This window comes from Streptomyces sp. M41, from assembly GCF_043673425.1.
Taxonomy (GTDB): Bacteria; Actinomycetota; Actinomycetes; order Streptomycetales; family Streptomycetaceae; genus Streptomyces.
Map to the genome: position 1 here is coordinate 1 of NZ_JBIMKE010000019.1, position 57,671 is coordinate 57,671.

Consider the following 57,671-nt stretch of genomic DNA (forward strand, 5'->3'; position numbering starts at 1 on the left):
CAGGAGCCGTACAGGGCGCGTTCGCGTTCCACCAGCAGCGGCAGCGGATCCGACGACGTCACCAGATCCCGCAACGGGTACCGGCCCAGCACCCCCTCCACGTTGGCCGCGAAGGCCGCCGCCAGCCGGGACTCGGGCGGCAGCGAGTCGTCCCGCAACGCCTCGGCCGCGGCCAGCACCGTGGCCCGGCCCGCCCCCTCGGGCACCTGGGCCGCCGCGCGCTCGTACAACTCGCCGCCCTCTTCCAGGACCAGCCCGACATCGAGGCCGGCCGGAACCTTGATACGAGCGGCATGACGCCAGGTGGCCACCGGATCGCTCCACGCCTCCACATGGAACGTCCAGTGGCCCACCGAGTGCGGCGTCACCCTGGCGCCCCAGCGGTCGCTGCCCGCGGCCAGTTCGTGCATCGGCGTCCACGGGCCGGGGCGGCCGTCCGGGTCGGTCAGCACGACATTGGCGGCCACGGCGTCATGGCCCTCGCGGAACACGGTGGCGGTGACCTCGAAGGTCTCGCCCGCCACCGCCTTCGCCGGATGCCTGCCGCATGCCACGGCCGGCTGTACGTCCCGTACCGGGATGCGGCCGATGGTTCCGGCGCCGGTCCCCGTCCTGGTCCTGGTCTTGGTCCTGCCCATGGTTCACCTCCACCGTGCTGAGGGCCGGGCACCAGGCCCGGCCAGGGTTCGAAACGTGCGCCGGAGAGCTGTCACCTCCCGGCGAGGAAACGCCATCGCCCTGTCTGCGGCGGCCCCCGCCGTGCGGTGGTGCTCAGATGCGGGCGTTCGTCCTGTTCCCGGAGATAGGCCGCCAAGGTGATGCGCAGATAGCGTTCCGCGGCGTCCGCGGCCTCACGGGCGCAGCGCTTGCCCATCAGCACGCACAGGGTGTAGCCGGCGTCCTCGAAAGGGGCGCGCACCGAGTGGTCGGCCGGGGCCGCGAGCATGGCGCGTTCCCAGGCCCGATATCGCCGCAGTTGCCGGGCGACTTCGGCTTTGGCCGGTAGCAGCATGGCGCCGTTCACCTTCCGGGCTGCTCGATGACCCGTCTCCCGACCGTCGGGCGGAAACCCGTGCGCGCACACACACGGGTTCCGTTACAGGCATCGAGGTCTTCACACATGGTGCATGCTCAACCACCCACCGTCCTGTTGGACATTCAACTACCCCAGGAGTGTGCTCCTGTTGCACGAATGGCGTACCGCACTCACCCTGGAGTGACTCAGAAGCGATCAGTGCTCACGCTCCGTGCTCGGGGCACCCGTCCCGCAGGGGCGAGGGGAACGTGAGCTTTCGCGGTGAGGAGGTAACGACGGTGAAGACCGCAGTGCCCTGCTACTACCACCTCGATGTGGAAGTCAGCCCCGAACGGGTGGGTCAGGTCAGCCGAATTCTGGCCGCTCACCTCAGGTACTGGGACCTGGAGACGCTTGTGAAGCCCGTCTGCCGCGGCGCCGAGATGCTGCTGCGGGTCATCGACGAGCACGCGAGGGAGAAGTTCACCTCGATCGAGATGTGGTGGAACGGCCAGCACCTCATCACCGCCATCGGAGACAACGACCGCGGCCTGCGTCCGGACCACGAGCTGCGCGCCTGCCTCCAGCACCTCGCCGCCATGAGCGACGGCTGGGGCTGCTGTGCCACCGAGACCGGCAGCAAGGTCATCTGGTTCTCGCAGCGCGCCCGCGCCGGCGAGCGCGCGCCCCTGGTGCCGGCAGCTCCCGCGCCCAGCCTGCGCGAGGCGCGCGGGGTGCCGCGCGAGATGCCCGTCACGGCCCTGGCCGGCGCCGCGGCCTCCCCGGACGGCGTACCGGAGGCGGCCCGGTGACCGCCCGACGCCGCCGCAGCACAGGGGTGCCCGCGTGGAGCGGGCACCCCTACCCGCTGGGCGCCGCCTTCGACGGACGGGGCACCAACTTCGCCCTGTTCAGCGAGGTCGCCGAACGTGTCGAGCTGGTCCTCGTCGACGACAAGGACCGGCACACCACCGTTCCCCTCACCGAGGTCGACGGATTCGTCTGGCACGGCTACCTGCCCGGCGTGGGCCCGGGGCAGCGCTACGGCTACCGCGTCCACGGCCCCTGGGCCCCCGGCCTGGGCCACCGGTGCAATCCGGCGAAGCTGCTGCTCGACCCGTACAGCCGGGCGATCGACGGCCAGGTGGACAACCACGCCTCCTTGTTCGAGCGCACCCCCGGTGCCCCGTCCGAGGCCGACAGCGCCGGGCACACCATGCTCGGCGTGGTGACCGACCCGTCCTTCGACTGGGGCGGGGACCGGCCGCCCCGGCTGCCGTACGCCGACACCGTCATCTACGAGGCGCACGTACGCGGCCTCACCCGTACCCACCCCGATGTCCCGCCGCATCTGCGCGGCACCTACGCCGGACTCGCGCACCCCGCGATCGTCGAGCATCTGACGTCCCTCGGGGTGACCGCCGTCGAGCTGATGCCGGTGCACCAGTACGTCCAGGACGGCGTCCTGCTCGACCGGGGCCTGTCCAACTACTGGGGCTACAACACCATCGGCTTCTTCGCGCCGCACAACGCCTACGCCGCCCACGGCACCCGCGGCGAGCAGGTCAACGAGTTCAAGGCGATGGTGAAGGCCCTGCACGCGGCCGGCCTCGAGGTGATCCTCGACGTCGTCTACAACCACACCGCCGAGGGCAACGAGCGTGGCCCCACCCTCTCCTTCCGCGGCATCGACAACGCCTCGTACTACCGCCTGGTCGACGGGGACTGGGCGCACTACTACGACACCACCGGCACCGGCAACAGCCTGCTGATGCGCCACCCGTACGTGCTCCAGCTGATCATGGACTCGCTGCGCTACTGGGTCACCGAGATGCATGTCGACGGCTTCCGCTTCGACCTCGCGGCGACCCTGGCCCGCCAGTTCCACGAGGTGGACCGGCTCTCGGCGTTCTTCGACCTGATCCAGCAGGACCCGGTGATCAGCCGCGTCAAGCTGATCGCCGAGCCATGGGACGTGGGGGAGGGCGGCTACCAGGTCGGCAACTTCCCGCCGCTGTGGTCGGAGTGGAACGGCAAGTACCGGGACGCCGTACGGGACTTCTGGCGCGGTGAGCCCGAATCGCTCGGCGAGTTCGCCTCCCGGCTGACGGGGTCCTCCGACCTGTACGCGCACAGCCGGCGGCGCCCGCGCGCCAGCGTCAACTTCGTGACCGCGCACGACGGGTTCACCCTGCACGACCTCGTCTCGTACAACGACAAGCACAACGAGGCCAACGGCGAGGACAACAACGACGGCGAGAGCCACAACCGGTCCTGGAACTGCGGCGCCGAGGGCGCGACCCAGGATCCGGCCGTCCTGCGCCTGCGCGCCCGCCAGCAGCGCAACTTCCTCGTCACACTGCTGCTGTCCCAGGGCATCCCCATGCTCTGCCACGGCGACGAACTCGGCCGCACCCAGCGCGGCAACAACAACGCCTACTGCCAGGACAACGAGATCTCCTGGATCGACTGGCGGCTCACCCACGACCAGCGCGCCCTCGCGGACTTCACCCGCTACGTCATCGGGCTGCGCGCCGCCCACCCCGTGCTGCGCCGCCGCCGCTTCTTCAAGGGCGAGACCGCGACCCGCCCCGACCAGCCGCTGCCCGACCTGGTGTGGCTGCTGCCGGACGGCCGCGAGATGACCGACGAGGACTGGCAGCGCTCCGACGCCCACTCCCTCGCCGTCTTCCTCAACGGCGACGCCATCGCGGAACCCGACTGGTGCGGCGAGCCGGTCGTGGACGACTCGTTCCTGCTGCTGCTCAACGCCTACTGGGAGCCGGTCGAGTTCCAGCTGCCGGATGCCGGCTACGGCGAACGCTGGACGACCCTGATCGACACGGCCGAACCCCAGGGCCCCCCGGACGAGTCCGAACACAAGGCGGGCACGGCCCTCCTGGTCGAACGCCGCAGCCTGGTGGTCCTCTCGAGGCCCTCGCGCGCGACGCCCTGACAAGGGGCGCCGCGGCGCCCCTTGGCCCTCTCCCGCTATCGCTCCCGTCGCGAGGTGACCGTGAACTGCGCCCCGTCCGGATCCCGCAGCACGGCCTCGTCACTGCCCTTCGACAGCACGCTCCCGCCGTGCAGCTCCGCGGCCCGCGTACACCCCTCCACGTCCGCGACGGCGAAGTGCACCTGCCAGTGCGGCCGGATGGTGGGGTCGGGCGCGGCCTCCAACGCCCCCGACTCGATACGCGCCACGATGTCGCCCCCGCTGCGCAGCACGACCTCGCCGCCTTCGTAGCGCACCTCGCAGCACCCCGGGCGCTGCGAGGCCCAGTCCAGGACCTCGCCGTAGAACATGGCGGCGTCGAAGGCGTCCCGCGTGTGCAGACGGATGAAGGTCGGCGCGGCGCGACGCCAGGTCTCCCAGTTGGAGATGAGCTCGCCCTCCCACACGCCGAAGGTCGCCCCGTCCCGGTCGGCCAGCAGCGCCGCCCGCCCGGGAGGCAGCGAGAGCGGCCCGACCGCCGCGGTGCCGCCGCGCTCCTGCACCCGTGCCACGGCGTCGTCCGCGCTCTGCACGGCGAAATAGGGGGTCCAGGCCACGGCCATCTGCCACATCGAGGCGACCGCTCCGATCCCGGCGACCGGCACGCTCTCGGCGAGCGCGACCCGGAAACGGTCCCCCAGCTTGGCCGGGCGCCAGCGCCAGCCCAGCACGGCGGAGTAGAACGCCTGGGTGGCCTCGAGATCGCGGCTGGTCAGACTCACCCAGCAGGGTGCTCCGAACACGGAGTGGGTGGAGACGACCTCGGCCGTGCCCCTGGAGGATCTTGCTTCGTGATTCATGACAGTCGCGTCCTGGTCTCGCCCGCCCGGCGGTCACCGGTCTTCTCCCAGTGTCCAGCCGGATCCGCTCCGGAGCCTGCCGAGTACCCCCGGCGTGGCGGCCAAACGGCCGAGGCGGGGGCCCGCGTTCACTGGCACACGATCAACGAAGGGACGAGGATGGAGGCGTGGCACCGATACCGGGCGAGCCCGCCGACGAGACCGACCGGATCCTCGAGCTGGAGGAGCAGGTCGACCAGCTCAAGGCGGCGGTGGTCTCGCATGCCGTGATCGACCAGGCGATCGGGATGGTCGTCGCCCTGGGCCGCGTCTCACCCGAGCAGGGGTGGGCGGTGCTCAAAGAGGTCTCCCAGCACACGAACATCAAGCTCCGTCACGTCGCGGAGCTGATCCTCGTCTGGGGCCGGGAGGGGGAGCTGGCGCCCGAGATCCGCGTCGAGTTCCAGGAGGCCCTGGAGCGTCATGGCCCGACGCAGATTCCGGGAACGGCTCAGGAGTGACCCGCTCCTCGGGTCACCCCTTCGCCTTTCGACGTCCTGTCGCCGTCAACGGGCTTCGGCGAGCAGTTCCTCGCGTAGATGCGCGAAGCAGCCGCTCAGCAGCCGGGAGACGTGCATCTGCGAGATGCCGAGCTGCTGTGCGATACGGCTCTGGGTCATGCCGCCGAAGAAGCGGAGGTAGAGAATGGTCCGCTCACGCTCCGGCAGCTTCTGAAGGCACGGCTTGACGGCCACGCGGTCGACGACCACGTCGAACGCCGGATCCGGGCCGCCGATGGCGTCCCCCAGCGCATAGCCGTCGGTGCCGGGCATCTCCGCCTCCAGGGACAGCGCGGAGAAGCACTCCAGGGCCTCCATGCCGGTGCGCACCTCGGCCTCGGTCAGATGCGCGTGCTCGGCGATCTCGGCGACGGTGGGCGTGCGCCCAGGGGCGCTCTGCGACAGCTCCTTCGACGAGCTCCGCACCCGGTTGCGCAGATCCTGGACCCGGCGCGGCACATGCAGCGTCCACATGTGGTCGCGGAAGTGCCGTTTGATCTCGCCGGTGATGGTGGGCACCGCGTACGCCTCGAAGGCGTGGCCGCGCGCCGGGTCGTAGTGATCGACGGCCTTGACCAGCCCCAGGGCCGCGACCTGGTACAGGTCCTCCAGGGACTCGCCGCGGCCCTTGAACCGGACGGCGATCCGCTCGGCCATGGGCAACCAGACCTGGACCAGTTCGTCCTTGAGCGCTTTGCGCTGCGGCCCGTCGGGCAGCTTCACGAGCCGGGCGAACGCCGCGGCGGTGTCAGGGGCGTCGTCGTGGGGGTGCTGCTTCGTTCTGGTGGTGGCACTCATCCGGTGCGCACCTCCCTCAGCAGGTGCTGACTGGGCAGACACCGTGGAGGCGCGGCTCGGACCACCCAGGAGGACACCCGGGCCCGAGCGGGCCGGCTCCACGGAAGTGCCTCCTGTCCGAAGCACATAGCCCACGATACCCCGTAAATCGGAACAGGAACCAGATTTCGTGAATGCGACTACGTGTTACTGTCGCATGACTGTGGGTGGATTTGGTGGGTTCGGTGGGTTTGCGGGGCGGGGTTGCGAACGGCTCGCTGATCTTGAGGTGGAACGTGATGTGCGGCACGTGGGCGAGGGTCCGCCGTGCCGATGGAAAGCGCATTCTGCCAGCCCACGGCTTGATCGGTGATCAAGGGGGCGAATGGGCTGGCCACAGCGCATTCTGCTCATTTGACAGTGCACTGAGCACAAAGATAGGAAGCAGCTCTCTGGGTCGAGAGGTGGATTGTGTACGAGCCGAACGTGGTCGGGGACTGGCACGAGTACGACGAGCATGCCGGTCTGCGTGTCCGCGTCCACCGACTGGAAGCCGCCGAGCCGCCGCGTGGACGCGACGACGCCGCCGAGGGGCTGGCGTACTTCCGGGTGCGCGTCACCATCGAGAACCGCGGTGAGCGGCACCTCGGCATCCACCTCGAGGACGGGCAGATCGACGTGCGCATCGGCCGTGACGGTGAGGCGGCGTTCATCGACTGGCGCAACTCGCAGTTCATCGAGGGCTTCGACGTGTACCCGCTGCGCCGGGCCACCGCCGTGCTGTACGCCGCGGGCCCGGAGACGAGCCTGAACCAGGTCGACGTACAGATCCAGCTGCGGGTCGAGGAGGAGTGGGCCGACCGCCGGCTGTGGTCCGGCGGCCTCGGCCTCCAGGAGGGCCCGGCCGGCGCCCAGGCCGCCACCCTGCGCGACGGCCTCGCCCTCCAGGTGAGCAACTTCCTGCGCGAGCAGGCCGAAGAGGGCACCGCCTGACACACCGCCCCGGCGGGCGCCGGTCTAGTGCGGGATGCCGTCGATGATCTCCCGGGCCCCCTGCCGCAGCAGCGCCACGGCCACCGATGTGCCGAGCGTGGCGGGGTCCAGGCGGCCCGCCCACTCGTGGGCGTTGAGCCGCGTCTTGCCGTCGGGGGTGAAGACACAGGCCCGCAGGGACAGTTCGCCGCTGCGGTCCACGCGGGCGTATCCGGCGATCGGGCTGTTGCAGTGTCCCTGAAGGACATGCAGGAACATCCGCTCCGCGGTGGCTTCCCGGTGGGTGTCGGGGTCGCCGAGGCCGCTGACCACGTCGATGAGCTCGCTGTCGCCCTCCCGGCACTGCAGGGCGAGGATGCCCGCGCCGATCGGCGGCATCATCGTCTCGGGGGAGAGGACCTCGCTGATCACGTCCTGGCGTCCGATCCGTTCGAGGCCGGACACCGCGAGCAGCAGCGCGTCCGCCGCCCCGGCCGCCAGCTTCTCCAGCCGCCGGTTGGCGTTGCCACGGAAGGGTACGCACTCCAGGTGCGGGTGGGTGGCGGCCAGCTGGGCGACGCGGCGGACCGAGGACGTACCGATCCGGGTGCCGTCCGGCAGCTCGTCCAGGGTCAGCCCGCCGGGGTGGACGAGAGCGTCCCGGATGTCGTCCCGCTTCAGGAACGCGGCGAACGTCGTCCCCGCGGGCAGCGGCCGGTCGGCGGGGATGTCCTTGACGCAGTGCACGGCGAGATCGGCCTCGCCCGCCACCAGCGCCGCGTCGACCTCCTTGGTGAACGCACCCTTGCCCTCGACCTGGGCCAGATCGCCCATCCACTTGTCACCGGTCGTCTTCACCGGCACCACCTCGGTGCGGACCCCGGGGTGCAGGGCCGCCAACCCGGCGCGAACGCGCTCCACCTGGGCGAGCGCCATCGGGGAGTCGCGGGAGACGATACGGATCAGTTCAGGGACGGACATGCGGACACGATAGACCTTCACAACCCGGCGTCCGTACGGTACGGCCCGATTGCTGCCCGCTCGCCGGCGCCCGTGCGCACCGGCCAGGACAGCACGGCCAGCGCGCCCACGGTGAGCAGCCCCCCGACCAGGAACGCGCCCCGCACCCCGACCGCCGGGAGCAGCGCGCCCCCCAGCAACGTCGACGCTGGGGACATCGCACGTCCACCGGATCGGGCCCGGGGCGGAACCGTGAGGTGCCCCGCGGTCCTAGGCCATGTCCGCACGGCCTAGGACCGGAGCCCGAGCGGGGGTTGGATCAGGCGTACGGGTCGAAGGCGATGCCCGACGGCTTGGCGGAGGCCAGGTTGCCCGGGAAACTTCCGTCCTTCAGACCGAAGTGGGCGCTGCCGAAGTCGTGGGCGACCAGCTTGTCGCGCACACCCGCCGGGTAGCCGTTCCAGCCGACCAGCGTCGGATACTGCCAGGTGCGCTCGTGGTTCTCGGGCGGCTCGTCATTGGAGTTGGCGAGGCGGAAGCAGTGCGTGCGGATGCCGTCCTTGTGGTAGACGATCTTCGGGTGCGTGCCTTCGAAGCGGACCGAGGACGAGGCGTGCACGGTGTACGAGCCGTGATTGGACGTGGAGACGTACCGCACCTGCTCGTTCTGCACCCACACCACGACGTGCTCCCAGTCGTGCCGGTGCCCACCTATGCCGGTGCCGGGCAGCGCCTGGTCCTTCTCGAAGTACAGGTCGTACATATAGGCGCACCAGCCGTTGTTGCACTTGTAGCGCGAGTAGCCGTTGGTGTTGTCCAGGTCCGAGGCGTCCCGGCAGCTGCCGTTGAGCGCACCCGTCGGCTTGAGCCCGCCGTTGACGGTGCCGTCCGGGCCGATCGCCGGGGTCGAGTAGCAGCCGTCGGTGTCGTAGTCGTAGGCCGGCTGGTAAGTCCTCTCGCCCGCCTCGGCGTTGGCGGGCAACGCGCCGGGCGGGGCGGCGAAGGCGGTGCCGGGGAAGGCGACGACGAGCGCGGCGGCGCCGGCCAGCCCGGTGAGCCATCTTCTGCGGTGCGTGCGGGACGTCTGGGACGACACTGCGTCCTCCTCCTGATTCGGGCGCAGCCCAACGGGCATGGGGGGAAAGGCAGTTCAGGATCCAGGCTTTTCCCTGCCGTGCCAAGAGCCACGGACGTACCGCTGGTGACGATCAGCGCAATACCTGTGGCCGACGCCCCGTCACATGGGTGGCCGATGCCGTCACAGACCCTCGTCCGGCAGGTCGGCCGCCGACTCCTCGGGCGCCAGATCGGGCCGCAGCCGCAGCCAGGACGGCTGGCGCAGCAGCCCGGACCGGGTGCGGACGCTGTAGCGGACCTCCCCGACCAGCCGGGGCAGCACCCAGTGCGCACCGGCCACGCGGGGGACGGGGTCGAAGGGGCAGACGTCCGTGGCGGACGCGCGCAGCAGTTCGGCCAGACGGGTCCGCTCGGCCTCGCTCCAGCCGGTGCCGACGCTGCCCACGTACCGCAGCTGCCCCGCGGCGCGCTGACCGACCAGTACCGCGCCGGGGAGGCCCGTGAGCCGGCCCTTGCCGGGCAGCCAGCCGCCGACGACGACGTCCTCACTGACCATGTTGCGGATCTTGATCCACGCGCGGGAGCGCACGCCCGGCTCGTACACCGAGTCCAGCCTTTTGCACAGGAGCCCTTCCAGCCCGTGCTCACGTGTCGCCCGAAGGGCATCGGCGCCGTGTCCGACCAGTGCGGACGGCGTCGACCAGTACGGCCCGGCGAGACCCAGTTCCTCCAGGCGTCCGCGGCGCCGGCTGTAGGGCAGGGCGACGAGGGAGTCGCCCGCGAGATGCATCACGTCGAACAGCACCAGATGCACGGGCGTGCGGGCCGCCATCCGTGCGGCCCGCGCCGGGGCGTGGGCCAGGCCCATACGGGACTGGAGCAACTGGAAGTCGGCGCGCCCCTGCTCGTCCAGGGCCAGGATCTCCCCGTCCAGCACGGCGGGCGTGGTGCCGAGCGCGCCGCCGAGCGGCCGTAGTTCGGGATAGGCGGCCGTGATGTCCTCGCCGGAACGCGCGCGCAGCAGCAGACTGCCGTCCCCCTCCAGATAGACCACCGCGCGCTGGCCGTCCTGCTTGGTCTCGTACGCCCAGCGCGCGTCCTGCGCGGCGGGCGGCAGGGTGCCGGGCGTGGCGAGCATGGGAGGGATCAGCGGCAGGCTCACGGGTCAGTTGTCGACGCCCCCGCCCCCCGCCACGCACCCCGGTCCCCGATTTCCCCTGAACGGCGGCCCGTGTCCACGGCTCCGCGTCCACGGCTCCGCGTACGGCGACGCGGCCCGTAGCGGCTCCGACCGACGGGCTGTCACGACGAGTTGGCGGCGTGGCGGGTACGGCCCGTGAGAGGACCGCCCCGCGGTGATCACGCGGACGTCGTGCGAGGGCGCTGTCCTGACGTGCCGAGGGCCGGGGCTTCCTGTCCGGGCGGTGTCGGCTCCCGCAGCCCGCACAGCAGCAGCCGGCCCAGGAGCGGCAGTACGACGAGGGGTGCGAGCGCCGTCCGCAGGGACGTGGCGTCGGCCAGTGCGCCGATCGCCGGGGCGGCGAGACCGCCCACGCTCACCGTCAGCCCCAGCGTCACACCGCTCGCCGTGCCCACCCGCCCGGGCAGGTAGTCCTGACCGAGGGTGATGTGCAGCGAGAACGGCACGTACAGGCCGGCCGACGTCAGGGCCACGAACAGATACACCGGCGGGCCGGGCACGAGGACCACCCCGGCCACCGCGAGCACCGTCAGCACATACGCGTGACGCACGACCGTGAGCCGCCCGTACCGCTGGGCGAGCCGGCCCCCGGCCACGGTCCCCACCGCGCCGCCCACGTAGAGCACGCACAGCGCGGCCGTACCGGCCCCCGCCCCGCCACCGGTTCGCTCCCGGACGTACAGCGAGACGAACGCGCTCAGCCCGACGAACACGACCGACCGGCACACGACGGCACCGGACAGCCACAGGAACGAACTCCAGTCGTCGGCGCCCCCGCCGCTCCTGCCCCTGCCCCCGCCACCGGCCGCGCCGCGGCGCCCGGCCGAACGCACCGCTGCCGCACACAGGGCCGCCCCCACGACGGCCGGGACGACCAGCAGGGGAGAGGCGCCGAGCCCTCCGGTGGCGACCACCGCCGCCACCAGCAGCGGCGCGAGGGCGAAACCGACGTTGCCGCCGAGGGAGAACCAGCCCATCGCCGTGTGACTGCCGTGCGCCGCGGCGCGGGCCGCGCGGGCCGCCTCCGGGTGATATGCGGCGACACCGACGCCCGACACCGCCACCACCGCCAGCGTGAGCGCGTAGGAATCCATGACGCCGCTCGCCGCCACCCCGGCCCCGCCCAACAGCGCGCTCAGCGGCAGCAACCACGGCATCGCCCACCGGTCGGTCAGCGCCCCGAACAGCGGCTGCACCAGCGACGACAGCAAGGACGCGGCCAGCACGACACCGGAGGCGGCGGCATAGCCGTACGCGCGCTCGGCGACGAAGTAGGGGACCAGGGCCGCCACGGCGCCCTGATAGACGTCGACACAGGCGTGGCCCAGGGACAGCAGGGTGATGGCACGGGTGGGTTTCGTAGACACCCGGCGATCGTCGCCGTACCCGCGCCTGGCCCGCTTTCGATAAACTGCCTACTTGTGACGAACATCCGCCACACCCCCACGGCCCCCACCCGAGCCCAGATCCTCGCCGCCGGGGAACGCATCGACGCCCACCGGCACGACGACCACCAGATCGTCTACGCGGGCTCCGGCGTCCTCGCCGTCACCACCGACGCCGGCACCTGGTTCGCCCCCGGCAACCGCGCCATCTGGGTCCCGGCCGGCACCGCGCACGCCCATCGCGCCCACGGCCATCTCGACCTGCATCTGGTCGGCCTGCCCGCCGATGACAACCCGCTCGGCCTGGACACCCCCACCGTCCTCGCCGTCGGCCCGCTCCTGCGCGAGCTGATCCTCGCCTACACCCGCGACCCCGACGACGACACCCCCGAGCGGCGCCGCATGCTCGCGGTGCTGCGCGACCAACTGCGCGCCTCGCCGCAGCAGCCCCTGCGCCTGCCCACCCCGGCCGACCCGCGGCTGGCCGCGGTCTGCGCCCTCGTCCACGCCGACCCCGCCGATCCGCGCACGCTCGCCGCCCTCGGCGCCGCGACCGGAGCGGGCGAGCGCACACTGAGCCGGCTCTTCCGCCGCGAGTTCGGCATGACCTTCCCGCAGTGGCGCACCCAGTCACGCCTCTATCACGCGCTGCGTCTGCTCGCCGAGGACACACCCGTCACGACCGTCGCGCACCGCTGCGGCTGGTCCTCCGCCAGCGCCTTCATCGACGTCTTCCGCCGCTCCTTCGGCTGCACGCCCGGCACCCACAACCGCCGCACCCCACCGGGACGGTGACGGGCGGAGGCGGGTGGCGAGCCGTCGGCTACCCTCCGGTAGCATCCGGCGGCAGGCCATCCAAGGAGGATCAGTGCCCCGGTCCCAACGCTCCCCCATGCTGCTCGCCGGCCTGCTGGCCACTGCGGGCGTCGCACACTTCGCCATCCCCCGCCCCTTCGACGCGACCGTGCCGCGCGCCCTGCCGGGAACACCCCGGACCTGGACGTACGCCAGCGGAGTCGCCGAACTCGCGCTGGCCGCCGGAGTGGCGCTGCCGCGCACCCGTAAGGCCGCCGCGCTGGCCACGGCGGCCTTCTTCGTCGGCGTGTTCCCCGCGAACGTGAAGATGGCCGCCGACTGGCGTCACCGTCCGGCCCCGCAGAGGGCCGCCGCCCTCGGCCGGCTGCCGTTGCAGCTCCCCCTCGTGCTGTGGGCCCGGAGCGTCGCCAAGAGCGCGGAGGGCCGGTCATGAGCACCCGCGTGGAAGTCGGCGACAAGGTCGAGGACTTCGCCCTGCCGGACGAGACCGGCACCACCCGAAGCCTCACCGAGCTGCTCACCGAGGGACCGGTGGTGCTCTTCTTCTACCCCGCCGCCCTCACCCCGGGCTGCACCGCGCAGGCCTGCCACTTCCGTGATCTCGCCACGGAGTTCGCCGCGGTCGGCGCGCGTCCCGTGGGGATCAGCGGTGACGCGGTCGAGCGGCAGCAGGAGTTCGCCGACCGGCACACCCTCGGCATGCCGTTGCTGTCCGACGCCGACGCAACGGTGCGGGAGCGGTTCGGCGTGGCACGCGGTTTCTCGCTCGCCCCCACCAAGCGGGTCACGTTCGTCATCGGGCAGGACCTGACGGTCCTGGAGGTCGTCCGCAGCGAACTGCGCATGAACGCCCACGCCGACCGCGCCCTCGCCGCACTGCGCAGCTGAGCGGCCGGTCGGCCCGGGGGGTGCCGGGGGCGGCCGAGGGGCGGGCCGGGGCTGGGCTGCGCGTCCGGCGGGTGAGCAAGGGTGCGGAGACCGGAGAACCGGAGACCACGTTCACCGCTCCTCGCCGTCCGCGGCGACCTGGGCGAGGGTACGGCCGGTGCGCACCGAACGGGCCCGGTACGGATCGGGAGTGCCGTGCCCAGCCGATCGTCCCTTGCCCGCCTTCACCAGCAGCCACGCCTCCCGGTCGTCCTGCCCGCCGCGGATCCGGGTGAGCGCGAACTCGCCGTGCAGCTTCGACCCGCGCAACCGGAACGTGGCATGGCCGCGCTCCAGCGACTCACCGAAGTCGACGGGACGGCCCTCGCGGTCATGGCTGAGCGGCTCGTACGTACCGTTGTCCCAGACGATCACCGTGCCGCCGCCGTACTCACCCTTGGGGATCACACCCTCGAACTCCTCGTACTCCAGCGGATGATCCTCGGTGGGCATCGCCAGCCGCTTGTCGCTGGGGTCGTCGGACGGCCCCTTCGGCACCGACCAGGACTTCAACACGTCGTCCACCTGAAGACGGAAGTCGAAATGCATGGTGCGGGCGTCATGGATCTGCACCACGAACCGTGGCGCCGCACCGGCAGCCGCGCCCCGCCCCTCCGGCTCCCGCGTCCGGCCGAAGTCACGTTTGCCGCGGTACTCCCGCAGCCGGTCCCTCTCGCCCACGAGCGCCTCCTTCCCGAGCGCCCCGAGTACCCCGCCAGGGCGCCGGTGACTCCGCTCAGAACTCCTCGTGCACCTCGGGATCCCCGCCCAGGCGTCGGTGGGCCCGGTCGCCGAGCGCGCTCATCTGGCCGGCGTCCAGCGTGAAACCGCCGAGGTCGAGGTTCTCGCGCTGTCGTCCCGGGTCGGCCGACTTCGGGATGGGCAGGGCGCCCAGCTGGGTGTGCCAGCGCAGGACGACCTGGCCGGGGGTCACGTCGAGGGCGTCGGCGATGCCCTTGACGACCGGGTCGTCCAGGAGGTCGCTGCCCCGGCCCAGCGGGCTCCAGCTCTCGGTGAGGATGCCCTTGCCGGCGTGGAAGGCGCGCAGCCCGTCCTGCGGGAACAGCGGATGCAGCTCGATCTGGTTGACGGACGGCAGGACGCCCGTCTCCCGCTCCAGCCGCTCGATGTGCTCCGGCGTGAAGTTGGAGACGCCGATGGACCGGACGAGGCCGTCCTCGCGGATCTTGATCATGGCCCGCCAGGAGTCGACGTACCTGTCGACGCGGGGGAGCGGCCAGTGGATCAGATACAGGTCGACGTAGTCGAGGCCGAGCCGGCTCCGGGACTCCTCGAAGGAGGCGAGGGTCTCCTCGTAGCCGTGGTGCCGGCCCGGGAGCTTCGTCGTGACGACCACGTCCTCGCGCGGCACACCGCTGCGGGCGACCCCCCGGCCGACCCCCGTTTCATTGCGGTAGTTCGTCGCCGTGTCCACCAGGCGGTAGCCCAGCTCCAGGGCGTCGCGCACGGCCTTCTCCGCGCGGCTGTCGTCCAGGGGCCAGGTGCCCAGACCGACGCCGGGGATCGTCGTACCGTCGTTGAGCGTGTGGGGCGGGATGCTGATCACTGGCGGACCTTCCCTCGACTGTGCCGTACACCCAGCGTCACGGATAGGGTGAGGATCGATCAACCGGACGGGCGGGGGATGGGGGCAGTGAACGGCATGGGCGGCACCGAGGAGAAGCAGGCGACGGGGTCCGCGCGGCCGACGTCACGCGATGTGGCCCGGCTCGCCGGCGTGTCCCACACGGCCGTCTCCTTCGTCTTCAACGGCCGCGCCGAAGGCAACCTCTCGCCCGCCACCCAGGAGCGCATCCGCCGCGCCGCCGCCGAGCTCGGCTACCGCCCCGACCCCGTCGCGCGCGGCCTGCGCCGCCGCCGTACGGCGGTGATCGGCCTGGTCACCGATGAGATCGCTTCCTCGCCCTTCGCCGGCCGGCTGCTGCGCGGCGCGATGGAGACGGCCTGGGGCAGCGAGCACCTCGTCCTGACCATCGACTCCGGCGGCGACCGCGCCAAGGAGGACGCGGCCGTCGCCGAACTCCTCGACCGGCGCGTGGACGGCATCGTCTACGCCGCCATGTCGCTGCGCCGCGTCCGCGTCCCCGAGGGACTGCACCGCACCCACTCCGTCCTCGCCAACTGCCTGCCCGAGGACGACTCCCTGCCCGCCGTCATCCCCGCCGAACGCGCGGGCGGCCGTACGGCGGCACGGCTGCTGCTGGACGAGGGACACCACCGGGTCGCCATGCTCGGCGGCCAGGACGACATCGCCTCCGTCGACCGGCTGCGCGGCTTCCGGGACGCGCTGCGCGCCGAAGGCATCACCGTCCCCAAGGAGTGGGTCGTCAGAAGCGGCGGGGAGATCAGCGGCGGCTACGAAGGCGCGATGCGCCTGCTCGACGGCGTCCCCGCCGGCCGGCGGCCCACCGGGCTCTTCTGCTACAACGACCGGGTCGCGGCGGGCGCCCTGCACGCCGCGACCCGCCTCGGCCTCACCGTCCCGGGCGACCTGTCACTGGTCGGCTACGACGACCAGGAGCACATGGCCGAGTTCCTCACCCCGCCCCTCACCACCGTCGCACTGCCCCACCGGGCGATGGGCGAAGCCGCCGCACGGCTCCTCCTCGACGCCATCGACACCGGCAGGACACCGCCCGCGACGGTACGGCGGCTGGCCTGCCCGGTGATCAGCCGTGCGTCGGTGGGGCCGGCGCCCAGCCGGTGACGCCGGTCGCGGAACCCGTGACGAGCAGCTCGGGCACATCGTCCGCGCGCCGGTAGACCCGCTCGGTGACCGTGGCCCGGTCGCCGATGAACAGCTCCAGCAGGGAGCCGTCCACCAGGATCCGCACCTCATGGGCCGGGGCCCGCACCACGATCGGCGTCGGCCGCTCCGTCTCGGTCCGGGGCCAGTCGCCGCGGTCGAGGGTCACCGTGCCGTCGTCCGGGTCCAGCAGGACCGTCAGCTCCGCGCCCGAGGCGGACTTCAGCAGACGGACGGTGGTGCGGCCGGACGCGGTCACGGTCAGGTCGTACGTCCCGGGCAGCGGAACAGGACGGCGCGCTGCCGTGACGAACGGCTCGGGCGCACGCGCCAGTTCGAGCTCCGGAGCCGGTACGACGCGCAGGGCCCCGTCGGGACGGACGTCCACCACTCGCGGCGCGGTCAGGACACCGGCCCAGCCGGCGCGATCGACCGCCCTGCGGTCACGCGCCTCCCAGGACCAGCCCCACATCAGTGCCCGGTCCGGCTCCTGGAGCACGGCCGGCGCGTAGAAGTCCCGCCCGTGGTCCAGCCGTCCCCCGGCGCGTACCCCGAAGCGCAACCCGCCCTCGGTGTCCGGCTCCAGACGGCCCGTCAGACAGCCGGTGGCCCACGGGTCGCCGTCCCACAACGACAGCACCAGCACCCACTCCCCGCCCGGTGTCACGAACAGCTGCGGACACTCCCAGCCGACGGCCCTGTCCCCGAACGCGTCCAGCGCGACCGGGTCGTTGCCGTCCAGCAGCACCCCGGCGAACCGCCAGTCGGTGAGGTCGTCACAGCCGTACAGCAGCACCGAAGCCGTCCCGTCGGCATGCCCCGCGCCGACCAGCGCCCACCGGCGGCCGGCGCACCGGAACACGAACGGGTCGCGGAACATCACCACGTCGAGACCGGCCGGCGGTCCGGACACCACGGGCGCGGGCAGCGGGCGCCAGTCCGTCAACGTCTCGTCCTGAGGCATCAGCGCCCGTGCCAGACAGATCGAGCCGAGTCCGGCGTGCCGCCGGTCCACGCCCGTGTACACAGCCGTCGGCACGCCGTCGTCGTCGACCACACAGCCCGACCAGCAGCCGGCCTCGTCCGGGCCGCCGGGCGTCGGGGCGAGCGCGATCGGATGGTGCTCCCAGTGCACCAGGTCATGGCTGGAGACATGGCCCCAGTGGACGTTCGCGTGCACCGGGGCGTCGGGGTTGTGCTGGTAGAAGAGGTGGTACCGGTCCCGCCAGCGGAACGGGCCGTTGGGGTCGTTGATCCAGTTGGCGGGCGGACGGACCCGGAAGCGGGGGGCGTTCGGATCCAGGGACCGAGCGGTGAGGCTCAACGGTTGACTCCTGCGGACGTGATGCCCTCACGCAGAGGGCGCTGACCGACGACGAACACGACGACGGCGGGGAGCATGGAGAGGACGACACCGGCGAGCACCACCGAGATGGAGCCGGTGCCCAGGTTGCCCTGGAGGGAGACCAGCCCCAGGGGGAGGGTGTAGTTCTGGCCGGAGGTCTCCAGGATCAGCGGGCGGAAGAACTCGTTCCAGTGGTAGTTGAAGGCCAGCACACCGACGATCGCGAGACCCGGCGCGGCAAGCGGCGCATACACCGACCGGAAGGTCCGCCAAGGCCCGCAACCGTCGAGCATCGCCGCCTCGCCCAGGTCCTTGGGCATGCCCAGGAAGTACTGCCGCATCAGGAAGGTCCCGAAGGCGGTCGGGAAGGCGGGGACGATCAGGCCGAGCAGTGTGTCGGTCAGGCTCATCGACTTCAGCACCAGGAACACCGGCACCACGGTGACCTGGAGCGGCACCATCATCGTCGCCAGGACCAGCCCGAACAGCGGCTTCTTGAACCGGAACTCCAGGCGTGCGAAGGCGTATCCGGCGAGCCCCGCCGTGATCATCTGGCCGGCCGCGATCAGTGCGGTCACCAGCGTCGAGTTGAGGGCGAGGAGCCACACGTCGAGCTGCTCGAAGACCCCGCGGTAGGAGTCCACGGTGGGATCCGCCGGGATGATCCTCGGGGGCAGGTCGAAGGACTCGGCCGGGGTGCGCAGGGAGGTGGACACGGTCCAGATGACCGGCCCCAGGGTCAGCAGCGCGCACACGGCCAGCGCGGCGATCCGCGCCCAGGGCGCGAACGAGTGCCGGGCACGGCTGAGGTCGACTGTCGCTTGGCTCATGGGACTCACCCGGCTCACTGGTAGTGGACGAAACGCCGGCTGAGCCGGAACTGGAGGGCGGTGACCGCCATGATCAGCACGAACAGCAGCACACCCACCGCGGACGCCTCTCCGAAGCGCAGCTGCTCGAAGGCGCTCTCGTAGATCACCATCACCACCGTCCGGGTGGCGTCGCCGGGGCCGCCGGCGGTGAGGACGTAAGGTTGCTCGAAGACCTGGAGCGCGTTGATGATGCCGACCACGGACGCGACCAGCAGGGTGGGCGACAGCAGCGGGAGCGTGACGCTCAGATGCCTCCGCAGTCCGGTCGCGCCGTCGAGGGAGGCGGCCTCGTGGATCTCCTTCGGGATGTTGTTCAGACCGCCGACGAACAGCAGGAACGAAAACCCGAACTGCTGCCAGACGTAGACCAGGATCACCGTGGCCATCGCTGAGTTCTCCGAGGTCAGCCATGGCACGGGGGCGATCCCGAGCAGTCCGAGCAGCCAGTTCACCACCCCGAAGTCCTGGTTGAACAGGTACTTCATGACCACCGAGATCGACGCGGCCGACAGCACCAGCGGGAAGAAGAACGCCGACCTGAACACCGAGCGCAGCCACCCGGGCATCCGGCCGTTCACCGCCAGCGCCAGCACCAGGGCGATGAGCAGTTGCAGCGCGACCGCGAGCACCATGAACACGAGCGTGTTGCGGAAGGAGACCAGCACCGTCGAATCGCCGAACACCGCACGGTAGTTGGCGGCGCCGGCGAAACTCGGCGAGTCGATGACGTTCCAGTGGAAGAGGCTCAGCAGCACCGAACCGAGGATCGGCACGACCGTGAAGACGACGATGCCGACGATCGTGGGCGCCAGGAAGAGCGCGGCCAGCAACCGGGTGCCACGGTCCCGGGAGGAGCGCCGGGACGCGACCGCCCGTGGAGCCGGCGGCTGCTTCGGCCGTACGGCCGGTATGCGGGTGTTCGTCATACGTCACGCTCCATGGCCCTGACCAGGTCGCCCTGCATCCGGCGCAGCGCCGGCGCCACCGAGCGCCGGGAGGCCAGGGCGGTACCGGTGTGCTTGAGAAGCACCTGCTCGACCTCGGCGACCTGCGGTGGCGCGGGGATGGGGCCGGTGTCGGGAAACTTGTCGAGGGTGTCGTAGAAGACCCGCCAGTTCTTCGGGCCGGTCTCCCGGTAGCGGTCGGCGGTCAGCATCGAGCGGCGCGCCGGGGTCGTCTGGTTCGTGGTGAACAGCCGCATCAGGGTGTCCCTGCGGGCGGCGAACTTGATGAACTCCCATGCCTCGTCCTGCTTCTTCGAGGTGCGCAGCAGCGCGTAGCCGGCGGCGCCGTACTGCATGCGCTGGGTGAGCCGGCGGGGGAAGTACTGCACCTCGAAGCCGTCGGTCGGCATGCCCGCCAGATGCAGGCCGCCCGCCCAGAAGCCGCCCGCGGGGGTGACCCCGACCCGGCCGGTGGAGAACACGCCGATGAGGTTCTGGCCGTTGCCGCCCTCGGGGCGGGTGCACAGGCCCTCCTGGATGAGCGAGGCGAGATAGTCGTACGCCTCCTCCACCCGCTCATGGGTGGCCTGCGGGGTCGTCCAGCGGAAGCCGCCGCCGCGTCCCTGCCGCTGGGCGGCGGGGTAGAAGGAGTCCCACAGCCAGGCGCCGCCGGGTGCCTTGGACTCGGTGAGCAGGTTGGTGTCGTTGGCGAACAACCAGGGCACCACGCCGCCCCACAGACGGTTCGTCCAGAAGTACGGCGTGAAACCGGAGCCGCTCGACCGCTTCATGTCCCGCAGCAGCGCGGTGAAGTCGTCCCGGGTCCAGTCGGCGGCCGGCAGCGCGGCACCCGCCCGCTTCAGCACCTGGGTGTTGAAGTACATGTCGGCCGCGTTGAACTCGACCGGCAGCTGATACAGGCTCCCCTCGTACATCATCGACTCCACCAGCGAGGGATGGACGTCGGCGAAGTACTCGCGCAGCTCCTCGGCGTCCCGCTGCACCCAGCGGTCCAGCGGGACGCCGAGGCGCCGCGCGAACAGCTGGACGCCCTCGGTGGCGACATAGACCAGGTCGGGGGCGGTGCCCGCCGCGATCTGGGTGAGGATCTTCGCGAAGAAGTCGGACCAGTCGGTGGCCTGCACCGCGTTGATCCGCAGCTTGATGTCGGGATGGACCTGCCTGAAGCCGTCGGTGAGCGTGCGGATGGCCTCCGGTCCGTAGGCGGGGCCGAGGGTGGCGACGACCAGGGAACCGTCGTCGCGGCCCGGGATGTCGGCTCCGGTGAGCCGGTCCCAGTTGGCGGCGGTGCCGGCCAGGGCGGCGCCACCCGCGCCATAGGCGCCGTACCGCAACAAGGTGCGGCGGGTGAGGTGCGAGTCGGTCATGCGAACGGCCTAACTCGTGTTAGTCGAGAAGTGATGCCCCAGATGATGGGAAGCGCGTCGGCGTCCTGTCAAGGGTTGTGAACCACTTGACCTTTAACGAGTTAGGACGCAGGGTCGGGTCGCATTGTCCGGTCGCACGCTGCCACGATCATTCCGGGACCGGCGCCGACCGGAGCCGGTGCGTACGAGTGACGGAGCGGGCATGACGAGGGACAGGGCCACTGCGGACGGGGCGGAGCACGTCGCGAGGGTCGAGGCGGGGGGCGGGACCGGCGCCGGAGCGGGGGCGGGGGCTGGAACCCGGACCGGGATCGACGACGGCGGCGGGACGGGTGTCGAGACCGGGATGCAGACCGGGGTCGACAACGGCTTCAAGACGGGCGTCGAGACCGGGATCGACGACGGCTTCGGGACGGGCGTCGAGACCGGGATCCAGGTGAAGCCGGTCGCCGGGCACATAGGGGCGGAGATCACGGGCGTCGACCTGGCCGCGGAGCCGGCCGACGCCGTGGTCGCCGCGATCCGGGCCGCGGTACTGCGCTGGAAGGTCGTGTTCTTCCGCGGGCAGCGGCTGGACCACGCGGGGCATGTGGCGTTCGCGCGCCGGTTCGGCGAACCCGTGGTCCTGCGCAAGCGCGGGAGCGCCTCGCCGGCCGGCGTACCCGAGGTCGAGACGACCGCCGACCGGCTGGAACTGGGCGGGAAGTTCGGCATGGAGCACGACGAGTGGCTGCGGCGGCGCCGCCACAGCCTGCTGCGGGGCTGGCACTGCGACCACGGCGCCCGTGTCGACCCGCCCGCCGCGACGATCCTGCGCGCCGAGACGGTGCCCCCGTACGGCGGTGACACGACCTGGGCGAACCTCGCGGCGGCGTACGCCGGACTCTCCGGCCCCGTGCGGGAGTTCGTGGACGGGCTGTGGGCCGAGCACCGTCTCGGCGTCGGCTACCAGCCGCGGCCCGGCGACGACGCCTACGTCCGCCATCTGCTGGACCACCAGGTGGCCACCCTGCACCCGCTGGTGCGCGTCCATCCGGAGACGGGGGAGCGGGTGCTCTACGTCAACGGCTACTACGTCGAGCAGATCGCCGGCCTCTCCCGTGCCGAGAGCCGGGCGATCCTCGACATGCTGCTCGAGCAGGCCGTGCGGCCCGAGTACACGGTCCGCTTCCGCTGGGAGCCGGGCAGCGTGGCGTTCTGGGACAACCGCGCCACCATCCACCTCGCCCCCAGCGACAACGCCCACCTGGACCATCCGCGGATCATGCACCGGGTGATGCTGGCCGGGGACGTGCCGGTCGGCGTGGACGGCAGGCCTTCCGAGTCGATCACCGGGACGGCGGTGGGGCGGTGGTAGCCGAGGACGGGTGATCCAGGGCAGCACCGGGAGTCATCGAGGGCAGCACCGGGAGTCATGGAGGCATGCCCACGCGGCGCTCATCCCGGCGGCGGAGAACTGGCCGGTGCCGGCGGGGGCCTGCTCTCCCCGGGCCCGGTCTCGCACCGATGGACCCGCTGGACCGCCCGCCGACCTGCCCACCGCCCTCGGGCCAGGATGAACCGTTCGACGAAACTCGTCGTCGTACAGGTCAATGATCGAAAACGCCCGTGTCCGGTACCGGATCCCGGCAGGGCGAATCCGCGGGCCCCGGTTCCGTGGAAGAGGAAGGAAGCGCATGCCGACTCCCGGGCGCCGTACCGCCGTCACGCTCCTCGACGTCCTGCTGCACGCCGCCGAGGAGGCCCCCGGTCAGGTCGTCGTCCACGTCCGTGGAGACGGCGGCGAGCGCGTCGTCACCTTCGCCGAACTGCGCGACGACGCGCTGCGTGTGGCCGGCGGCCTGCGCGCGGCGGGGCTGGAGCCGGGCACGCCCGTCCCTGTGCTCGCGGAGGTCGGCGACGACTTCCAGCCACTGTTCTGGGGAGCGCTCGCCGCGGGGCTGGTGCCGGTGCCGCTCGCCCCGGAGGCGCGTCAGGTGGGCCCGGTGTGGGAGTTCCTCGGCCGGCCGGCCGTTCTGGTCGACGACGCCTCCCGGGCGATGGCCGCCGAACTGCCGGGCCCGGTGCGGGCGCTGCGCCTGAGTGAGCTGCGCGAGGCAGCTCCACCGGCGTCGCCGCCCCGCCGGGACCCGCGGGACGTGGCCTTCCTCCAGTTCTCCTCCGGCAGCACCGGCGACCCCAAGGGCGTGGAACTCACCCACGAGGCCGTGCTCGCCAACCTCAAGCAGATCCGCTCCGCCATGGGGATCACGTCCGACGACGTGGTCGCCACCTGGATGCCGTACTTCCATGACATGGGCCTGATCGGCACCCACCTGGTCCCCATGGCGGCCCGTCTGAAGCAGATACGACTGGAGCCGCTGGCCTTCGCCAAACGCCCGGCCCACTGGCTCGAAGCCGCCGCACGGCATCGCGCCACCCTGCTGTCGGCGGCGAACTTCGCGCTCGCCCTCACGGTACGCCGTGTGCCGGACAGCACCTGGGCCGCGCTGGACCTGAGCCACGTCCGACTGCTGCTGGTGGGCGCCGAGCCCATCGCACCGCGCGTGTGGCGGGAGTTCGCCACCAAGGCCGAAGCCGCGGGGCTGCGCGCCGGGGCCATGCTTCCGGTGTACGGACTGGCCGAGGCCACGCTCGCCGTGACCGTGCCGCCGCTCGGGGAGAGTGCCGAGCCGTTGCGCCTGGACCGCAAGGCGCTCAGCCGCGGCCGCGCTGTGCCGGCACAACCCGGCCCGGACGCCGTCGAGTTCATGGAGGTGGGCCGCCCCGTCCCGGACTGCGAGCTCCGGATCACCGACGGCGACGGGGAGACGCTGGCGGACCGGCGGGTCGGTCACATCGAAGTACGCGGCCCTCAGGTGGCCCGCGGCTACCACCGCAGCCCCGCGGCGAGCGCCGCCGCGTTCCACGGACCGTGGCTGCGCACCGGCGACCTGGGCTTCCTGGACCGGGGCAGGCTCTGCGTCACCGGCCGGCACAAGGACGTCGTGTTCGTGGGCGGCCGTACCTTCCACGCGCCCGACCTCGAGGAGACCGCCGCCACGACACCCGGACTGCCCGCGGGCACGGTGGCGGCGATCGGCTCGCCGGGCCCGGACACCGGCGGCGACCGTGTCGTGGTGTTCGTGCAGTGGGCGCGGCCTCGCTGGGGCACCGCCCTGCCCGTGCTCGAAGCGGTGGCGGCCCGGGTGAGAGAGGCGCTGGGCCATGACGACGTGCGGGTGTTGCCGCTGCCTCCCGGCGCCTTTCCCCGGACCACGAGCGGCAAGCTGCGCAGAGGGCTGATGCGCGCCCGATTCGAGGCGGGTGGGTATGCGGTGGTCGAGGAGCGGGTGGCGGGAGCGCGGGTGCTCGCCGCACGGGCGGGTGTGCGGGCGCAGACTCGTGTGCAGGCGCCGGGTCATGTGCAGGCGCCGGGTCATGTGCAGGCGTACGCGTCGGGATCGGGGTCGGGGTCGGGGTCGGGATCGGAGTCAGGATCGGGGGCGGTGCCGCGTTCGCGGCGTGAGGTCGAGGAGCTGGTCCGGGGGACCTGGGCCCGCGCCCTCGAATTCCCGCCGACGGACATCGGTCGGCACGACCGGTTCTTCGCCCTCGGCGGCTCCTCGCTGAAGGCGATGACCGTGCTCGCGGGGATCGAGGACGCCTTCGCGATCACCGTGGAGCCTCGCGTGCTGCGCGACCATGACACCGTGGCCGCGCTGGCCGGGCATGTGCTCTCCCAACTGGACAGCGTTGAAACGGAATGTGACGTAGCGTCATACGAGAAGCGCAGGGCGACCGGCGTGGCCGGCGGCAGCGACCCGCTGGCGGTTCTCGGCATGGCCTGCCGCTTCCCGGGAGTGGAGACACCGGAGGCGTTCTGGGAGCTGCTCGTGTCCGGGCGGGACACGGTGTCGGGGGTGCCCGCGGGGCGCTGGGAAGAACGGGAAGGTGGCCGGGAGGATCGTGGGCCCGGCATCTCGGGCCTGTTCGGGTCCTTCCTCGCCGACCCGGCCTCCTTCGACGCCACCTACTTCGGTCTGGACGACGAGGAGGCCCGCGCGACCGACCCCCAGGCGCGGATCTTCCTGGAGCTGGCCCACGAAGCCCTGGAACGCGCCGGGTACGCGGGGCCGCGGCGGACCGGGCGCCGGATCGGGGTGTTCGCCGCCGTCGGGGACAGCGGGTACCGGGAGATACTCGCCGCCGCCACGGACGGTGACCTCGCCGCCCAGCCCGGCGCGCTCACCGGCAATCTGCCCAATCTCGTCGCCGCCCGGCTCTCCCAGGCCCTCGACCTCGACGGCCCCGCCCTCGCGGTGGACACCGCCTGCTCCTCGGCGCTCGTGGCCCTGCATCTGGCGCGGCGCAGCCTCCAGAGCGGGGAGTGCGATGTCGCCGTGGTCGGCGGCGTCCAGCTCGCCCTCACCCCGACCGGCCACCGGCTGCTCGCACGCGCGGGCGCCCTGTCTGCGACGGGCGGCAGCCGTCCCTTCGACGCCGCGGCCGACGGCATCGTGCCCGGGGAGGGCGGAGCGGCCCTCGTCCTCGCCCGTCTGGACGACGCCCTGCGCAACGGCGATCCCGTGCTCGCCCTGGTCCGCGGCACCGCCGTCAACAACGACGGCCGCTCGCTGAGCCTTCTCGCCCCGGGCCCGCGCACCCAACGCGAGGTCATCACCCGGGCGTACGAGGACTGCGGCGTCGACCCCGACACGGTCTCGTACGTCGAGGCACACGGAACCGGTACTCCGGTGGGGGACCCCGTCGAGGCGCAGTCACTGGGACATGCCTTCCCGCCCCGCAAGGACGGGCTCCCGCGACTGCTGGGCTCAGTCAAGGCGAACCTCGGACACCTCCTCAACGCCGCCGGCATGCCGAGCCTGGTCAAGACGGTCCTCGCACTGCAGCACCGGCTGATCCCGCCCACGCCGCACACCGCCCACCCCGCGCCCTACCTGCAACGCGCCGCCCCAGGCTTCGAACTCGTCGCCGAGCAACGTAAATTGCCGGCCGCCGGCCCTCTGATCGCGGGCGTCAACGCCTTCGGTTTCGGCGGCACCAACGCCCATGCCGTCCTGGAGGAGGCACCCCGGCAGCCGGCCGGCGACAGCCCCACCGCCGACGGACCGCACCTGCTCACCCTGTCGGCCGGCAGCGCCGACGCCCTGCGCGCAGCCGCCGCCGAACTGGCCGCATACGTACGCGCGCACCCGGCCGTGCCCCAGGCGGACATCTGCGCCACGGTCAACACGGCCCGCGACGACGGTCCCCACCGGCTCGCGGTGGTCGTCCCCGCCGACGGCCAGCGCGACGGCGGAGGCGGCAGTGACGCCGACGGTGATCTGGCGGATCGTCTCGACGCCGCCCGGCCTTCGGACTTCGCGGTCGCCCGGTCCTCCCGCCCCCGCACGGTGTTCCTGCTCCCCGGCCAGGGCTCCCAGCGACCGGGGCAGGGACGCGCTCTGTACCGGTCGTATCCGGTGTTCCGCGACGTGCTGGACGAGGCGTCCTCACTGACCGGGCCCGTGCTCGGGCGCTCGCTCGGCGACTGGTGCCTCGACCCCGGTGTGGATCCCGGGGACCTGGCCAGGACGGAGGTGGCCCAGCCGCTGCTCGTCACGTTCGGGGTGGGCCTGGCCCGGCAGTTGGCGGAGTGGGGCCTGGCCCCGGACGCCGTCGTCGGACACAGTGTCGGCGAGATCGCAGCCGCGTGTGCCGCCGGCGCGCTGAGCCTCGCCGAGGCGGTGGGGTTCGCGGCGGAGCGCGGACGCCTGATGGGTGAACTGGCCGTACCCGGAGCGATGGCCGCCGTCAGGGGCGACGAGGACACCGTCGCCGGGCTCGTCCGGGCGTCCATCGGTTCGCTGAGCGTGGCCGCCGTCAACGGACCCGGACAGGTGGTGATCTCGGGTGCGGAGGACACGGTCGGCCATGCTCTCGCGGAGCTCACCGCGCGGGGCGTGACCACCCGCAGGCTTCGCGTCTCGCACGCCTTCCACTCACCGCTGATGGAGCCGGTCCTCGAACCGCTGCGGGACGCTGCGAAGGCACTGACGGTCAAACCGGCGGCCGTGCCGCTGCTGAGCACGGTCACCGGCATGTGGGGTCCGGGCCTCACGCCCGCCTACTGGCAGGAACACGCCGTCCGGCCGGTGCGCTTCGGCGACGCGGTGGAGCGGCTCCTGGAGGAGGGGTACGACACGTTCGTCGAACTCGGCCCGGGGAACTCCCTGGGCGGCGCGGTCCGTGCGGTCGCGGGCGCCCATGACGCGTCGGACGTGGCGGTCCTGACGACCGGAGGGCCCTCGGCGGCGGAAGGGGTCTCGGCGTCGCGGGAGGCCGTGGACGCCTCCGGTGCGCGGGCGTTGCTCCAGACAGCGGGCCGGCTGTGGGCGCGCGGAGCGATTCTCGACCGGGAGGCCATGAACCGGTCGACGCGCGCTGCCGCGCGCCCCAGGGTGCCGGTACCGACGTACCCGTACCAGCGCACCCACTACTGGCCGCGCAAGCCCGACGCCGTGAGCCTGGTGCGGCGCCTCGACTGGCAAGACGCACCGCTCGTTCCGGTCGTTCCGGCGGCGGGCGGGACCCGCGTGGTGCGGCTGATCGGCGCCGACCCATCGATGGAGCGGGCACTGACCGAGCGCCTCACCGCACGTGGGGTGACCGTGCTGGGGGAGCGTGCTGCTCATGGGCAGGGCGAGAGCGCTGCTCAGGCGGACACCGTGGTGTGGCTGGGAGGCGCCATCGGCGCCGCGGACGGGAGTTCCGAGTCCGCGTCCGCTGACCCGAGCCGCGCCGTCGCCGCCCTGCGCCGCGTACTCGACTCGCTCACCGCAGGCTGCTCCCGCCTGCTGGTCGTCACCGAGGACGCCTACGTCACCGGCGTCGCGACGGAACGGGCCTGCCCGACGGGGGCCCTACTGCACGGATTCGCCCTGGCTCTCCCGGCGGAACACCCCGGACTCGTCGCCCGCGGCGTCGACCTGTCCTCGCACGACACCCTCGACGCCCGAGCCGACGCGCTGGAGCGGGAACTGTGGTCCGCACCGGAGTCGGAGAGCGGAGACCCGGAGCTCCAAGGGCCGATCGCCTGGCGCCACGGCCGTCGGCTCAGCCGTACGCCCTCCGACGTGACGGACGCTTCCGCCGCGCTCGGCACCACCCTGCCCTCGGGCGGCACGTACCTGATCACTGGGGGAGCGGGCGGCCTCGGTTCCGTGCTCGCACGTGATCTGGCCGACCGCGGAGCACGCCACCTGATCCTGACCGGACGCTCCGAGACCGCCCCCGACCGCCTGCTCGCCGACCTTCGTGCCCGCGGCACCACAGCCCGCTACCACCGGGCCGATGCCTGCGACGAGGCCGCGGTCGAGGGCCTGTTCGCGACGCTGCCCCCGCTGGACGGGCTGTTCCACGCCGCCGGTACGGCCCGGCCGGGCACCCTGCGCTCCAAGACCGACGGCGAGATCACCGAGGTGCTCGCGGCGAAGGTGCGGGGCACGATGCTGCTCGCCGCAGCGCTGGACCGGCACGGACAGCGACCGGCGGTGTGTGTCGCCTTCTCCTCCCTCTCCTCCGTGGTGCCCGGACTCGCGGGCGCACTCGGCGACTACGCGGCGGCCAACGCCTTTCTGGACGCCTTCGCCGCCGCCGAGCGCGCGGCGGGAAGGCACTGGCAGGCGATCGGGTTCGGCCCCGTCGCGGACGTGGGACTTGCCGTGGCCGCCGGAGCACCGGCATACGCCCGCCAGCGCGCTCACGGTGCGAACACCATGACCGCGCGGGCCGCGATCGCAGCGCTGCGGACGGCCGTCGCGACCGATGCGGCGCACCTGCTGGTGGCCTCCACGGTGACGTCGTCCACTGTGACGTCGGCGCCCACGTCGGCCGTCGTCGAGGACTGCCTTCCCGCCGACGTGCCCCAGGCGACCCGCCGCACCCCACCGGGCGGTGCCGAGGCCCTCCCCGAACCGTCCCGCGTCACGGAACTGGTACGCCGCCTGCTGGCCGAGGCCCTGCACCGGGCACCCGAAAACATAGGCGACGATGAGGAGTTCCTCGGGCTGGGACTCGACTCGCTCGCCGCGGTGGACCTCGCCCGCCGCCTCGAAGCGGAACTCGGAATGCCGCTGCCCGCCACGCTGCTCTTCGAGTACCGGACGATCGACGAACTGGCCACGCACCTCAGCGGGCAGACACCGCCCGCCGCCCCGCAACCCCCCGCCGCCTCCCACCCCGTTCGGTCGGAGGCGTCACCACGCCCCCTGACCCCGCTCCAACTCGCCTTCCACACCACCGAGGCGCTGTACGAAGGCATCACCGCCTACGGTTATCTGCGCCAGACCGTCCGCGGCCCGCTCGACCCCGGTCTCCTCGGCCGCGCCCTGGCGCACCTCGCCGTACGCCACCCCATGCTGCGTATGCGGCTCACCGCGGACGGCTCTCCGCCGCGCCAGTACATCGCGCACGCCGAGCGCACCGATCGTGCTCCACGCTGGTACGAGGTGCACGAGCCGGACGACACGGTGCCATCACTGCCTGGCCTCGAACGGCGGCTCTACAACCGCCGGTTCGACCTGACGGCCGAGGACCCGGTGCGAGCCGTCCTGGTCCGCGACCGACGGGACGCCGGTCTCGCTCACCTGCTGCTGGTCGTCCACCACAGCGCCGCCGACGGCTACAGCCTCAAGGTGCTGTGCGAGGAACTCTGGTCGCTGTACTCCGCCCTCGCCACGCACGAGGGTCCTCCCGAACTCCCGGCCCTGTGTGCGCAGTTCGCCGACCATGCGGACATGGTGTCCGCAGAGCGCCGATCGCCGGGCTTCGCCCGCGACCAGCAGTACTGGCGCGACCGCATCGCCGAACACACCGCGGCCACCGCGGCACCGGCACCGAGACCGCCACGGACACCGGCACCGGCACTGACGTCGCCGACCACCCCGACACCGCCCCTCCCTTACGACGGCGACCCGGAAGCACCCCCCACGCCGCCGCTCACCCACCACCAGACGACCCTCGACGCCGAGCTCACGGCGACGCTGCGGGAGCTGGCCGCCCGGCACGAGGTCTCCCTCTTCCACCTCCTTCTCGCGGCGCACGTGCGCTGCCTGGCCCGATGGGGCGGCCGGCCGCACATCGCCGTGAACGTGGCGCGTGCCCGCCGTGAGGCGCCCCTGCCCGGGATCGAGCGTCTCGTGGGCCCGCTCGCCGACACCCTGCCCGTGTTCGTCACCGTCGCTCCGGAGGAGGCCGTGACGGCACTGGCCCGGCGGCTGCGGCGGATCTGGCGCGAGGCGGAGTCCCACGCGACGCTCACCAGCCCCGACATCGCCGCGTTGCTGCCGGCCACGGGCCCCGCCCCGCGCACGGTCGCCGCGACCGGGTTCAGCTTCGCCAGGTTCCCCGTGCGCCACGGGCGCGACTGGCCGGTCACAGTGACGCCGACCGCGGCGGCCACCGCCTCCGCCGCGACCCGGCTCGGGCTGCTGTGCTGGGAGTCGGACGACGCTCTGCGCCTGTCCTGGAACCACCCCGCTCACCTCTTCCGCCGTGAGACCGTCGAGCGTCTCGCGACCGCGTACGTGGCCGAACTGCGCGCCGCGACCGGGCCGTCCACCCATGCGCAGGCGGCAGGGGCGGCACAGGCGGCACAGGCGGCGCAGGTGCACGCCGATGACGACGAGGGGATCGTCGCCCGCCTGTGTGCCCGCTTCCGGGCGACACCCCGAGCCGTCGCGGTGGACACCGGCCGCACCACGCTCACTTACGCCGACCTCGACGCCGCCTCCGCCGCCCTCGCGGCCCGGCTGCGAGCGACCGGCGTACGCCCCGGCGACCTGGTCGGACTGCTCACCGAACCGGGCGCCGACACCGTCATCGGCGTGGTCGGCATCCTCCGGGCGCGCGCCGGCTGGGTGCCTCTGGACGCGACCCACCCCGTGGCCCGGCTCCGGGACCAGACGACCCGTACCGGGGTCGGCGCGGTGGTCTGCCATTCCGCGACCCGCGCTGTCGTGGCCGCACTGGACGGCATCACGCCGGTCCCGGCCGACGACCGGGCTCCGGCCGCCGCCCCGTTGCCCGCCGAGCCGCCGCCCGCCGACCGGGACGCCATCGCCTACGTGATCTTCACCTCGGGCTCCACGGGCCGCCCCAAAGCGGTCCCGATCACCCACCGGTCGATGCTCAACTACCTCGACTGGTCCTTGACCACCTTCGGATACGGCCCGGGGGACCGGCTCGTGCAGACGGCGTCCGTCTGCTTCGACGCCTCCGTGCGCCAGTTGCTGGCACCGCTGCTCGTCGGCGCCACCATCGAGACCGTCACCCGGGAGCTCCTGCGCGATCCCGAAGCGCTGCTGGACCGTGTCGTCGACGCCCGGATCACGGTGTGGAGTTCGGTGCCGACGCTGTGGGAGCGCCTGCTGAGCGCGGCCGAGACCCGGGCCCGGCAGGACGGGACACCTCCCGACCTCTCGGCGCTGCGCTGGGTGCACGTCGGAGGCGAGGCACTGCCGGCCGCTCACGTACGCCGCTGGTTCGACCTGCTCGACCGGTGCGGCGGCCCGGAGCACCGGGTCGCCAACCTCTACGGGCCCACCGAGGCCACCATCAACGCCACCTGCCACATCATCGAGTCCCGGCCGGCGGACGACGTACGGCAGCTGCCCATCGGACGGCCCGTCGCCGGCACCGAACTGGCCGTGACAGCCGAGGACGGGCGTCCCTGCGCGCCCGGCGAGCCCGGTGAACTGCTCATCGCCGGAGCAGGGCTGACACCCGGCTATCTCGATGAACCGCGGCTCACCGCGCAGGCATTCGTGGAACGGGACGGACGCCGCTGGTACCGCAGCGGAGACCGGGTCCGCCGAACCGCCGACGGCGTACTGGAGTTCCTCGGCCGCCTCGACGACCAGGTCAAAGTCCGGGGCCACCGCGTGGAGCTCGGCGAGGTGGAGGCCGCGCTGCTCACCCACCCGGACGTCGCCCGTGCCGCCGTGCTCCTCGTCGACGGGCGTCTGACCGCCTGCGTCGAACCCCGGCCCGGCGCCGCCGATCCCGACGCACGCGAGATCCGCGCCTTCCTGGCCCGCGTACTGCCGCCCTACATGCTGCCCGGCCGCATCCGCACGATCCCGGCGATGCCCCTGACCGGCACCGGCAAGATCGACCGCATCCGGCTGACTCGCGAGGCCGGGGGAACGGCCGACGCGGCTGCCCGGACGGCGGCCGACGCGAGCGCGGCCGAGGAACACGGGGCGGACGACGCGGCCGAAGCGCTCTCGCCGACCCGGCCGGGGACCCCGCCCGCCACCCCGACCGAGCGCACCGTCGCCCGCATATGGTCGGCGCTGCTCGACATACGGGCCGTCACCCGGGAGGACGACTTCTTCGCGCTCGGCGGCGACTCCATCATGGTCCTGGAACTCTTCGCCCGGCTGCGCGAGGAACTGCCGGCCGTCCCCCGGCCGACCACGGTCTACACCCACCGCACGCTCGGCGCCTTCGCGGCGGCCCTCGACACGGCCGCCACGTCGGAACCGGCCCCGCCCGCCGCCGTCCCGCAGCCGACGGGCCCCTTCCCCCTCACCCCCTCCCAACGCGGGTTCCTCCTCGCCGAGGCCATCGACCCCGCGGCGGCCTCCGGCTGGCTGGCCCGGTTCCGGCTGGGCGGTCCGCTGCGGATCGACGTCTTCCAGCGTGCCGTCGATGTCCTGGTGGCCCGTCATCCGATGCTGCGGACGGTCTTCCCCGCAGGCGCCCGCCCACCGGTGCAGCAGGAGCTGCCGGATTCGTTGCGCCTGCCCGTGGAGGCGGAGACGCTCGCGCACCCCGGGCTGCTGGAGCAGCGGATCGCCGAGGAGGCGGCGCGCCGGCTCGAGCCCTGGGCCTGGCCGTTGCTGCGCCTGCGGCTGTTCACCCTGGCGCCCGACGAGCACATGCTCCTCGTCCACGCACACCACCTGATCGGCGACGGCTACAGCGCCGCCCTGCTCGCCAGGGAACTGCTCACCGTGTACGACCGCCTGGACCGCGGCCGGCCGCACGGCCTGCCGCCGCTCGGCAGCACCTTCCGCGACCACGTCGCCCTGACCGCCGTACGCCCCCAACCCCCGGGAGCCGAGGCGGAGGGGTACCGCGCACGTCTCCGCGCGCCCTACACACCCCCCGTGTTGCGCCGGCCGGTCCCCGAGGACGCCGAGGGGCGACCGGAGTTCCACACCACCGGGTTCACGCTGGACGCCGCCATGACCGAGGCCCTACGCGGACTCGCCCGGGCGGAGCACCGCACCCTGTACGCGCCGCTGCTCACCGCGTACTACCGCGCCCTTGCCGAGCTCACCGGACGGCGTGACCTCGTGCTCGGGCTCGCCGTCACCGGACGCGAGGAGTCCACCGTGGACGCGCACCGGGTGTTCGGCCCGTTCGCGGAAGCGGTCGCGCTGCGTCCGGCCCGGACCGGTGAGCAGGCCGCCGGGCAGCAACTACCCTCATTCGGCGATGACTTGAGGCGCGTCGCCCTGGAAGCGGAGCTGGCCCGAGCCGCCGGTGCCGGTGCCGGCGAACTGCGCACGGCGGCCGGACTGCCGTATCACGCCCAGTTCTTCTTCACCTTCCTCGACTTCACCTCGCTCGGCGGCTCCATGCCGGACAGTGGCCTCACACTGTCCGCCGACGACTCCGACAACGCGCTCGCGCCGCCGCCGGTCGGGACCGATGTGTTCCTCGCGGTGCGGCCCGTGGCCGGCGGGTCGGGCCTGCGGGTCACCGTCCGGGCCTCGGCGGTGGCCCTCACGGCCCGCCAAGTCGCCGCGTTGGCGGAGGTGATGCGCACGCAGGTGCAGGATGCGGTGCATGCCCCCGGGGCCGTCGCCGCCCGTGGCGGGCGGCGCACCACGACCGTTCTCGACGCGGCGCTCATCGGCTACCTGCCCGCACCTCACCAGCTCGCCGCCCACGCCGGACTGCCGTACGACAGCCCCGGTCTCGGCCGCGAGGAGATCCGGACGCTGCTCTTCCCGGACGGCCGGGCGCGACTGCTGGAGGAGACCACGACCGCGTTGGGCACCTCCGGCTTCATCGCGCTTCCGCTCTTCGCCGACGAGCTGGCCCGGGGCGGTGACCTCGCGGCCCGTACCGCCCGCGCCGTCGAGCATGCCGCGGCACTCGGCGCCCGCTGTGTCTCGCTTGCCGGGATGATCCCGTCCCTCACCGGCTACGGCTACGACGTCCTGCGCGAGACCACGACGAGCGCGGCGCTCACCACCGGACACGCGGCGACGACCGTCGCCGTCGTCAAGACGGTCCACTCGGCGCTCGCGGCGACCGGGCGCCGGCTGGAGGATCTCCGCCTCGCTGTCGTCGGCTGCGGCTCGATCGGCATGTCGTCCCTGCGCCTGCTGCTCGCCACGGCACCCCACCCCCCGGCCCGGCTGCTGCTGTGCGACCTGCCCGGCACCGCCGCACGGCTTCAGCGGGCGGAGGCGGACCTGTCGTCCCGGTATCCGCGGACGCGGATCGACTTTGTGGAGTCGGGACATACCCTGCCCGCGGCCGTTTACGGTGCGGACGTGATCGTCACCGCCGTGAGCGGCGCGACCGCCATCCTGGACATCGGCCGGCTGCGCCCCGGCACGATCGTCGTGGACGACTCCTTCCCGCACTGCTTCGATACGGCGAGCGCGCTGGACCGGATGAGCCGGGACCAGGACGTGCTGGTCGTGGGCGGCGGTCTGCTGGCGGTCGACTCGACGCGGACCCGGCTGGGCGAGGAGCTGCCGGGCGTGGTGAAGGCGGGCTTCGCGCTACGCCCAGGCATCCCGGACACCATGGCCTCGTGCCGCCTGGAGTCCCTGCTCCACGCCCACCTCGACAGGACCGGCCGCTCCTGGGACGGCCTTCCCCTGATCCACGGCCTCGTCGATCTGCCCCGTGCCCTCGCCCACTGGGACGCGGCCGAGGCCGCCGGGATCGGACCCGCCCCGCTGCACCTGCTCGACCGCGTCCTCGCGCACGGGGCGTGAGGCCGACGGCATGAACCGCGATCAGTTCAGAGGGATCGTGATGTCGTCCTCGACGGGCGGGTCGACTTCCTGGGCGCGGTTCCCGGTCGCCGCGTAGCAGCGCAGCCGGACCGTCTCCGGGGTGACGTCCAGACGCAGGAAACACTTGAAGAACGGCGGGCTGTAGGTCGCAGAGCCCGGGGAGAACAGCTGGGTGTAGATCTTGCGCACCGGAAGGCGAAAGCGTGCGGTGCGGTCGGGGCGGCGGCCGGCGCCCAGCAGAGCGGCGACCAGGCGGATGCGCCAGGTGATGCGGGGAGTCCGGCCCTGGGCGCGGGTCAGCGGGATGCCCAGCCGCTCCGCGACCACGGCCGCCGCCTGCGCCTCGGTCAGCGTGAAGAAACGGCGCATCCGCAGCCGGCGCCCGTAGAGCCTGCTGTAGAAGGCCAGGGAGTCGCCGCGCAACGGATAGCAGCGGAAGTCCTTCTCGGTGACGTCGCCGACGTCGACCCGGGGGATGGTGTGCGTGGCGTGCATGAAGGCACCGCCGCCGCCCGCGACCACGTACTGAACGGTGCGGCCCGCCACCTTGACGGGGTAGCGCTGGTAGTTGTGGATGTCGCCGCCGATCGCCGCCACGTAGCGGTGGGCCGGATCACGGACGATCTCGTCGACGGTGCCGCCGCCTTCGATCGCACACGGGCGGTGCTCACCGTCCACGTACAGCGGCCGGCCGGTGATGAGGATCTTCGGCCGGGGATCCTTGGACACCTCACGCAGCCACCTGCCCTGCTCGGCGTCGATGGTCCCGAGCAGCCCCGTGTCGATGCCGACGATCCGCACCGGCCCCGCGTCGATCGCCCAGTACGGCCCCGGCTGGACGGCTCGCTGGGCGGCGGCCGACCTCAACTGCCGTGCCTGCGCCAGACTCTCGCCGTCCGTCTCGCGCGGCCGGTGCCACAGCAGCGACCGCAGCCATGCCCTGCTGAACCGACGCGGTGCGGGTTCGGGCGCCGGCGGTGGGGTGTCGTCGCAGAAGACGCGCATGAACGCGCCGAGGTCCTCGTACCAGTCGTGGTTGCCCGGTATCGCGTAGATGGGCGCCTGGTAGTCCTGGTACGGGCGGAAGAACTTGGTGGCGTAGTCGTCGGCGCTGCCGACCGGGTAGATCACGTCACTGGCGATGACCGCGAACCGCGTGTCCTGACCGGTCTTCAGCAGGCCCGGCACCACGGCGTACTGGGAGTCGTCGCCCTCGCCGGTGTCGCCGACGACGAGGAAGGAGAAGCGGTCCGGGTCGTCGCGCCGGATCACCTTGTCCGCGGGCGCTCCCGCCGCGGCTCGCTGCGCCACCCAACGACTGCGGGTGCCGCCAGTGGGGTCCCCGAGCCAGGACGCCAGGACGCCGTTGCGGGCGGCCCACAGCATCCTCGGGTCGAGCCAGGAGATCTTCTCGACGTGGTGCGGCATCAGCCGCTTGTACTCGCCGAGTTCGGCGGCGCCCCAGCCGGCGCCCTCGGCGGTATCGCGTGAGGAGTCAGACACGGGTGCACCGTAACAATGATCGAGTCAGGACCGAGAGGGGAGGCGGGAGTTCGACGCGTCCTGCCGGTCCTGCCGGTCCTGCCTCCCGGGCCACGTCCTGCGTACGAGCGATGCCCGTCGGCCCGCCGCCCACGCCGTGAAGCCCGTACGGGGCCGCCACGGTGCGCGGGGCGAGCATGAAGCAGACGTGTGCCTCGGTGACCGTCGGCCTCGAGTGGTGCCGGCGCGGCGAATGTGACACAGATGGAAGGAGGAGCGGAGGGCAGCGGCGGAAGGGCCGGACATGCGGCAACTCGCGATCATCGAGGCACCGTCCGTGCTCGGCCTGCGGCCCTCCGGGGTCCAGGACCTGCCCACCGCACTGCTCGACGCCGGTCTGCCGGCCGGGCCCGACGTGGTGCGGACCGGCCGGATCGAAGCGCCGGCCTACGATCCGGTGCGCGACGCCGACACCCGGATCCTCAATCCGTACGCCATCGCGCAGTACTCCGTCCGGCTGGCCGACGCCGTCGGCGAGGCCCTCGACGCCGGCCGCTTTCCCGTCGTCCTCGGCGGGGACTGCACCATCCTGCTCGGCAACCTCCTCGCCCTGCGCCGCCGCGGCCGGCACGGCCTGCTGTTCCTCGACGGCCACACCGACTTCTACCAGCCCTCGGCGGAACCCAACGGCGAGGCCGCCTCGATGGAACTCGCCCTCGCCACCGGCCGCGGCCCGCGCGTCCTCACCGACCTGGAGGGACGTGGCCCGCTGCTGCGGGACGAGGACGTCGTGGCCCTCGGCTTCCGCGACGCCGACGAATCCGCCCGGGCCGGCATGCAACCGCTGCCGCCCGGCCTGCACGCCGTCGACCTGGACGCGGTGCGCGCGGCCGGTGCCGCCACGGCGGCGCGCCGCGCCGTCGACCGGCTCACCGCGGGCGACAGCGCCGGTTTCTGGGTCCACCTCGACGTCGACGTCCTGGACGACGCGATCATGCCCGCCGTCGACTACCGCATACCGGGCGGGCTGAGCTGGGAGGAGCTGGAGACCGTGCTGCGCACGGCCCTGGCCGACCCCCGTGCCATGGGATTCGACATCACGATCTTCAACCCCCGCCTGGACCCCGACGGCACCATCGCCCCGCGTCTGGCCGAGTGCCTGCGCAGCGGGCTGGCCGCACGCACGGGCGCCGACGAGGACTGAGCACCCTGCGCGGAGGCGCTCCGTGCCGTCCTCCTCGGGGGCGTGCTGGTGCCCGGCTGTCAGACGTCGTACTCGTCGGGCAGCCGCAGCCCGGGACCGCCGGCCTGGAGGCCGAGTGGTACCGCGCGGCCCTTGGGCTCCTCCCAGTCCTCCTGGCGGCCCAGCGCGGTGAGGTCGAGGTACGGGATGCCGTAGTGGAACTGTTCGATGCCACGGCCGTACGCCGAGTACGTGTGGAAGACCTCGTCCCCGACCCGCAGGAAGGCGCTGATGCCCGGCCAGTCGCCGCGCAGCTCCTCCGAGAACGGCATACCCGCCTCGGCGAGCTCGGCCTCGGAGCGGTCGAAGATGCGCACCGGCGCGACCCGCTCGTCCACGGTGGCGTGGAAGTCGTAGTTGAAGTCGCTGCCCGCCGACGAGTACCAGGGGAAGGTCCACCCCATCCGCTCGCGGTAGGCGGCGAGCTTCGCGTACGGCGCCCGGCTCACCGCCACCAGCGAGGTGTTGCGGGCATGCAGCTGCCGCAGCGCGCCGATCCAGTCGGCCGCGGAGGAACAGCTGGGGCAGCCGGTGTCACGCGGGTGCTCGATGCCGTCGGCGTCGATGTCGTACATCCACATGAAGTGGTGCATGACCAGCTGGGGGCGCCCCTCGAACAGATCGAGCAGGCTCACCGTCCCGTCCGCGCCCTCGAAGGCGTACGCCTTGTCGACGCGGACCATCGGCAGCCGTCGCCGCTCGGCGTTGACCCGGTCACGGGCGTGCGTGAGCTCCTTCTCCTCGGCCAGCAGCTCCTTGCGGGCGGCGAGCCACTCCTCGCGCGACACCACGTCCGGCAGATCGGCCATCGACGTCATCTCGGATCTCCCCGGGTCGAGGCAGGGACTCCTTCAGCTTGCCCCCGCCCCACCCGTGCCGCACACCGTGCGGCCGGCCTCAGAACGTCCGCTTCAGCAGATCGAGCAGCGCCGCCCGGTGCCGTTCGTCCGCCTCGGCGTCGTAGGCGGAGGTGTCGGCCTGCGTGAACCCGTGCCCCGCGCCGGGGTACACCTCGCAGCGGTGCCGGACCCCCGCCTCGGTGAGCGCGGTCTCCAGGCGCTCGATCTGCTCGGCGGGCAGGGACGGATCCTGGTCGGCGTGTCCGAAGTACAGCTCGGCGGTGATGTTCCCGGCCACCAGGTGCGGGCTGTCCGGCGACTCGGTCGCGAGCCGGCCGCCGTGGAACCCGGCCGCCGCCGCGACCCGCTCCGGATGGGTGCCGGCCGTGAGCAGGGACAGCCGCGCCCCCATGCAGTAGCCGGTCACTGCCACCGGGCCGTCCGCCACCGCGGGGCAGTCGGCCAGCCACCGCAGATACGCCCCGGCGTCGCGCATCGCCCGCTCGGGCGTCAGCGCCCGCATGATCGGCATGATGCTCTCGAAGATCTTCGGCCGGGCCGCCGGGTCGATGAACTCGGGCAACTCGACCACCGGAGCACGCCCGTGACGGTAGAACACATTGGGCACGAGCACCGTGTACCCGGCCTCGGCGAGCCGGTCCGCCATCGTCCTCAACCAAGGCCGCAGACCGAAGGCGTCCATGTAGAGCAGGACGGCCGAGCGGGGCGTCCCGTCCACGGGACGGGTGAGATAGGCGTCGGCGGTGCCGTCCCCGATGGGGATGTCGACAGCGTCTCCCTGTACGGAGGTCATGGGGCCTCCTCTCTGCGCGGTTCGCGGCGAAGCAGGTCGCCGACCCGGCGGAGCCGGGCCGCGCACGCACATGGTTTCACGCACCGTCCGGCCGGCCCCGGCACCCCCTCCCTCTCGGGAACGGCTTACTCGAACCGGGAGATGTCGCCCGCTCCCTCGCGCACGATCTCGGCCTCCCCGCCGGAGAAGTCGATCACCGTCGTCGGCTCGGTGCCGCAGTCCCCGGAGTCCACCACCGCGTCCAGCACATGGTCGAGCCGGTCCTTGATCTCCCAGCCCTGGGTCATCGGCTCGTCCTCGTCGGGGAGCAGCAGCGTGCTGGACAGCAGCGGCTCCCCGAGCTCGGCGAGCAACGCCTGGGTGACGACATGGTCGGGGATGCGCACGCCCACCGTCTTCTTCTTCGGGTGCTGGAGCATGCGCGGCACCTCCCTCGTCGCGGGCAGGATGAACGTGTAGCTGCCGGGCGTGGACGCCTTGATCGCCCGGAACACGTCGTTGTCGACCCGCACGAACTGGCCGAGCTGCGCGAAGTCCTGGCAGACGAGGGTGAAATGGTGCCGGTCGTCCAGACGGCGGATGGACCGGATCCGGTCGATGCCGTCACGGCTGCCCAGCCGGCAGCCCAGCGCATAGCAGGAGTCCGTCGGATACGCGATCAGCGCACCGGAACGGATGCTCTCGGCGACCTGGGAGATGGTGCGCGGCTGGGGGTTGTCGGGGTGCACGTCGAAGTACTTCGCCATCCGCCGAGCCTATGCCCTCCCGGACCGGCGGCAGCGCAGGACCGGGGCGGGAGGGCGGACGGGCGGGCGCGGGTGCCCGCGATCCCGGCCCACCGGGGGTCTGCCCGCGATCCCGGTGCACCGGGGGTCTGCCCGCGATCCCGGTCCACGGGGGCCCGCCTGCGATCCCGGCCCGCGGGGCGTCCTGCCTGCGATCCCGGTCCACTTGGGCCCGCCTGGGCTGCGGACCGGCGGCAGCGCAGGACCGGGGCGGGAGGACGGACGGGCCGGCGCGGGTGCCCGCGATCCCGGCGCACCGGGGGTCTGCCCGCGACCCCGGCCCACCGGGGCCCGCCCGCCCTCCCGGCCGCGGGGGTGGGACCGCGATCCCGGCCCGGAGCCGCCGTGGCGGGGGTGGGACCGCGATCCCGGGAAACCCGAATTCCGTGCGAACGCCCGCCTACCACGGCGCATGCGTGGGGTAACGTCCCGAGCGCAACGTCGTGGATGAAGTGCAGGACGAGGTGAAGGCCGACGTGGCTGGGAGAGAGGACGGGTACCGTCGGACGGGGGCGCCCGGCGCCGACGCCTCGCCGTGGGCGGAGCAGTTGCTGGGCCATCTGCGGCCGACCGGGCGCGACGTCCGCCGCGTCGTCACCTGGCTCGCGGACGCCGTGCAGGGCACCGCCGCGCTCCAGGACGACACCGGCACGCTCATCGCGGGCGCCCGGCCGCCCCTGGACGACGACCTCGTCGCGTCCGTCGCCGCCGGCCGTATCGCCTCCGCCGCATGGGAGGGGCACGGCCGTCATCTGCGCCTGGTGCGGGTGGCCTATCCGAACCCGGCGTCGGCGGGCGTTCTCGCCGTGTCGCGGGAGGCGCCGTTCGACCGGCGCGCCGCCGACATGGTCACGCACACCGTCCAGGTCATCGAGCTCCTGCTCAGGGCAGGCGAGACGACCGCCGCCGGACACCGGCTCGAGCGGGCCACCTCCGATCTGCGCCTGGCGATCCTTCAGTTGCTGATGGTGGAGGACACCGTCTCCGCCCGCCGTGTCGCCGCGGGACTGTGGCCCGGACTGCTCGACACCGACACCGCCTGCGTCCACGTGGTCGAGGGCACGGTCGAGGAGCGCGACCGGCTCGCCGAGGAATGCATCGAGGCCACGGGCGAGCAGGCCCTGGTCGTGCGCTGCCCGGCGATGGACCAGCATGTGATCGTCGTGACGCCCGGCGACACCGCGGCCCGGGAACTGCGCTCGCTGATCGGTCCACGCCCCGACACCTTCATCGGCGGCAGCGCCCGGCACAGCCTGGCCCGCACCGCCACCGCCTACGGGCAGGCCGTCAGCGCCCTCGCCGTCGCCCACTTCCGCCCCGACAAGGCCGCCGTCTACGCCGAACGCACCCACCCCGAGCGCCTCATCGACCCGGCGGCCCTGTCCGACTGGACGGCCCAGCTGCTGCGGCCCCTCGACACCCTGCCGCACCACACCCGCGCCGAACTGCTCGCCACCACCCGGCTGGGCCTGGAGTTCACCGCCGTCAGCGCCGCCAAGGTACTCGGTGTCAGCCGCAACACCGTCCGCGCCCGCATGGAACGGGTGGAGGCCCTGCTGCGCACCGACTTCTCCGACCTGACCGCCCGCGCGGTGGTCCATCTGGCGCTCAACATCCAGGTGAGCCGGCCCGACGAGCCGGGCGGCCCGGGCGGCTCCCGGGCGCCCCGGGCCGCACTGCCCGACCTGCTGTCCGGGCCCGCCATGCGCACCTGGGCCCAGGACCTGCTCACCCGCCTGGACCAGGACACCCGGGACCTGCGCCGCACCCTGCGCGCCTGGATCGCCGAGGGCGCCAACGCCGAACGCACCGCGCAGTCCCTCGGCGTGCACGCCCAGACCGTCCGCGAACATGTGCGCAGCGCGGAGCCCGTCCTGGAACGGCAGCTCCTCGCCGGCGGCAGCGACCTGTACGAGGTCGTCCTGGCCCATCTCGCCACGGGCGACCTGGACCAGCCCGCGTTGCCCGGTGCGAAACCGGGCCTTCCGGACTCACTTGTGCACAGGTGAGCCCCGCCGAAGGGGAAGCGGGCACTGCTGAGATACCGAATCCCCCCGCGCACACGTAGGTTCGACTGCGCGGCGGGGGCACGACCGGAACGGGGGACCGGTCGCGTCCCCGCGCCCTCTGGACACCGCAGCCGCCCCGGCGCCCCGCCCCGTGGCCGCTCGCGGAGCGTCAGCCCCGCAGCCGCACCGGGATCTCCTGCCAGCCGAACGCGATGAACGACGGCACCTGCCGCAGCTCCTTCTCACCGACGGCCAGAGCGAGGTCCGGGAAGCGGTCGAACAGCGCCGGCAGTGCCGTCAGGGCCTCGACCCGGGCCAGCGGCGCGCCGATGCACCGGTGCACACCGATCCCGAACGCCAGGTGGTCGTCGGCCCCGCGCGAGGCGTCGAAGACGTCCGCGTCCGGACCGTAGTGCGCGGGATCCAGCCCGGCGGCGGCATACGTGGTGATGATGGCGTCCCCCGCCGGGACGGTCACGTTCCCGACCTCGATGTCACCGACGGCGAACCGCAGCGGGAGCGACGCGATCGACGGATGCACCCGCAGCGTCTCGTCGATCACCGCGTCCCAGCCGATCCGTCCGGACCGCACGGCCGCCAGCTGTTCGGGACGGGTGAGCAGGGCGACGACCGCGTTGCCGATGAGATTGACGGTCGTCTCGAAACCGGCGCCGATCACCAGCAGCAGCGTGTACAGCAGCTCCTCGTCGCCGAGCCGGTCGCCGTCCTCATCCCGCACCCGGATCAGTTCGGTCGTCAGATCGTCCCCGGGGTGCTCGCTGCGGTGCGCGATCAGGGCGCCGAGCACCGCGCCGATCTGCTGCTGCACGAACGCCGCGTGTTCCGGACTCGGATCGGAGGTGTCCATGATCGCCGCGATGAGCGCCGCCGTGTCCTCCCACAACTCGTCGGGCACACCGAACAGTTCGCAGATCATCCGCATCGGCAGCGGGTGCGCGAAAGCCGCCTTGAGATCGGTCACCGAGCCTGCCTCGGCGTCCTGGGCGTCGAGCGCGACCAGCAGCTCCGCGGTGATGGCCTCGACGCGCGGACGCATCACCTCCGTGCGCCGCTGGGTGAAGCTCGGCGCGACCAGCTTGCGCAGCCGTGCGTGGTCGGCGCCGTACGTGGAGAGCATGTTGACCACGCCGACCCAGCCCAGGATCCAGGCCCACGAGGGGTGCTCGCCTATTTCGGGCCACAGCCGCCAGTGCAGACGGGGGTCCTTGCTGACCCGCGGGTCGAGGATGAGCTCCTTGAGCGTGTCGTAGTTCGTGGGCGCCCAGGCGGGGATGCCGCCGGGCAGCTCCACGGGCACGATCGGGCCGAGCGCACGCAGCCGGGCGCTCTCGCCGGCGATGTCGGCGCCGAACGGGTCGATGGCGAAGCGTTCGATGCGGTCGGTCACGGTCACGAGGGAACTCCAGGTTGGTCGGGGGAGCGGGGGCTGAACCGGACGGGCAGTGCGGTCAGCGAGCGGTGGAAGGGGCCCGGACGCCAGGTCAGGCGCTCGCGCGGCAGAACTGGCTCCAGATCGGGCAGCCACTGGGTGAGGCGTTCGATGGCCTCCGTGGCGATCAGCAGCGTGTGCTGTCGCACGGGGCAGGCGTGCGGGCCCGCCGACCAGGACAGGTGGGAGGCGTCCCTGGGGTGCCGGGCGCCCGCCGCCTCCCGTTCGGCGAAGTACGCGAGCGCCCCGTAGGAGACGACGACCGGCACCGCGGCCCTGACCCACGCCCCGTGGAAGGAGACGGAGCTACGGGCGTAGTGGATGCCGTAGTTGGCCAACGGCGTCTCGTGGTGCAGCACCTCCACCACCGCGTCCGTCACGGGACGGGCGCCGCTGGTGAGCGTGGAGTAGTACTGCGGGTTGCCGAGGATGCGGGACAGCGCGTTCGACACCAGGTTGGCCGTCGGCTCGTGCCCGGCGCCGAGGGTCAGGAACACCTGCCAGGTGACCTCCTCCGGCGTCAGACCGGCCGGGTGGTCCAGCAGTCGGCTCGGCAGGTCCTCGCCCCGCTGCTCGGCCTTGGCCGCGATGAGCTCCAGGACGTAACCGCCGTACTCCGCCTCACCCTCGGCCGCCTCGGCGCCGCCCTCCATCATCTTGCCGAGTGCCACATGGAGCCGTTCGCTCTGGCTGTCCGGCAGCCCGAAGAGGCTGTTGAACACGAGCGCCATCAGCGGCCGGGCGAACTCGCCCACCAGATCGGCCTCGCCCCTGGGTCCGAACCGGCCCACCAGCACCCGCACCGCACGGTGCACCCGCGCCCGCAGATCGTGCGGTTCGATCCCGTCGAAGGTGTCGATCAGCGAGGTGCGGTAGCGCACATGCGCCGCGCCGTCCGCGAACAGGGTGTTGGGCCGCCAGCGCATCATGCCGAGGATCGGCGAGTCGTCGGCGACCGTGGACTCCCAGGGCCGCGGATCGTGCGAGAAGGTGTCCGTGTCGTGCAGCAGGTCCAGCGCCGCGCGCCGGTCGGTGACGACATACGCCGGCACGCCCGGCGCCAACTCCGCCCAGCCGACCGCGCCCTGGGCACGCAAGGCGTCGTAGTAGCGGTACGGGTCCAGGGCGAATCCGTCCTCCCACAGGCGCACCGGCGCCGAGCGGGAGAAGGTCTGCCGGTCGGGGGAGTGCGTGGTCACCGGTCCTCCGGGGCGTGACGGTCGATCAGGTGCTGGACCAAGGCGAGCAGCGCGTCCACGGACGAGTCGGCAACCCGTGCGTCGCACGTCACCATGGGCGTGCCCGCCTCCAGGTCCAGGGCCGCGCGCAGCTGTTCCTCGGTGTGGTGGCGGGGCGAATCCGGGAAGGCGTTGAAGGCGACGGCGTAGGGCAGGCCGGTCTCCTCCACCAGGCCCAGCACATCGAACGACGCGTCGATGCGCCGGCTGTCGACCAGCACCAGGGCGCCCAGCGCCCCGTACGCGATGTCGTCCCACAGGGCCCGGAACCGCTCCTGCCCGGGTGTGCCGAACAGATACAGCACGATCCCGCCCGGCAGGCTGATCCGCCCGAAGTCGACGGCGACGGTGGTCGTCGACTTGTCCCGGACCCCGGCGAGATCGTCCACCTGCGCCGACGCCTCGCTCAGCGGTTCCTCGGTGTGCAGGGGACGGATCTCGGAGACGGAGTCGATCAGGGTCGTCTTGCCCACCCCGAAGGGGCCGGTGACCACGATCTTCACCAGGTCACGGGCGGTGTCGGGCAGGTGCACGTCCGCCCGTGGGCCCGCGGAGTCGCGGGTGCGGGCGGCGCTAGGGGTGCTTGAGGGCGCGAAGGCCATCGGCCACTCTCTTCAGCAGGTCGGGGTCGAAGCGTGCGGCGGGCGGGATCGGCGCACGGGCCAGCACCAGATCCCGGTCGATGAGTTCGGCCGCGAGGACGCGCACCGCGGACACCGGCAGCCGCAGCAGCGCCGCGGCCTCCACCACCGTCAGCGAGCCGTCGTCCAGGGCGTCCAGCAGGGCGAGCTGGGCGGCGGGCAGACCGGCGGGGGCGGCCGTGCGGGTGCCCATGAGCAGCGACAGCCGCTCCAGGTGGGGCCGACTGGGCCGGGCCACACCGCCGGTCGACAGATACGCGGGTACCAGGGGGCGGCCGGCACGGCGGCCCGTCATGCCGGCGCGCCGCCCTCGGCACTTCGGGCCGCCGCCGCCATCGCCTTCTCGCCCAGCCGGCCCACCTGGGAATGGACCCGGTGCGCCAGCAGATCCAGGCGTACCTCCGTGTCGCCGTACGCGGCCACGCAGGTGCCGTGGTCCGTCGGCACGATCAGCACGTATCCATGGTCCGACTCGATGACGACCTGCCGCACCTCGGCGCCCTCCCGGTCGGCGAACGCGGCAGCCGCGGTCCGGCACGCCCCCTGCACGGTGCTGGTGATCGCGGCCACCCGCTCGGCCGAGGGCCGGCTGAGAGCGTCCGTGTATCCGGTCACCAGTCCGTCCCGGGTGAGCAGCACGGCCGCCACCACGTGCGGCACCTCCAGGATCGGTTCGAGCACCCATGCCGTCTCCCCCGCGTCGCGGCTGGTCATCGAGCCGTTCCCCCTTCGTGTTCATGATCGGTCTGATCGGTGCTGGTGCTGGTGCTGGTGCTGGTACCGGGGCCGGGGCCGGCGGCTTCGGCCTGTTCCCGCTGCCCCTGGGCGGTCCCGGGTACGTCCGTGGCGGCATCGCCGGCGCGGTTGCCGGCGGGGTCGCCGGACGCCGCCCGGCCCGCGGAGGTGCCCGCCTGCAACGCCCCGAGCGCCGCGGCGGCCTGCTCGGGGCGGCGCACCGCCGGCCGCGGGGCCGGCGCCTCCTCGGGGGCGCTGGTCACCCGCGTCCGGCGTCGGCGCTGCGGCAACCCGGCGGCGGCGTCCGGAGCCTGGAGACCGGCGCGCGGAGTGTGATGCCCTGGTGCCGGGTCGGCGGCGTCCTCGCGCTCGTCCCCGTAGCCGTGCGTGGCACGGGACACGCGGTGTCCGGGCGCGGCGGGGGACGCCCCGCGCCGCGCATCGCCGACCGCACCGCGGGGTGCTTCGACGGGGAGTTCCTTCCGGACCTCGGCCGCCACGGAGGACTGCACGGTCCTGTCGCCCGGGGACTGGGCAGCCCCGTCGTCGCGCGAGGCGATGCGGGTGGAGCGCGGGGCGCTCGCCGCCGGCGGTCGTTCGACGGGGTCGATGCGGCTGAGCAGATGGCTGTCGACCCGCAGCACCGCCCGCACCCCGCCGTACGGCGACGGTGACGACACATCCACGCCCAGGTCGAACTGCCGCGTCAGCTGCCCGATCGCGGCGAGCCCCATGCGCGGCGGATCGCCCAGTTCGGTGAGGAGGATCGGCTCGGATCCGCCCACCAGCCGCTGCGCGCGGGCGCGTTCGTCCTGGGTCATGCCGAGACCCGCGTCGTCGACCGTCACACAGACGCCGTGATGGACGTGCTCCAGATTGACCACGACGTCGGTGTCCGGCGCGGAGTGCCGCAGGGCGTTGTCGAGGAGCTCGGCGACGATGATCGCGACCGGTTCCACGGCATGGGAGACCAGTGCCGTCCCGGCCGCCAGATGGTTGTGGACCCGGACCCGGTGGTAGCCCGAGAGCCGTGCCTGGCCGCCGGTCACCGCGTCGACCAGGTGCGACTCCTCACGGGCGAGCCCGACCCAGGCGCCGCACACCACGGCGGCGACCTGGGCGCGCCGCAGCGACTGCTCGTTCTCGTGGTCCAGTTCGAACAGGGTCTGCGTCAACTCGGGTTCGTCGTACTTCTGTTGCAGCCCGCGCAAGGCGTCCTGGAGCCGGTACAGGGCCGCCTGGATCTCCCGTGTCGCCCCGCGCATTCCCGCCTGCGCCGCGGCGTCGATCCGGGTGCGCTGCGCGGTCAGCTCGGTGCGCAGGCCGCTCAGCACCTGCTCCAGCCCGGCGCCCAGTGGCGTCCCGGTGGTCCCGGGGTACAGCGGGCCCGGGACGGTGACGTGGGGGTGCGCCAGCTGTCTGGCGGCGGCCGGGAGGCGGTGTTCCGCCAGATGCTCGACCTCGGCCGCGAACGCCTGTGCGGCGCCCTGGAGTTGGCGGTGCAGTGCGTCGATCTCGGCCCGCTGCCGGGCCTGTTGGCGGCGCGTGCGCACCAGCCCGCCGCCGAGGGCGAGTGCGGACAGTGTGCCGACGGCGAGACCGCCGGTCACCAGGTCCGGTATTTCGATCATCGAGTCGGTTCCCAGGGTCGGTACGGGAGCGTTCGGGCAGGGGAGGGGAGGGGAAGGGGCCGTGGGCGAGGCGCTCGGAGCACAGTACACACCGTCATCGACCGATCTCGCACGGTCGATCGGCACTTCGCTTCGAAAGTGACAGAACTCTGCTCACTTCTGCGTCAACTGTCGGAGATGGCTCGAAGCAAGGGGGAGTTGGGCAGTTGCCCGTCTTCGTCGCACGCCTTTGTCATGGCTCTGGGAGAATGCCCCGACGCCGCGGGAATGCATGGGAATGGTGGCCTCCGCACGGTGTGTCCGCTCGGACGGCGGGTACTCGGCGGGTCCAGGAACTAGATCGCCGGAGGAGGTCCGAATGACCAGCGGCACGGAGACCGGTGGCGTGACCGGTACGCAGGACAAGGACTACAACCTGATCTGGTATGTAGAGGCGTGCCTGAGCAACGCGCTGCGGTTGGAGACCTACATCGAGGACGCGGAACGCAACAAGGACACCGAGGTGGCCGACCTGTTCCGCAAGGCCCAGGCGGACAGCCGCAAGGGTGCGGAACTGGGCAAGGCGCTCCTGCGGGGGCGGCTGAACGGCGGCTGAACGGGTTCGGCCGACCGAACCCGCCTGCGTGGCCCGGACGCCGAGGAGGCGAGGTGTCCGGGCTTTCGCCTGTCCGGACGCCCGTCGCGGTGGCGGCAGGTGGCGGTTGTTGAGAGCGGTGGTTGAAGGGGGTGGTGGTTGAAGGTCGCGGTGGTTGAAGGTCGCGGTGGTGGCCGGTCCGGAGTCCCCGACTTCGTCAACCGCCCGTTGGACACGTAGAGTTTACCTGCGTTCGGCCCATCGAACCGAACGGCCTTGCTAGGGTGTTACTCACCGGTAGCAAGTTGAACGGGGGGTTTCGAGGAGCCGTCGCGACGACGCCACTGCTCCTCGGCGGATCGTCGAGACGGAAGATCCGGCAAGGGGGCCGGGTCGACCGGGGCGTCTGCGCATCGTCCGCACGCGACCCTCGAACTCCAGTTCCTCGCCCACCGATCCAGACAGGTGTGACGCGCACTATGGTTCGTTCCCTGGTCGATCTCCTGACCACGCATGCCACGCACCACCCCGACCGCACCGCATACCGATTCCTCGTCACCGGTGACTGCGACGGAGAGATCCAGGAGATCTCCTACGGCCGTCTCGCCGAACGCTCCCGGGCCGTCGCGGCCTGGCTCCAGGAACGCGGCCTGACCGGCAGCCGCGCGATGCTGCTGTACCCGCCGGGCCTGGAGTTCATCTGCGGCTATCTCGGCTGCCTCGCCGCCGGTGTCGTCGCCGTACCGGCCGTCCCGCCGCAGGGCCGGGCCGACAACCACCGCGCCCTGACCCGGCTGAGGCGGCTCATCGCGGACGCCGACGCCAAGGTCATCCTCGGTGGCCGCCAGGTGATCGCGGCGCTGACCCAGGTCGCCGAGCACCTGCCCGACCCGGCCGACGTCATCTGTGTCGCCACCGACGACCTCCCCGACGAGGCCGCCGCCTCCTGGCGCGAGCCCGACCTCACCCCCGACACGGTCGCCTTCCTCCAGTACACCTCCGGCTCCACCTCGGCCCCGCGCGGCGTGCTGGTCACCCACGGAAACCTGCTGGACAACGAGCGGGTCATCACCGAGCGCATGGGGCACACACCGGACGTCGTCGCCGAGTACGGCCACGAGATGTTCGTCAGCTGGCTGCCCGTCTACCACGACATGGGGCTCATAGGCCCTGTCCTCAACACCCTCCACCTCGGCGCGACCGCCACCCTCTTCTCCCCGCTGCACTTCCTGCAGCAGCCCGAGCGCTGGCTCACCGCGATCAGCCGCTACCGCCCGCACACCAGCGGCGGCCCCAACTTCGCCTACGAGCTCTGCCTCAAGCACGCTGCCCCGGACCTGCTCGACGGCCTGGACCTCAGCAGTTGGAAGGTCGCCTTCAACGGCGCCGAACCCGTACGCCCCGCCACCCTGCGGCGCTTCACCGACACCTTCGCCCCGGCCGGCTTCCGCCGCGAGGCCCTCTACCCCTGCTACGGCCTGGCCGAGGCCACCCTCATGGTCACCGGCAGCGCGGTCCACGCCCCGCCCACCATGCTCCAGGCCCCACCGACGGGCCCGCACGCCGGCCAGGCCGACGCAGCGGCCGTGAGCTCCGGGCGTCCCGGCCCCGACATCACCGTCGCCGTCGTCGACCCCGAACGGCACGAGGAGCGGCCCGAGGGCGAGACCGGTGAGATCTGGGTGCGCGGCGCGAGCGTCGCCAAGGGGTACTGGCGCAACGCCCTCGCCACCCGCGAGACCTTCCGCGCCACCCTGGCCGGCCATCAGGGCCGCTTTCTGCGCACCGGCGACCTGGGATTCCTGTGCGACGGCGAACTCTTCGTCACCGGTCGCCTCAAGGACCTCATCGTCATCGACGGACGCAACCACTACCCCCAGGACCTGGAACTGACCGCCGAAATGGCCCACCCGGCCCTGCGGCCCGGCTGCACCGCCGCCTTCTCCGTCGACACCCGAGCGGCGTCCGACGGGGGTGCCGGCGGCGAGCGGGCCGTCGTCGTCGCCGAGATCGCACCGGACATGGCGGGTGAGGCGGAGAAGATCGTCGACGTCGTCCGCAGCGGGATCGCCGAGGCCCATGGCCTGGCGGTGCGTGATGTCGTCCTCGTCCGTCCGGGCTCCATCCCCAAGACGTCCAGTGGCAAAATCCAGCGCCACGCCTCCCGGGCGGCCTACCTGGGCGGCACCCTCGCCGTGCTCGAAGCACCCACCCACGGCTGACACCGCCGGCCTCGCCGTACGACGCCGCTCGATCGGTGCGACGCCGACCGCGACCGTGCGGTCGCGCGAGCCCCTGTGTGTCGTACGGCCACTGCCTTCTCCAAACCCATGAGGACACCGTCTAGATGCCTGCGCACGAGTCGCCGATGCAGTCCACCGAGCCCGCTCTCAGGACACCGCAGGACGTACGCGCCTGGCTGGAGTCGGCTGTCGCCGAGGCGGCCGGGCTGGAGCCGTCGGCCGTCGACCCGGACCGGCCGATCGCCGAACTCGGCCTGGGATCACGCCAGTTGGTGACGCTGGCCGCGGAGCTGTCGGCGCTGACCGGCCGCAGCCCGGACCCGTCCCTCGTCTTCGACCACCCCACGATCGCGGCCCTCTCGGAGGCCGTGTTCCACGACACCCCCGCCCGGACCCCGGCAGCGGTGCCGCCACCCGCCGACGACGCGCCCGTGCGGGCCGCCGACGACATCGCCATCATCTCCATGGCCTGCCGCCTCCCCGGCGGCGCCGACGACCCCGAGGCGCTCTGGCGGCTGCTGGACGCGGGCGAGGACGCCATCTCCGAGCCTCCGGCGGGGCGTTGGGACACCCGAGGGCTGCACGACCCCGACCCCGAGGCCATCGGCAAGGCGTACTCCCTGCACGGCGGCTACCTCACCGGCATCGACCGCTTCGACGCCGCCTTCTTCGGGATCTCGCCGCGCGAGGCGGCGGCCATGGACCCCCAGCAGCGGCTGCTGTTGCAGACCGGCTGGGAGGCGATCGAACGCGCCGGGATCATCCCGAAGACGCTGAACGGCAGCGCCACGGGCGTCTACATCGGCCTGTACGACAGCGGCTACCTCGCCTCCGCCGCCCTGGACCAGCTCGACGGGCACGTCGGCACCGGCTCGGCGGCGAGCGTGGCGTCCGGCCGCATCGCCTACACTCTCGGCCTCCAGGGCCCGGCGGTCACCGTCGACACCGCCTGCTCCTCCTCCCTGGTCGCCCTGCACCTGGCGGCGCGGGCGCTGGCGGACGGGGAGTGCGACCTCGCGCTGGCGGGCGGCGCAACCCTGCTGGTGACACCGCGCGGACACGTCGAGTTCAGCAGGCTGCGCGGACTGTCGCCGTCGGGGCGGTGCAGCCCCTTCTCGGCGGACGCCGACGGCGTGGTGTGGGCCGAGGGCTGTGGCGTGGTGCTGCTCAAGCGCCTGGCGGACGCGCGCCGCGACGGCGACCGGATCCTCGCGGTCGTCAAGGGCTCGGCGATCAATCAGGACGGCCGCAGCCAGGGACTCAGCGCCCCCAATGGGCCTGCTCAGGAACGGGTGTTGCGCGCGGCGCTCGACGCGGCCGGGCTCCGGCCGCAGGACCTGGACCACATCGAGGCCCACGGCACCGGCACCCGCCTGGGCGACCCCATCGAGGGTCGCGCCCTGGCCGCGGTGTTCGGCCCCGACCGTCCGGCCGGCCGCCCGCTCGGCGTCGGCTCCCTGAAGTCCAACATCGGCCACACCCAGGCCGCCGCGGGCATCGCCGGAGTCATCAAGGCCGTACTCGCCCTCCGCCACGAACGCATACCGGCGTCCCTGCACGCGGGGACCCCGACCGAGCACATCGACTGGGGGCACAGCGGACTGCGCGTGCTCAGCGAGGCCCGGGCGTGGCCCCGTGACCCGGAGCGGATCCGCCGCGCCGGCGTGAGCGCGTTCGGAATCAGCGGCACCAACGCCCACGTCGTGCTGGAGGAAGCCCCCGAGGAAGCCCCCGAGGAACACCCCGCGGAACACCCCGAGGAACACTCCCAGGGGTCCGGCACCCTCCCCGGCCCCACCCTCTTCCCGCTCTCTGCCCGGACCCCGCCCGCACTGCGGGAACAAGCCGACCGCCTCCTCGAAAGCCTCACCCTCCAGACCGAGTCGCCCCTCCCCGCCGTGGCCGCGACGCTGGCCCACCACCGCACCCACTTCGACCACCGGGCCGTCGTACAGGCCGCCGACCGCGAGGAACTGCTCACCGCGCTGCGGGCGCTCACTCAGGCCCAGCCGGACCCCGAGCGGACCGTCGGCCCACGACAGGCCGCCCCGGCGGGCAAGGTGGCGTTCGTCTTCCCCGGCCAGGGCGCCCAGTGGCCCGGCATGGCACGCGATCTGCTCGACCGTGATCCCGTGTTCGCCGACGAGATCGACCGCTGCGACGCCGCGCTGCGCCCCTTCACCGGCTGGTCCGTGACGTCCGTCCTGCGGGGCCGCGCGGACGCCCCGGCCCCGGACCGCGTCGATGTCGTCCAGCCGGTGCTCTTCGCGGTGATGGTGTCGCTCGCCGCCGTGTGGCGGGCCCGGGGGGTACGGCCGGACGCGGTCGTCGGACACAGCCAGGGCGAGGTCGCCGCCGCCTGCGTCGCCGGGGCGCTGAGCCTCAACGACGCCGCGGCCGTGGTCGCCCTGCGCAGCCAGGCCCTGACCGAACTCTCCGGCACCGGCACGATGGCCGTCGTCGCCCTGCCGCACACCGACGTCGAGGACCGCCTGGCCGGCCGCGACGGCCGGGTCGCTGTCGCCGCCGTCAACAGTGGCCGCTCGACCGTCGTCGCCGGCGCCGTGGACGCGGTGGAGGCACTGCTCACCGACCTGGAGCGGCAGCAGGTCTTCGTCCGCCGGCTCGACGTCGACTACGCCTCCCACAGCGCCCGGGTCGAGCCGGTCCGCGCCGCGATCCTCGAGGAACTCGAAGGAGTTACCACCTGCCCGTCGTCCGTGGCCTGGTACTCCACGGTCACGGCCGAGCCCGTCACCGGCGAACTCGAAGCCGACTACTGGTACACCAACCTGCGCGAACCCGTCCGCTTCGCTGCCACCGTCGAGCGCATGGCCGCCGACGGCTACCGCTGCTTCGTCGAACTCGGCCCGCACCCCTCGCTCCTCACCGCCCTGCACACCATCGACGACGACCTGATCGCCGTCGGCTCGCTGCGCCGCGACGAGGACGGCCCCGCCTGCCTGGACCACGCCGCGGCCGAACTCCACGTCCACGGGCGGCGGGTCGACTGGCGGCGCCTGGTCCCGCCGACCGAGGCACCCGCCGACCTGCCGACGTACGCCTGGGACACCGAGCGCCACTGGATCGAGCCCGCCGCCTCCGCCGCCGCACCCGGCCTCCTCGACCGGGCGGCCCACCCGTTGCTGGGCATCCAGCTCCAGTCGGCGGACGAGACCCGCTGGACCTTCCGCGACGAATGGTCCCCGGCCACCGCCGACTGGCTGCCCGACCACACGGTCTTCGGCCGGACCGTGGTCTCGGGCACCACCCTGATGGAACTGTGCCGCGCAGCCCTCGCCGTGGCCCTGCCGGACGCCCCCGCCGACGTCACCGATCTGCTCCTCCTGGCCCCCCTCGTCCTGTCCGACACCGGCACGGTCGAGGTGTCCGTCGAGGTGGTCACCGCCGGGACCGCACCCGAGATCACCGTGCACAGCCGGCCCCGCCGTCAGGAACCGGCGGACTGGACCCTGCACGCCACCGCGTCCGCGGCCGAACCGGCCGCCGACTCACCCGCCGCGTCCAGCACCGAGCCACCGACGTGGCCCGAGACCACCGAACCGGCCTGGAGCGAGGACACCTACGAGCGACTGGCCGCGCTGGGCCTCGGCTACGGCCCCGCCTTCCAGGGCGTACGGCAGGCCGCGGTGACGGGTGACGGAACCGTACTGGCCCGGCTCGCACTGCCGCCCATGGCCCGCGACACCACCGGCCCCGCCCCGCTGCACCCCGCGCTGCTGGACGCCGCCCTCCACGTGGCCGCCGCCCTCGACGCCGCCGACCGGCGGGTCCTGCTGCCGGTCGCCGTGGGCCGCTGCGTGCTGCCGGCCGAGGGGACGACGGAGCTGACCGCGTGCGTGCGCCGGACGGGCGGTACGGACACGGACCTCACCCTGGACGTCGGCCTCTGGGACACGGACGGCTTCCCGGCGGGTCGCTTGGAAGGCGTACGCCTGCGCGCCGTGCACCCGGCCGAACTGACGAGCGGGTCGGAGAACGCCCGGCACCTGTACCAGGTGGCGTGGACGGCCTTGGCGCAGAAACCGGCCGAGGCGCCCGACGCCTCCTGGTCCGTCCACGGCGATCCGTCGGACCCGGCGGTCGCGGCGGCCGTGCGCGACCTGCGTGCGGCCGGAGCCCGGATCATCGACGAGGGTGCCGAGGCAGTCGATCCGGATGCCCGGATCATCGACGAGGGCGCCGACATCGCCGTACGTTTCTGGCCCCGCCCGTCCGCCGACGACGAACCGGCCGCCACCGCCCACGACTTGGCGAACGCGGCCCTCGCCGAGCTCCAGGCGCTGATCGCCCTCCCACCGGACGAAGCGCCCACGCGCACCCTCTGGGTGTCCCGCGGGGCGATCGCGGCCACGGACGAGGACACGGTGCCCGCCCTCGCGCAGTCGGTGCTGTGGGGTCTGGTCCGCAGCGCCCGCACGGAGCATCCCGACCTCGGACTCACCCTCCTCGACCTCGACCTCGATCTCGATCTCGACCTGGACGGCGGCGAATCGTCACTGCGTTCCGCCGTTGCCTACCCCGATGAGCCGGAATTCGCCCTGCGCGACGGTGCGCTGCTCGCCCCCCGCCTGGTACGGGCCCGTACGACGACGGGCCGGCGGTCCGCCGCGATCCCCGCCGACGGCACCGTTCTGATCACCGGCGGACTCGGCGCGGTGGGCCGCCACATCGCGCGACTGCTCGCCGAGAACGGTGTCCGCCGCCTGGTGCTGACCTCCCGTCAGGGCGGCGACGATCCCCGGGCGGCCCGGGCCACCGCCGAACTGACCGCACTCGGCGCCGAGGTCCTGGTCGTCGCCTGCGACGTGGCCGACGGGGCGGCGGTGGCGGACGTACTGGACCGGATCGGAGGTGAGGTGCCGCTGCGCGGTGTGGTCCACTGCGCCGGGGTCCTCGCCGACGGCGTGGTCGCCGAGCTGACCCCCGAACGGCTCGCACACGTACTGCGGCCCAAGGTCGACGGGGCCGCCAACCTGCACCGGCTCACCGCGGACCTGCCGCTCGACCTCTTCCTCCTGGTCTCCTCGGCCGCGGGCGTGGCCGGCAGCGCGGGCCAGGCCAATTACGCCGCCGCCAATGTCTTCCTCGACCAACTCGCCCACCACAGGCGGGCATCGGGCCTGCCCGGCGTCTCCGTGGCGTTCGGCGCCTGGGCGGGAGAGGGGCTCGCCGCCGGCCACGCCGACCTGGAGCGGATGGCCCGCCTCGGGCACCGTGCCCTCACCCCGCGGCAGGGCCGCGAACTGACCGAGCTGGCCCTGCTGCGCGACGCACCCCACCTGCTCGCCTGGGCCCTGGACCTGCCCCGGCTGCGGTCCGCAGCGCCGGCCGGCCCACTGTGGAGCTCCCTCCTCCCGGCGCCCGCGCCCCGCACCGACCCGGCCGGCAGTCTCACCCTGGCGGACCGCCTGGCCCGCCTGCCGGAAGCCGAACGCGCCGCACGCGTCCTCGCCCTGGTCCGCGAGGAGGCCGCCCGGGCCCTCGGCCTGCGCTCGGGCGACGCCGTCCGCGCCGACCAGCCGCTGCGCGACCTCGGCATGGACTCGGTGACGGCGGTCGACGTACGCAACCGCATCAGCAACCGCATCAGCGTCAAGCTCCCGGCCACCCTGCTCTTCGACCACCCCACTCCCAGCCGCCTCGCCGACCACCTGCTCACGAGCGCCCTGGCGGCGACGGGCCGGGCGAGCCACGGCGCCGAGTCCGCGGCGGCCAGGTCCGCGCACGGGACCCTGACCACGACCGCGCACTCGTCCGCGCACCCGACCGCGCACCCGTCCGTCGCCGGGCCCGCGTCTGCGCCCGCGCCCGTGACCGACGAGACGATCGCCCTGGTCGCCATGGCCTGCCGTCTGCCCGGCGGGGTCACCGACCCCGAGGGCTTGTGGCGTCTGGTCGCGGAGGGCCGGGACGCGGTCGGGCCCTTCCCGGCGGGGCGGTGGGACGTCGAGTCGCTGTACGACCCCGACCCGGACGCCCTCGGCAAGTCCTACGCCCGCGAGGGCGGCTTCCTCGACGCCATCGACTCCTTCGACGCCGGGTTCTTCGGCATCACCCCGAAGGAGGCGGCGGCCATGGACCCGCAGCAGCGACTGCTGCTGGAGACGGCCTGGGAGTCCCTGGAACGCGCCGGAATCGTGCCCGCCGACCTGGCCGGCAGTACCACCGGTGTCTACGTCGGCATGTTCGGCAGCGACTACCTCGCCGGCACCCGGCTCGACCAGCTCGACGGATATGTCGGCACGGGCTCGGCCCTGAGCGTCGCCTCGGGACGGCTCGCGTACACACTCGGGCTGAACGGCCCCGCGCTCACCGTGGACACCGCGTGCTCGTCGTCGCTGGTGGCCGTGCATCTGGCGGCGCAGGCGCTGCGCGCGGGGGAGTGCGATCTCGCCCTCGCGGGCGGGGTCACCCTGATGGTCACGCCGCAGACCTTCGTCGAGTTCAGCCGGCTGCGCGGCCTGTCGCCCACCGGCCGCTGCCGGTCCTTCTCCGACGCCGCCGACGGCGCCGTCTGGGCCGAGGGCGCCGGCATGGTCGTACTGAAACGACTGGGCGACGCCCGGCGCGACGGGGACCGGGTCCTGGCCGTGCTGCGCGGTACCGCCGTCAACCAGGACGGCCGCAGCCAGGGCCTGTCCGCGCCCAACGGCCCCGCGCAGGAGCAGGTGCTCAGGCGGGCCCTGGAGCAGTCCGGGCTTCAGCCGGCCGACATCGACTACATCGAGGCGCACGGGACGGGGACGACCCTGGGCGACCCGATCGAGGCCAACGCCCTCGCGGAGGTGTTCGGCGCGTCCCGTCCCGAAGGCCGTCCGCTGTATCTCGGCTCCCTGAAGTCCAACGTCGGGCACACACAGGCGGCTTCGGGCGTCCTCGGGCTGATCAAGGTCGTGCAGTCGCTGCGCCACGAGAGCCTGCCGCGCACCCTGCACGCCGACACCCCCAGCCGGCATGTCGACTGGGCGGACAGCGGGCTGCACCTGCTGCGGGAGGAGACCGGCTGGGCCGCGTCGGCCGAATGGGTGCGACGCGCGGGCGTCAGCGCCTTCGGGATCAGCGGCACCAACGCGCATGTGATCGTGGAGGAGGCCCGGCCACCGGCACTCGACCACGGTGGGTCCGAACTCCCCGAAGCCCCAGACTTCCC

The 57,671-nt window shown here is 72.9% G+C and carries 40 protein-coding genes (1 of these 40 running past the window's edge); 15 read left to right on the forward strand and 25 right to left on the reverse strand.

Annotated features, from left to right (window positions below; genetic code table 11):
- Positions 1 to 638, reverse strand: a 638-nt coding sequence (locus ACHBTE_RS22515; RefSeq protein ID WP_394725818.1) for a maltotransferase domain-containing protein, incomplete at its 3' end; no start/stop codon positions are given.
- Positions 639 to 709: 71 nt separating this feature from the next.
- Complete coding sequence (locus ACHBTE_RS22520; RefSeq protein ID WP_394725819.1) at positions 710 to 1,012, reverse strand: DUF5133 domain-containing protein; 303 nt, start codon at positions 1,010 to 1,012, stop codon at positions 710 to 712.
- Between the two features lie 302 nt (positions 1,013 to 1,314).
- On the opposite strand from ACHBTE_RS22520, the gene ACHBTE_RS22525 reads away from it, so the two are divergent.
- Complete coding sequence (locus ACHBTE_RS22525) at positions 1,315 to 1,827, forward strand: pep a2 (protein WP_394725820.1); 513 nt, start codon at positions 1,315 to 1,317, stop codon at positions 1,825 to 1,827.
- Complete coding sequence (gene glgX, locus ACHBTE_RS22530; RefSeq protein ID WP_394725821.1) at positions 1,824 to 3,971, forward strand: glycogen debranching protein GlgX; 2,148 nt, start codon at positions 1,824 to 1,826, stop codon at positions 3,969 to 3,971. The genes ACHBTE_RS22525 and glgX overlap by 4 nt, the downstream gene beginning before the upstream one ends.
- Positions 3,972 to 4,006: 35 nt before the next feature.
- On the opposite strand, the gene ACHBTE_RS22535 is transcribed toward glgX, so the two are convergent.
- Complete coding sequence (locus ACHBTE_RS22535; RefSeq protein ID WP_394725822.1) at positions 4,007 to 4,810, reverse strand: VOC family protein; 804 nt, start codon at positions 4,808 to 4,810, stop codon at positions 4,007 to 4,009.
- Positions 4,811 to 4,977: 167 nt separating this feature from the next.
- Between ACHBTE_RS22535 and ACHBTE_RS22540 the strand changes: the two genes are divergently transcribed.
- A complete protein-coding gene (locus ACHBTE_RS22540; RefSeq protein WP_394725823.1) occupies positions 4,978 to 5,310 on the forward strand; it encodes an ANTAR domain-containing protein in 333 nt (110 codons plus the stop codon).
- 45 nt (positions 5,311 to 5,355) lie between these two features.
- Here ACHBTE_RS22540 and ACHBTE_RS22545 read toward each other — a convergent pair whose 3' ends face one another.
- The gene (locus ACHBTE_RS22545) at positions 5,356 to 6,147 is read right to left on the reverse strand and encodes an RNA polymerase sigma factor SigF (protein WP_394725824.1); all 792 of its coding nucleotides are present in this window, start codon (positions 6,145 to 6,147) and stop codon (positions 5,356 to 5,358) included.
- Positions 6,148 to 6,597: 450 nt separating this feature from the next.
- On the opposite strand from ACHBTE_RS22545, the gene ACHBTE_RS22550 reads away from it, so the two are divergent.
- Complete coding sequence (locus ACHBTE_RS22550) at positions 6,598 to 7,119, forward strand: hypothetical protein (RefSeq protein ID WP_394725825.1); 522 nt, start codon at positions 6,598 to 6,600, stop codon at positions 7,117 to 7,119.
- 24 nt (positions 7,120 to 7,143) lie between these two features.
- On the opposite strand, the gene hemC is transcribed toward ACHBTE_RS22550, so the two are convergent.
- The 5 genes from hemC to ACHBTE_RS22575 form a co-directional block, all read right to left on the reverse strand.
- A complete protein-coding gene (gene hemC / locus ACHBTE_RS22555; protein WP_394725826.1) occupies positions 7,144 to 8,079 on the reverse strand; it encodes a hydroxymethylbilane synthase in 936 nt (311 codons plus the stop codon).
- Positions 8,080 to 8,096: 17 nt separating this feature from the next.
- Positions 8,097 to 8,276 (reverse strand): hypothetical protein, encoded by a 180-nt coding sequence (locus ACHBTE_RS22560; RefSeq protein WP_394725827.1) that lies wholly within the window; start codon positions 8,274 to 8,276, stop codon positions 8,097 to 8,099.
- Between the two features lie 101 nt (positions 8,277 to 8,377).
- On the reverse strand, positions 8,378 to 9,154 hold the full coding sequence (locus tag ACHBTE_RS22565) for an NPP1 family protein (protein ID WP_394725828.1): 777 nt from the start codon (positions 9,152 to 9,154) through the stop codon (positions 8,378 to 8,380).
- Between the two features lie 162 nt (positions 9,155 to 9,316).
- Positions 9,317 to 10,297, reverse strand: coding sequence for an ATP-dependent DNA ligase (locus tag ACHBTE_RS22570; RefSeq protein ID WP_394725829.1), 981 nt, complete (start codon positions 10,295 to 10,297; stop codon positions 9,317 to 9,319).
- A gap of 197 nt (positions 10,298 to 10,494) precedes the next feature.
- A complete protein-coding gene (locus tag ACHBTE_RS22575) occupies positions 10,495 to 11,703 on the reverse strand; it encodes an MFS transporter (protein WP_394725830.1) in 1,209 nt (402 codons plus the stop codon).
- Between the two features lie 54 nt (positions 11,704 to 11,757).
- On the opposite strand from ACHBTE_RS22575, the gene ACHBTE_RS22580 reads away from it, so the two are divergent.
- The 3 genes from ACHBTE_RS22580 to ACHBTE_RS22590 all read left to right on the forward strand — a co-directional run bounded on the left by ACHBTE_RS22580 (position 11,758) and on the right by ACHBTE_RS22590 (position 13,425).
- Positions 11,758 to 12,516, forward strand: a complete 759-nt coding sequence (locus ACHBTE_RS22580) for an AraC family transcriptional regulator (RefSeq protein WP_394725831.1) — start codon at positions 11,758 to 11,760, stop codon at positions 12,514 to 12,516.
- Between the two features lie 73 nt (positions 12,517 to 12,589).
- Entirely contained in the window at positions 12,590 to 12,970 is a 381-nt protein-coding gene (locus ACHBTE_RS22585) for a DoxX family protein (RefSeq protein ID WP_394725832.1), read from the forward strand.
- The gene (locus ACHBTE_RS22590; RefSeq protein WP_394725833.1) at positions 12,967 to 13,425 is read left to right on the forward strand and encodes a peroxiredoxin; all 459 of its coding nucleotides are present in this window, start codon (positions 12,967 to 12,969) and stop codon (positions 13,423 to 13,425) included. The genes ACHBTE_RS22585 and ACHBTE_RS22590 overlap by 4 nt, the downstream gene beginning before the upstream one ends.
- Positions 13,426 to 13,536: 111 nt before the next feature.
- Here the strand turns inward: ACHBTE_RS22590 and ACHBTE_RS22595 are convergent, their stop codons facing one another.
- Entirely contained in the window at positions 13,537 to 14,145 is a 609-nt protein-coding gene (locus ACHBTE_RS22595) for a DNA polymerase ligase N-terminal domain-containing protein (protein ID WP_394725834.1), read from the reverse strand.
- Positions 14,146 to 14,200: 55 nt separating this feature from the next.
- Entirely contained in the window at positions 14,201 to 15,031 is an 831-nt protein-coding gene (locus ACHBTE_RS22600) for an aldo/keto reductase (RefSeq protein WP_394725835.1), read from the reverse strand.
- 96 nt (positions 15,032 to 15,127) lie between these two features.
- Here ACHBTE_RS22600 and ACHBTE_RS22605 point away from each other — a divergent pair, with 96 nt between their 5' ends.
- Positions 15,128 to 16,192, forward strand: a complete 1,065-nt coding sequence (locus ACHBTE_RS22605; RefSeq protein ID WP_394725933.1) for a LacI family DNA-binding transcriptional regulator — start codon at positions 15,128 to 15,130, stop codon at positions 16,190 to 16,192.
- Here ACHBTE_RS22605 and ACHBTE_RS22610 read toward each other — a convergent pair.
- Genes ACHBTE_RS22610 through ACHBTE_RS22625 form a run of 4 tightly spaced genes read right to left on the reverse strand, consistent with a single transcriptional unit; the run spans position 16,155 to position 20,780 of the window.
- Complete coding sequence (locus ACHBTE_RS22610; RefSeq protein ID WP_394725836.1) at positions 16,155 to 17,555, reverse strand: glycoside hydrolase family 32 protein; 1,401 nt, start codon at positions 17,553 to 17,555, stop codon at positions 16,155 to 16,157. The two genes, ACHBTE_RS22605 and ACHBTE_RS22610, sit on opposite strands and share 38 nt — an antisense overlap.
- Positions 17,552 to 18,406 carry a carbohydrate ABC transporter permease gene (locus tag ACHBTE_RS22615; protein ID WP_394725838.1) on the reverse strand — a complete coding sequence of 285 codons (855 nt, stop codon included), beginning with the start codon at positions 18,404 to 18,406 and terminating at the stop codon, positions 17,552 to 17,554. Before ACHBTE_RS22615 ends, ACHBTE_RS22610 begins: the two co-directional genes overlap by 4 nt.
- Positions 18,407 to 18,420: 14 nt before the next feature.
- Entirely contained in the window at positions 18,421 to 19,374 is a 954-nt protein-coding gene (locus tag ACHBTE_RS22620) for a carbohydrate ABC transporter permease (RefSeq protein WP_394725839.1), read from the reverse strand.
- Positions 19,371 to 20,780, reverse strand: coding sequence for an extracellular solute-binding protein (locus ACHBTE_RS22625; protein ID WP_394725840.1), 1,410 nt, complete (start codon positions 20,778 to 20,780; stop codon positions 19,371 to 19,373). The genes ACHBTE_RS22620 and ACHBTE_RS22625 overlap by 4 nt, the downstream gene beginning before the upstream one ends.
- Before the next feature lie 202 nt (positions 20,781 to 20,982).
- Between ACHBTE_RS22625 and ACHBTE_RS22630 the strand changes: the two genes are divergently transcribed.
- A complete protein-coding gene (locus ACHBTE_RS22630; RefSeq protein WP_394725841.1) occupies positions 20,983 to 22,137 on the forward strand; it encodes a TauD/TfdA dioxygenase family protein in 1,155 nt (384 codons plus the stop codon).
- A gap of 319 nt (positions 22,138 to 22,456) precedes the next feature.
- A complete protein-coding gene (locus tag ACHBTE_RS22635; RefSeq protein WP_394725842.1) occupies positions 22,457 to 34,792 on the forward strand; it encodes an amino acid adenylation domain-containing protein in 12,336 nt (4,111 codons plus the stop codon).
- A gap of 21 nt (positions 34,793 to 34,813) precedes the next feature.
- On the opposite strand, the gene ACHBTE_RS22640 is transcribed toward ACHBTE_RS22635, so the two are convergent.
- Complete coding sequence (locus ACHBTE_RS22640; RefSeq protein ID WP_394725843.1) at positions 34,814 to 36,316, reverse strand: metallophosphoesterase family protein; 1,503 nt, start codon at positions 36,314 to 36,316, stop codon at positions 34,814 to 34,816.
- 283 nt (positions 36,317 to 36,599) lie between these two features.
- Here ACHBTE_RS22640 and ACHBTE_RS22645 point away from each other — a divergent pair, with 283 nt between their 5' ends.
- A complete protein-coding gene (locus tag ACHBTE_RS22645; RefSeq protein WP_394725844.1) occupies positions 36,600 to 37,499 on the forward strand; it encodes an arginase family protein in 900 nt (299 codons plus the stop codon).
- Positions 37,500 to 37,558: 59 nt separating this feature from the next.
- Here ACHBTE_RS22645 and ACHBTE_RS22650 read toward each other — a convergent pair whose 3' ends face one another.
- From ACHBTE_RS22650 to ACHBTE_RS22660, 3 genes are all read right to left on the reverse strand, one after another.
- Complete coding sequence (locus ACHBTE_RS22650) at positions 37,559 to 38,356, reverse strand: DUF899 domain-containing protein (RefSeq protein WP_394725845.1); 798 nt, start codon at positions 38,354 to 38,356, stop codon at positions 37,559 to 37,561.
- A 79-nt stretch (positions 38,357 to 38,435) separates the two neighbouring features.
- Positions 38,436 to 39,191, reverse strand: a complete 756-nt coding sequence (locus ACHBTE_RS22655) for a dienelactone hydrolase family protein (protein WP_394725846.1) — start codon at positions 39,189 to 39,191, stop codon at positions 38,436 to 38,438.
- Positions 39,192 to 39,316: 125 nt separating this feature from the next.
- On the reverse strand, positions 39,317 to 39,937 hold the full coding sequence (locus ACHBTE_RS22660; protein ID WP_394725847.1) for an L-threonylcarbamoyladenylate synthase: 621 nt from the start codon (positions 39,935 to 39,937) through the stop codon (positions 39,317 to 39,319).
- A 515-nt stretch (positions 39,938 to 40,452) separates the two neighbouring features.
- Between ACHBTE_RS22660 and ACHBTE_RS22665 the strand changes: the two genes are divergently transcribed.
- On the forward strand, positions 40,453 to 41,985 hold the full coding sequence (locus tag ACHBTE_RS22665) for a helix-turn-helix domain-containing protein (protein ID WP_394725934.1): 1,533 nt from the start codon (positions 40,453 to 40,455) through the stop codon (positions 41,983 to 41,985).
- A 169-nt stretch (positions 41,986 to 42,154) separates the two neighbouring features.
- On the opposite strand, the gene ACHBTE_RS22670 is transcribed toward ACHBTE_RS22665, so the two are convergent.
- From ACHBTE_RS22670 to ACHBTE_RS22695, 6 genes are read right to left on the reverse strand one after another with little or no spacing between them, the layout of a single operon-like run.
- A complete protein-coding gene (locus ACHBTE_RS22670) occupies positions 42,155 to 43,399 on the reverse strand; it encodes a cytochrome P450 (RefSeq protein ID WP_394725848.1) in 1,245 nt (414 codons plus the stop codon).
- Entirely contained in the window at positions 43,396 to 44,634 is a 1,239-nt protein-coding gene (locus ACHBTE_RS22675; protein ID WP_394725849.1) for a cytochrome P450, read from the reverse strand. Before ACHBTE_RS22675 ends, ACHBTE_RS22670 begins: the two co-directional genes overlap by 4 nt.
- On the reverse strand, positions 44,631 to 45,275 hold the full coding sequence (locus tag ACHBTE_RS22680; protein WP_394725850.1) for an ATP/GTP-binding protein: 645 nt from the start codon (positions 45,273 to 45,275) through the stop codon (positions 44,631 to 44,633). The genes ACHBTE_RS22675 and ACHBTE_RS22680 overlap by 4 nt, the downstream gene beginning before the upstream one ends.
- Positions 45,247 to 45,609, reverse strand: a complete 363-nt coding sequence (locus ACHBTE_RS22685) for a DUF742 domain-containing protein (protein WP_394725851.1) — start codon at positions 45,607 to 45,609, stop codon at positions 45,247 to 45,249. Before ACHBTE_RS22685 ends, ACHBTE_RS22680 begins: the two co-directional genes overlap by 29 nt.
- Positions 45,606 to 46,028 (reverse strand): roadblock/LC7 domain-containing protein, encoded by a 423-nt coding sequence (locus tag ACHBTE_RS22690; protein WP_394725852.1) that lies wholly within the window; start codon positions 46,026 to 46,028, stop codon positions 45,606 to 45,608. Before ACHBTE_RS22690 ends, ACHBTE_RS22685 begins: the two co-directional genes overlap by 4 nt.
- Positions 46,025 to 47,680, reverse strand: coding sequence for an ATP-binding protein (locus tag ACHBTE_RS22695; protein ID WP_394725853.1), 1,656 nt, complete (start codon positions 47,678 to 47,680; stop codon positions 46,025 to 46,027). Before ACHBTE_RS22695 ends, ACHBTE_RS22690 begins: the two co-directional genes overlap by 4 nt.
- Before the next feature lie 358 nt (positions 47,681 to 48,038).
- Between ACHBTE_RS22695 and ACHBTE_RS22700 the strand changes: the two genes are divergently transcribed.
- The 3 genes from ACHBTE_RS22700 to ACHBTE_RS22710 form a co-directional block, all read left to right on the forward strand.
- Entirely contained in the window at positions 48,039 to 48,275 is a 237-nt protein-coding gene (locus ACHBTE_RS22700; RefSeq protein WP_394725854.1) for a hypothetical protein, read from the forward strand.
- A 458-nt stretch (positions 48,276 to 48,733) separates the two neighbouring features.
- Positions 48,734 to 50,476, forward strand: coding sequence for a fatty acyl-AMP ligase (locus tag ACHBTE_RS22705; protein ID WP_394725855.1), 1,743 nt, complete (start codon positions 48,734 to 48,736; stop codon positions 50,474 to 50,476).
- A 125-nt stretch (positions 50,477 to 50,601) separates the two neighbouring features.
- Positions 50,602 to 57,671: the 5' end (the start) of an SDR family NAD(P)-dependent oxidoreductase gene (locus tag ACHBTE_RS22710; RefSeq protein WP_394725856.1), read on the forward strand. 7,075 nt of this gene lie beyond the right edge of the window; 7,070 of the gene's 14,145 nt are visible here — the first part of the coding sequence; its start codon is at positions 50,602 to 50,604; its stop codon lies off the right edge, out of view.

What these genes read in the sequence shown, in the direction of transcription:
- ACHBTE_RS22695 (WP_394725853.1), bottom strand. Translation starts at nt 47,680, where the DNA reads ATGATCGAAATACCGGACCTGGTGACCGGCGGTCTCGCCGTCGGCACA.
- hemC (WP_394725826.1), bottom strand. Translation starts at nt 8,079, where the DNA reads ATGTCCGTCCCTGAACTGATCCGTATCGTCTCCCGCGACTCCCCGATG.
- ACHBTE_RS22690 (WP_394725852.1), bottom strand. Translation starts at nt 46,028, where the DNA reads ATGACCAGCCGCGACGCGGGGGAGACGGCATGGGTGCTCGAACCGATC.
- ACHBTE_RS22660 (WP_394725847.1), bottom strand. Translation starts at nt 39,937, where the DNA reads ATGGCGAAGTACTTCGACGTGCACCCCGACAACCCCCAGCCGCGCACC.
- ACHBTE_RS22535 (WP_394725822.1), bottom strand. Translation starts at nt 4,810, where the DNA reads ATGAATCACGAAGCAAGATCCTCCAGGGGCACGGCCGAGGTCGTCTCC.
- ACHBTE_RS22620 (WP_394725839.1), bottom strand. Translation starts at nt 19,374, where the DNA reads ATGACGAACACCCGCATACCGGCCGTACGGCCGAAGCAGCCGCCGGCT.
- ACHBTE_RS22625 (WP_394725840.1), bottom strand. Translation starts at nt 20,780, where the DNA reads ATGACCGACTCGCACCTCACCCGCCGCACCTTGTTGCGGTACGGCGCC.
- ACHBTE_RS22655 (WP_394725846.1), bottom strand. Translation starts at nt 39,191, where the DNA reads ATGACCTCCGTACAGGGAGACGCTGTCGACATCCCCATCGGGGACGGC.
- ACHBTE_RS22605 (WP_394725933.1), top strand. Translation starts at nt 15,128, where the DNA reads ATGGGCGGCACCGAGGAGAAGCAGGCGACGGGGTCCGCGCGGCCGACG.
- ACHBTE_RS22590 (WP_394725833.1), top strand. Translation starts at nt 12,967, where the DNA reads ATGAGCACCCGCGTGGAAGTCGGCGACAAGGTCGAGGACTTCGCCCTG.
- ACHBTE_RS22685 (WP_394725851.1), bottom strand. Translation starts at nt 45,609, where the DNA reads ATGACGGGCCGCCGTGCCGGCCGCCCCCTGGTACCCGCGTATCTGTCG.
- ACHBTE_RS22645 (WP_394725844.1), top strand. Translation starts at nt 36,600, where the DNA reads ATGCGGCAACTCGCGATCATCGAGGCACCGTCCGTGCTCGGCCTGCGG.
- ACHBTE_RS22545 (WP_394725824.1), bottom strand. Translation starts at nt 6,147, where the DNA reads ATGAGTGCCACCACCAGAACGAAGCAGCACCCCCACGACGACGCCCCT.
- ACHBTE_RS22560 (WP_394725827.1), bottom strand. Translation starts at nt 8,276, where the DNA reads ATGTCCCCAGCGTCGACGTTGCTGGGGGGCGCGCTGCTCCCGGCGGTC.
- ACHBTE_RS22700 (WP_394725854.1), top strand. Translation starts at nt 48,039, where the DNA reads ATGACCAGCGGCACGGAGACCGGTGGCGTGACCGGTACGCAGGACAAG.
- ACHBTE_RS22520 (WP_394725819.1), bottom strand. Translation starts at nt 1,012, where the DNA reads ATGCTGCTACCGGCCAAAGCCGAAGTCGCCCGGCAACTGCGGCGATAT.
- ACHBTE_RS22635 (WP_394725842.1), top strand. Translation starts at nt 22,457, where the DNA reads ATGCCGACTCCCGGGCGCCGTACCGCCGTCACGCTCCTCGACGTCCTG.
- ACHBTE_RS22630 (WP_394725841.1), top strand. Translation starts at nt 20,983, where the DNA reads ATGACGAGGGACAGGGCCACTGCGGACGGGGCGGAGCACGTCGCGAGG.
- ACHBTE_RS22680 (WP_394725850.1), bottom strand. Translation starts at nt 45,275, where the DNA reads ATGGCCTTCGCGCCCTCAAGCACCCCTAGCGCCGCCCGCACCCGCGAC.
- ACHBTE_RS22705 (WP_394725855.1), top strand. Translation starts at nt 48,734, where the DNA reads ATGGTTCGTTCCCTGGTCGATCTCCTGACCACGCATGCCACGCACCAC.
- ACHBTE_RS22650 (WP_394725845.1), bottom strand. Translation starts at nt 38,356, where the DNA reads ATGACGTCGATGGCCGATCTGCCGGACGTGGTGTCGCGCGAGGAGTGG.
- ACHBTE_RS22615 (WP_394725838.1), bottom strand. Translation starts at nt 18,406, where the DNA reads ATGAGCCAAGCGACAGTCGACCTCAGCCGTGCCCGGCACTCGTTCGCG.